At 65.9% G+C, this 46,571-nt stretch carries 28 protein-coding genes (1 of these 28 only partly in view); 8 read left to right on the top strand and 20 right to left on the bottom strand.

The window, feature by feature from the left end; genetic code table 11:
* Nucleotides 1–40 precede the first annotated feature (40 nt).
* Nucleotides 41–1,636, bottom strand: coding sequence for a hypothetical protein (locus ACSZL9_RS03930; protein WP_446664161.1), 1,596 nt, complete (start codon nt 1,634–1,636; stop codon nt 41–43).
* A 417-nt stretch (nt 1,637–2,053) separates the two neighbouring features.
* Between ACSZL9_RS03930 and ACSZL9_RS03925 the strand changes: the two genes are divergently transcribed.
* Genes ACSZL9_RS03925 through ACSZL9_RS03910 form a run of 4 tightly spaced genes read left to right on the top strand, consistent with a single transcriptional unit; the run spans nt 2,054 to nt 5,761 of the window.
* Nucleotides 2,054–2,695 (top strand): ABC transporter permease, encoded by a 642-nt coding sequence (locus tag ACSZL9_RS03925; RefSeq protein ID WP_446664160.1) that lies wholly within the window; start codon nt 2,054–2,056, stop codon nt 2,693–2,695.
* Entirely contained in the window at nt 2,695–3,951 is a 1,257-nt protein-coding gene (locus ACSZL9_RS03920; protein ID WP_446664159.1) for an ABC transporter ATP-binding protein, read from the top strand. The genes ACSZL9_RS03925 and ACSZL9_RS03920 overlap by 1 nt, the downstream gene beginning before the upstream one ends.
* Entirely contained in the window at nt 3,948–4,754 is an 807-nt protein-coding gene (locus tag ACSZL9_RS03915) for an ABC transporter permease (protein ID WP_446664158.1), read from the top strand. The genes ACSZL9_RS03920 and ACSZL9_RS03915 overlap by 4 nt, the downstream gene beginning before the upstream one ends.
* A complete protein-coding gene (locus ACSZL9_RS03910; RefSeq protein ID WP_446664157.1) occupies nt 4,754–5,761 on the top strand; it encodes a glycine betaine ABC transporter substrate-binding protein in 1,008 nt (335 codons plus the stop codon). The genes ACSZL9_RS03915 and ACSZL9_RS03910 overlap by 1 nt, the downstream gene beginning before the upstream one ends.
* Before the next feature lie 455 nt (nt 5,762–6,216).
* Here the strand turns inward: ACSZL9_RS03910 and ACSZL9_RS03905 are convergent, their stop codons facing one another.
* Together ACSZL9_RS03905 and ACSZL9_RS03900 are read right to left on the bottom strand one after the other, a co-directional pair.
* Nucleotides 6,217–6,429 (bottom strand): hypothetical protein, encoded by a 213-nt coding sequence (locus ACSZL9_RS03905; protein WP_446664156.1) that lies wholly within the window; start codon nt 6,427–6,429, stop codon nt 6,217–6,219.
* Nucleotides 6,430–6,772: 343 nt separating this feature from the next.
* Nucleotides 6,773–7,165 carry a YccF domain-containing protein gene (locus ACSZL9_RS03900; protein WP_446664155.1) on the bottom strand — a complete coding sequence of 131 codons (393 nt, stop codon included), beginning with the start codon at nt 7,163–7,165 and terminating at the stop codon, nt 6,773–6,775.
* 144 nt (nt 7,166–7,309) lie between these two features.
* Here ACSZL9_RS03900 and ACSZL9_RS03895 point away from each other — a divergent pair, with 144 nt between their 5' ends.
* Nucleotides 7,310–7,885: a GNAT family N-acetyltransferase gene (locus ACSZL9_RS03895; RefSeq protein WP_446664154.1), complete on the top strand. Its 576-nt coding sequence runs from the start codon at nt 7,310–7,312 to the stop codon at nt 7,883–7,885.
* Between the two features lie 100 nt (nt 7,886–7,985).
* Here ACSZL9_RS03895 and ACSZL9_RS03890 read toward each other — a convergent pair whose 3' ends face one another.
* The 4 genes from ACSZL9_RS03890 to ACSZL9_RS03875 are packed head-to-tail and all read right to left on the bottom strand — an operon-like array spanning nt 7,986 to nt 11,063.
* The gene (locus tag ACSZL9_RS03890; protein WP_446664153.1) at nt 7,986–8,408 is read right to left on the bottom strand and encodes a PIN domain-containing protein; all 423 of its coding nucleotides are present in this window, start codon (nt 8,406–8,408) and stop codon (nt 7,986–7,988) included.
* Nucleotides 8,408–8,632: a type II toxin-antitoxin system VapB family antitoxin gene (gene vapB, locus ACSZL9_RS03885; protein WP_446664152.1), complete on the bottom strand. Its 225-nt coding sequence runs from the start codon at nt 8,630–8,632 to the stop codon at nt 8,408–8,410. Before vapB ends, ACSZL9_RS03890 begins: the two co-directional genes overlap by 1 nt.
* Nucleotides 8,633–8,692: 60 nt before the next feature.
* Nucleotides 8,693–9,508, bottom strand: coding sequence for a T3SS (YopN, CesT) and YbjN peptide-binding chaperone 1 (locus ACSZL9_RS03880; protein ID WP_446664151.1), 816 nt, complete (start codon nt 9,506–9,508; stop codon nt 8,693–8,695).
* 16 nt (nt 9,509–9,524) lie between these two features.
* Nucleotides 9,525–11,063, bottom strand: a complete 1,539-nt coding sequence (locus ACSZL9_RS03875) for an ADP-ribosylglycohydrolase family protein (RefSeq protein WP_446664150.1) — start codon at nt 11,061–11,063, stop codon at nt 9,525–9,527.
* Nucleotides 11,064–11,145: 82 nt separating this feature from the next.
* Here ACSZL9_RS03875 and ACSZL9_RS03870 point away from each other — a divergent pair, with 82 nt between their 5' ends.
* Nucleotides 11,146–11,832 (top strand): NUDIX hydrolase, encoded by a 687-nt coding sequence (locus ACSZL9_RS03870; RefSeq protein WP_446664149.1) that lies wholly within the window; start codon nt 11,146–11,148, stop codon nt 11,830–11,832.
* 212 nt (nt 11,833–12,044) lie between these two features.
* A complete protein-coding gene (locus tag ACSZL9_RS03865) occupies nt 12,045–12,179 on the top strand; it encodes a hypothetical protein (protein ID WP_446664148.1) in 135 nt (44 codons plus the stop codon).
* Between the two features lie 136 nt (nt 12,180–12,315).
* Here the strand turns inward: ACSZL9_RS03865 and ACSZL9_RS03860 are convergent, their stop codons facing one another.
* From ACSZL9_RS03860 to ACSZL9_RS03810, 11 genes are all read right to left on the bottom strand, one after another.
* Nucleotides 12,316–14,106 carry a GmrSD restriction endonuclease domain-containing protein gene (locus ACSZL9_RS03860; RefSeq protein ID WP_446664147.1) on the bottom strand — a complete coding sequence of 597 codons (1,791 nt, stop codon included), beginning with the start codon at nt 14,104–14,106 and terminating at the stop codon, nt 12,316–12,318.
* Between the two features lie 28 nt (nt 14,107–14,134).
* Nucleotides 14,135–16,408, bottom strand: a complete 2,274-nt coding sequence (locus tag ACSZL9_RS03855) for a 3'-5' exonuclease (RefSeq protein WP_446664146.1) — start codon at nt 16,406–16,408, stop codon at nt 14,135–14,137.
* A gap of 3 nt (nt 16,409–16,411) precedes the next feature.
* On the bottom strand, nt 16,412–22,762 hold the full coding sequence (locus ACSZL9_RS03850; protein ID WP_446664145.1) for a DEAD/DEAH box helicase: 6,351 nt from the start codon (nt 22,760–22,762) through the stop codon (nt 16,412–16,414).
* Nucleotides 22,759–27,534: a DNA methyltransferase gene (locus ACSZL9_RS03845; RefSeq protein ID WP_446664144.1), complete on the bottom strand. Its 4,776-nt coding sequence runs from the start codon at nt 27,532–27,534 to the stop codon at nt 22,759–22,761. The genes ACSZL9_RS03850 and ACSZL9_RS03845 overlap by 4 nt, the downstream gene beginning before the upstream one ends.
* Before the next feature lie 2 nt (nt 27,535–27,536).
* On the bottom strand, nt 27,537–30,401 hold the full coding sequence (locus ACSZL9_RS03840; RefSeq protein WP_446664143.1) for a helicase-related protein: 2,865 nt from the start codon (nt 30,399–30,401) through the stop codon (nt 27,537–27,539).
* A gap of 9 nt (nt 30,402–30,410) precedes the next feature.
* On the bottom strand, nt 30,411–32,015 hold the full coding sequence (locus ACSZL9_RS03835; protein ID WP_446664142.1) for a hypothetical protein: 1,605 nt from the start codon (nt 32,013–32,015) through the stop codon (nt 30,411–30,413).
* Nucleotides 32,016–32,031: 16 nt separating this feature from the next.
* Nucleotides 32,032–33,738: a DrmB family protein gene (drmB, locus tag ACSZL9_RS03830; protein ID WP_446664141.1), complete on the bottom strand. Its 1,707-nt coding sequence runs from the start codon at nt 33,736–33,738 to the stop codon at nt 32,032–32,034.
* On the bottom strand, nt 33,731–36,907 hold the full coding sequence (locus ACSZL9_RS03825; RefSeq protein WP_446664140.1) for a helicase-related protein: 3,177 nt from the start codon (nt 36,905–36,907) through the stop codon (nt 33,731–33,733). The genes drmB and ACSZL9_RS03825 overlap by 8 nt, the downstream gene beginning before the upstream one ends.
* Nucleotides 36,908–36,912: 5 nt before the next feature.
* Nucleotides 36,913–38,634, bottom strand: coding sequence for a UvrD-helicase domain-containing protein (locus ACSZL9_RS03820; protein WP_446664139.1), 1,722 nt, complete (start codon nt 38,632–38,634; stop codon nt 36,913–36,915).
* Nucleotides 38,631–43,259, bottom strand: coding sequence for a sacsin N-terminal ATP-binding-like domain-containing protein (locus ACSZL9_RS03815; RefSeq protein ID WP_446664138.1), 4,629 nt, complete (start codon nt 43,257–43,259; stop codon nt 38,631–38,633). Before ACSZL9_RS03815 ends, ACSZL9_RS03820 begins: the two co-directional genes overlap by 4 nt.
* A 78-nt stretch (nt 43,260–43,337) precedes the next feature.
* Nucleotides 43,338–43,760: a very short patch repair endonuclease gene (locus ACSZL9_RS03810; RefSeq protein WP_446664137.1), complete on the bottom strand. Its 423-nt coding sequence runs from the start codon at nt 43,758–43,760 to the stop codon at nt 43,338–43,340.
* Nucleotides 43,761–43,834: 74 nt separating this feature from the next.
* Between ACSZL9_RS03810 and ACSZL9_RS03805 the strand changes: the two genes are divergently transcribed.
* Complete coding sequence (locus ACSZL9_RS03805) at nt 43,835–44,902, top strand: DNA cytosine methyltransferase (RefSeq protein WP_446664136.1); 1,068 nt, start codon at nt 43,835–43,837, stop codon at nt 44,900–44,902.
* 41 nt (nt 44,903–44,943) lie between these two features.
* On the opposite strand, the gene ACSZL9_RS03800 is transcribed toward ACSZL9_RS03805, so the two are convergent.
* Both ACSZL9_RS03800 and ACSZL9_RS03795 read right to left on the bottom strand, forming a co-directional pair.
* Nucleotides 44,944–45,891, bottom strand: coding sequence for a GTP pyrophosphokinase (locus ACSZL9_RS03800; protein ID WP_446664135.1), 948 nt, complete (start codon nt 45,889–45,891; stop codon nt 44,944–44,946).
* Between the two features lie 148 nt (nt 45,892–46,039).
* Nucleotides 46,040–46,571, bottom strand: the 3' end of a protein-coding gene (locus ACSZL9_RS03795; RefSeq protein WP_446664134.1) for an exonuclease domain-containing protein. Its footprint extends 1,223 nt past the window's final position; only the last 532 of its 1,755 coding nucleotides appear in the window; the start codon falls outside the window, past its right edge — the gene reads right to left on this strand; it ends in the stop codon at nt 46,040–46,042.

Raw genomic sequence — 46,571 nt, 5'->3', positions numbered from 1 at the left:
CGGGGTGGCCCCACCACGTATCGAAACCCCGCAGCCCGAGCTACTTCGGGATCGACAACTTCACCGTGAAGGGGTCGACCTTGAAATGCTTTGTCTTCTCCGGGTATCCGTAGGTCGCGGTGCCCTGCGGCGCATATTTCAGCTCACCCTTGGTGAAGCTGTCAGGGACCAGGATCCCGAAGCTGCCCTCAAGACCGGCGTCAGTGTCGGGGTGATAGGTCTTGCCGTCCGCGGTGACCGTGATGCTCTTGGCCCAGCTGACGGTGAACTCAGTCGTGATGTTGTGTGGCATGTCCGTGATCGGGATCTCCAGCCACGCCTTGCCCTCGGGCGCCCATCCCTTCTGTGCGTCGAAGGCCGTGAGAAATGCGACCGGGATCGACCCGCCGCTCGTGTAGGTGACCTGACTGAGCGAGTCGTCGTCCGGCGACTCCCATTTTTTGTCGGGAATGGTCGAATTCACCTGCTGCACCGGTGATTTGCGTGCCTGGTTCACATTGCTCACATCGCTGGCCACCTCGCCGCCCGAGGTGGGGACAGCAAGGCTGTGCCCGTCGACCGACGCCGAGATCTTCGGCTTGGCATCCTTGGGGAGCGTGGCGATCAGGATGTAGTCGTTGTTGTCGGACGACGAGCCGTCGGTGCTCGAGCAGGGGACCCGCTCGCACTCGATCGTCATCGTGCCGTCCGAGTCGCCCGAACCGCCCCACGCGTTGGCGTCCTCGGCGTGGTGGATCGTCAGCTGCTGCCCGCCGGCCGACAGGCTCAACTTGGTCGACGCGTCCTTCTCGCCGTCGTCGCCGTAGTCGGAGCTGTTGGGATCCGGGTATGCCGAACCCGGCCCGATGGTGACCTTGTAGGCCACGACCTGTTGCCCGTCAGCCGGGCGGAACGACGTCGACTTCTCCGGCTCGACGCCGGAGCCCGACGGCTCATCGGACGAGCTGTCGTTGCTTTCGTCGGTGTCTCCCTTGGCCGCGTCGGCGAACCAGCCCGGCACGGTCGCACTCTTGGCGCTCGCGGTGACCGACACCGTCGCCGACGGGGTGACGATCGTCGCCGGCTTCTGCAGCGGCGAGAAGTTCAGTCCGGTCTGTGTCTCACCGGCGTCCATCAGATAGGCGTAGTCGTGGAAGCTCGCTTGGGGTGCCTTGGCGGCCGCGACGTCCTTCTCGGGCGCCGGCGATGCACCGTCCGGGCGCACCAACAGTGTGGCGTCCGCCGCCTTCCCGACTTCCTGCGGTCCGTTGACCGACACCTTGCCGGCGGCTGACTCGTCGTCGGTGCCGAGGATCGTCGCCGAGTAGACATCCCAGACCTTGCCCTTGCCGTAGCCGGCGCGCTTGATCGGGCCGCAGAAGATCTTGGGCAGGTAGTCGTCGCTGCCCTTCTCGGTGCGCCGGAAGAAGCAATCGGAGTCGTCCGCGATGGTTGCCGACTTGCTGTCGATCGCCGACTGGTTGGCGGCCAGGAACTTGCTCTTCGCCTGCTTCAGCGCCTTGCCCGGATCGGCCAGCTCGACCGAGTCGATCGTGATCTTGTCGGACTTGTGCGCGTTGCTGCCTCCGCTACACCCACCGACCGACAGCGCGGTCACCGAGAGCATCGCGATAATCCCCAAACTGCGTCCGTGCATGCGAACGCCACCTCCCTCTCCCTGAGCGTTCGCCACGATCATCGGTGCCCGGACCGCAGGCGCACTTGGATGTGCACAGATTCTTTACGAAGATTTGACGCCCCCTTGACTTGTCTTGACTCATGTCGTCGACGTCTCCGTCATTCGAAAGGCTGTTGCCGTGCTCGCAATTTGATCGAGCAACAGGACGGACTCCCAGTCGCCGCAGGACAATTCGATTTGCAACTATCGAAGTGCGTTGAATTGCAGGTGATTTGATCTCCGAACGACTCGTCGGGGAGTGATCCGGTCGCGCTGAGACGCGAAATATCCTGGCATGAAACGACTTTGGTGCTTGGGTCTTGCGCGAGACTGTGCTTGGGTAGAGCTGTTTCAGCACGAGAACACCTCGTCAGAGCCTGTCCGGAAGGCAGCACCGTGTGGGACTTCCTTGTTGACCGCCGCGCGCAATTCCTGATCAACGCGTGGAATCACGCCTATCTGGTGATCCTCGCGGTCTTCTTCGCGACACTCATTGCTGTGGCGCTTGCGGTGGTCGTGACTCGGGCGCCCAAGCTGGAGCCGGTCGCCAACGCGCTGAGCGCGGTCGGACTGACGATCCCATCGCTGGCACTGATCGGCCTGTTGATGCCGCTGACCGGTCTCGGGGCGAACACCGCGCTGATCGCGGTCACCTTCTATGCCGTGTTGCCGATCCTGCGCAACGCAGTGGTCGGCTTGCAGGGGGTGGACCCGGCCCTCATCGAGTCCGCGCGCGGCATGGGCATGAGTGAGCCGATGACGCTGGTGCGGATCCGGTTGCCGCTCGCGTGGCCGGTGATCCTGTCCGGCATCCGGGTCTCGCTGCAGATGTGCATGGGGATCGCCGCCATCGCGTCATACGTGCTCGGACCGGGTCTCGGTGGCTGGATCTTCCAGGGGCTGGCACAGATCGGCGGCAAGAACGCCATCAACCTCGCGCTGTCCGCGACGATCGGCATCGTTGTGCTGGCGTTGATCCTCGACTTCTTGCTGCTCCTGCTCGGGCGGCTGACCACCTCGAAGGGAGTGCGTGTCTGATGACCGCTGTGGAGCTATCCAAGGGCAGCACGAGTGTCAGTGGGGCGGAGATCCGCCTCGACGGCGTGAGCAAGATCTACCGCGGGCAGAAGGTCCCGGCGGTCGACAACATCAGCCTGACCGTGCCGGCCGGCGAGATCGCCATGTTCGTCGGGCCGTCCGGCTGTGGCAAGACCACGACCCTGAAGATGATCAACCGGCTGATCGAGCCGTCGTCGGGCACGATCAGCATCGGCGGTGAGGACATCCGGTCCAAGAAGGTCGACGAGCTGCGCCGGACGATCGGTTACGTCATACAGGGCGGGAGTCTCTTCCCGCACATGTCGGTGTCCAAGAACATCGCGATCGTCCCCAAGCTGCTCGGTTGGGACTCCTCGCGCATCAAGGCTCGGGTCGACGAGTTGCTGGACCTGGTCGGTTTGGACCCGGCGAAATATCGCGATCGATACCCGCGGGAGTTGTCCGGCGGGCAGCAGCAGCGTGTCGGTGTGGCGCGCGGCCTGGCAGCCGACCCGCCGGTGATCCTGATGGACGAGCCCTTCGGTGCGGTCGACCCGATCACCCGCCAGCGGTTGCAGGACGAGCTGCTGTCGATCCAGCGCGAGCTGCGCAAGACGATCGTGTGCGTCACGCACGACATCGACGAGGCGATCAAGCTCGGCGACCGGGTGCTGATCCTGCAGGAGGGCGCGCACATCGCGCAGTACGACACCCCCGAGATGGTGCTGAGCAACCCCGCGAACGACTTCGCGCAGGACTTCGTCGGCGCCGGCTCGGCGCTGAAACGCCTTAGTCTGGCGCGGATTTCGGATCTCGATCTGAAGTCGCCGACGACAGCAACGGTCGGGGAGAAGACCGACGAGGTGACCAAGCGGGCGCAGGCAGCCGGCGACAGGTCGGTGATCGTCCTCGACAGCCGCAACCGTCCGCTGGGCTGGCCGTGGCTGCGGCAGCTCAAGGGCGGGACGATCGTCGACCCGGGTCAGGACCTGGTCAACCTCGACTCGCGGGCGACGCTGAACGACGCACTGGACACGATGCTCGTCAGCGGTCACGGCGGTGCGGTCGTCACCGGTGACCGTGACACCTACCTCGGCGTCGTCGACTTCAAGACGGTCACCGATTACATCGAGGCGATGCAGCGCGAAGCAGAGGCCGGCAGTGCCGCGTCCTCGTCGAACGGCGACGAGCACCCCGCAGAGCGCATCTCGATCGCTCCGACGGACGAGGAGCTCGAGTCCGGGAGCACGCGGTGAGCATCGACACCGGGGCGCCGGAAACCGAGGCAACAGAGGTCGATTCGACCGGAAGTTCCGGCGGCCGAATGAGTCGCGGTATGGCGATCGAGCTCTTCGCCATACCGGTCCTGGTGATCGTCGGCTTCCTGCTCTACGTCTGGTGGCGGCAGACCGCCACCCTGGACTCGATCGAGTCCAGCTCGCTGGCGTGGGCCGACGTGCGGCTGCAGCTGTGGCAGCACATCAAGCTCACCATCGTCGCCTCACTGATCGTGGTCGCCATTGCGGTGCCGTTGGGTGTCGCACTGACCAGGCCGGGCGTGAAGGTGCTGGCACCGTTGGTGGTCGGCGTCGCCAACGCCGGACAGGCGGCCCCGTCGATCGGTCTGATCGTCCTGATCTTCATGTGGCTGTCGAGCTGGTCCGGCTTCTGGGTCGCGATCCTCGCACTGACCCTGTACGGCGTGCTGCCGGTGCTCCGCAACACCATCACCGGCCTGCAGGGTGTCGACCCGACACTGGTGGAAGCCGGTCGTGGCGTTGGACTTTCGAACGCATCGGTGTTGCTGCGCATCGAGTTGCCGCTCGCCCTGCCGGTCATCATGGCCGGCATCCGCACCGCGCTGGTGCTCGTCGTGGGCACCGCCGCACTGGCGACGTTCGTCGACGCCGGCGGCCTCGGTGGAGTCATCACCGCGGGCATCAACCTCTACCGCTATCCGGTGATGGTCGCCGGCGCCGTGCTGATCGCGCTGCTGGCGTTGCTTGTCGAGTGGGTGGGCCGGGTGCTGGAGTTGCTGGTCCGACCGAAGGGGATCTGATGCGAATGACGTTGCGCCATACACGATCTCGGCGGCGGGCACTGGCGACCGCCGCGGGCGCGACCGCAGTCGCGCTGACCACGACCGGATGCCTGGGCCTGGGCACAGCGGGCGGTTATGTGCCGTCGGCGCAACTGGCCGGACAACTTGCGAAGACGAAATCGCTTGATGGAGAGACGATCTCGGTCGGCTCGAAGAACTTCACCGAGAACATCCTGCTCGGCAAGATGGCGATCATCCTGCTGAAGTCGGCCGGCGCGAAGGTGACCGACCTGACCAACATCCCGGGCTCGGCGTCCGCGCGAGACGCGATGCTCGACGGGCAGATCGACGCGATGTGGGAATACACCGGCACCGGCTGGATCACCTACCTGAAGCACGAGAAGCCGATCCCGGACGAGCAGAAGCAGTATGTCGCGGTGCGCGACGAGGACAAGAAGAAGAACAACCTGGACTGGCTGCCGCCGGCACCGATGAACAACACCTACAGCTTCGCGGTCACCAAGAAGGTGGCGGACAAATTCCACATCACCAAGCTGTCGCAGCTGTCCGAGGTGCCGAAGTCGCAGCGCACCTTCTGCGTGGAGTCCGAGCTGATCAACCGCCCGGACGGGTTGAAGGGCATGCTGAAGAAGTATGACGTGCCCCTCGGCAGCGGTGTGCCCCGCAAGAACCTGCGGGTCTATCAGACCGGCGCGATCTATGACGCGACCGCGCACGGCAAGTGCAACTTCGGTGAGGTCTTCACCACCGACGGCCGGATCGTCGCCCTGCACCTGAAGGTGTTGGAGGACGACCGTTCCTTCTTCCCGAAGTACAACGTGTCCTTCGTGCTGCGTGACAAGACGCTCAAGGACAACCCGCAGATCGCGAAACTCTTTGCGCCCGTGAGCAAGAAGCTCACCAACAACGTGCTGCTGCAGCTCAACGCCAAGGTCGACGTCGACGGCGAAGAACCCGCCGACGTGGCGCTCGACTGGCTGAAGAAGGAAGGCTTCGTCAAGTAACCAAAGGTGGCCGAGGAGCGAGGAACGACAACCAAGGTGGCCGAGGAGGGTGGAGGAGCGAAGCGGGGGAACCCGTCTCGAGGCCCCGTTCGGCCTTTCGAGACGGTCGCTCGTGCCTCACGACCTCCTCAAGGACCTTTGCTCGAGGCCCCGAACCAAGCTGGTCGAGTGCCGGAGGAGCGAGCGGGGTCCCTGCGAAGTATTCGGAGGAGCGAAGCGGGGGAACCCGTCTCGAGGCCCCGTTCGGCCTTTCGAGACGGTCGCTCGTGCCTCACGACCTCCTCAAGGACCTTTGCTCGAGGCCCCGAACCAAGCTGGTCGAGTGCCGGAGGAGCGAGCGGGGTCCCTGCGAAGTATTCGGAGGAGCGAAGCGGGGGAGAAACTTCGTGGGGTGCCGGAGCGGGGGAGGTGTATCGAGACCCGCGCCCGCGCCTCGAGACCACCACTCTCGCCGGTCAATCCCCGTCGCGCACAGACGGATCCGGCCCGAGCAGTCCGAAATGCCATAGCGAGTTGGACAATCCACCCAACCCGACGAACCCCAGCAGCAGGCCCCACGCCGTGTCGCCCCGTGTCAGCGTTGCAATGCCGGCGATCAGCATGACCACGCCACCGACGAGCACGATCCATCCATTGAGCCGTCGTTGTTTCTCCCCTGGCCAATGCATGCCGCCATCGTGCCATCAGGGGCGAGTATGACGCGATGAGCGACATACGGGCGCTCGCTCGACGCCCGTGCGAAGCCTCACCTGAGCTGGCCGTGTCGTCTCTGAGGTGACCGAACTTATCGAGGTCACGAATCAAGCTGGTCGAGTGCCGGAGGAGCGGGCGGGGTCCCTGCGAAGTATTCGGAGGAGCGAAGCGGGGGAGAAACTTCGTGGGGTGCCGGAGCGGGGGAGGTGTATCGAGACCCGCGCCCGCGTCTCGAGGACATGCAGCGATCCTTTCGACACGCCCGGGTGCTTCTTCTTCGCCATACGCGAAAGCCTGTCAGGTGGGAGTCGGGTTTCGCTACCGACGCGGAGCGCCCCCGACGAGGACTGCCCCGTCGGACGGCACGATCTGAGCACCCAACGGCTGCAACGAGATCGGCACCATCTTGAAGCTCGCGATGCCGAGCGGTATGCCGATGATCGTGATGCACAGTGCCACACCGCTCACGATGTGTCCGATCGCGAGCCACAGGCCGGCGAAGATGAACCAGATGATGTTGCCGATCGCCGACGCCGCGCCCGCGCGGGGATCCTTCACCACCGTCCGGCCGAACGGCCACAGCGCGTAGTTGGCGATCCGGAACGACGCGATCCCGAAGGGGATCGTGATGATCAGGATGCAGCAGATCACGCCGGCGATGACGTAGCCCACCGCCATCCAGAAGCCGCAGAGGTTCAGCAGGGTGCGCATGTCCTCATTGTGACCCGAGCTGGCCAAGGAGCGTCTCGAGGTCACAATTCAAGGTGGCCGAGGAGCGAGGAACGAGCGTCTCGAGGCCCCGACCCGTCGCGCACAAACCGTGACAACCCCGGCCCAGTGAGCGATGCTCGATTGATGGCCATCGAAGTCCGCCCTGCGACATCCTTCGCCGACGTGCGCACCATGGTCGGCCCGAAACGCCCGGATGCCAACGTGTGTTGGTGCCTGAGCTACCGCATCCCGGGCAAGGAGAACCAGTCACTCGTCGGCCCGCAACGCGGCGAACGTGTCCGCAAGCTCTGCCGACGCAAGGTCGCGCCGGGCGTCCTCGCGTATGACGGCGACGATGTCGTCGGCTGGGCAGCGGTCGCCCCGCGGGCGGAAACAACCTTCGCCGCGAACCGGAAGATCCCGCACGTGGACGATCTGGACGCCTGGTCGTTGTGGTGCGTCCGGATCCGCCCCGGGCACCGCAAGCAGGGCCTGCTGCACCCGCTGATCGCAGGGGCCGTCGACTTCGCGCGTGACAACGGAGCTCCGGCGCTCGAGGCGTATCCAGTGGACAACGACGGAGCGAAGGTCGATCTGACCATGGCGTTCGTGGGCACACGAAAGATCTTTGAGGACGCGGGATTTCACAAAGCTGCCGACACCGACTCGGTGCTCAACGGCTTCCCGCGGGTGTTGATGCGTCTCGTGCTGACCGATTAGCCGAGAGTCGTCGGGCGTGGAGTTCGCCCACAGGAACAACGCCACCGAGCAACGACCTCCAAGTGTCCGAGGAGAGCACGGGCGATGATCCCTGTCGTGCTCAGAAGCTCCCGACCAGTCGCTCGACGGGCTGGCCGGTCACCTCAGCGATGAGTTCGAAGTCTCGGTCGACGTGGAGGAGAGTCAAGGACTGCTCCTCGGCGACAGCGGCGATGAGGAGATCCGCGACACCAGGACCACGATGATGGCCACGCGTTGCGAGTCTGCCCTGCACATCGATAGCTCGTGCCTCTGTGTGAGCTGATGTGAGCGCTCGCGGCATCAGGGACAGTGGCGGAATCGTTCGAACCTGCTGCCACTCCGTCGCGCCGCGAGCGGAGTAACCGATCTCCAGCACGGTGACCGCGGCGACGTGCAAAAGACCACGTTGGAGCCTATCCAGCCAGAGCTCGACGTCCGGCGAGTCGGCGAGGCGCTGGTATGCCGACTTGTCGATCAGCCACTGCTGAAGGCGGGTCGGCACTACTCCCAGGCTCCGCGCATCACGTCGTCGTCGAGCACGTCCGTGGTCAGCGCCAGCGACATACGGAGGGCATCGACCGTGACGGCGTCATCCTTCTGTCTGCGAGCGAGCTCGTGCGCTTCCCGGCGCAAGAGTTCATTGCGCGACAGGCCCTGGCTGGCTGCCAGGGCGTCGATCGCCTTGAGATCGTCTTCGTCGATGTTGCGGACGAGCACATCAGCCATTGCTATCACCTCTCGCACTCATGATATCGCAGGATGGTCCTTGGTCGGACCTGCGCAGAGTCACCCAGACGCCGGCTGCCCACCCAGCCGGTCCGCGAGATCGACCTGCGTCGACCGGTAGTCGCTGACGAACAGTCGCAGCAGGTCGTCGAAGACCTCGGGCTGGAAGATCGTCGCCGGCATGGTCAGCTGCTGCCACACCGAGTGATCGCGGACGACCCAGCGTGACCAGAGTTCCTTGCGGTTGAGCACGTTGACGTCGACGCAGGCCTGTCGCCGTGAGTGGGCGTTGTCGACGACGCGGGTGAAGAGAATGATCGCCGGCTTGCCGGGCGTGACGCCGGCCCACAGGCGAACACCGTTGATCAGCAATGGAATGTCGTCGTCCTCGTCGAGCTCGAGGTCCTCGTCATACGCACTGCGAAGATGGGCGAGGAGCGCGCCGAGCGCCTGCTCGCGCGTCTTGGTGAAGAGCGCCGTGACGTCGTCGCCGTCGTCCGTTGCGGGCACGGTGCCGCGCACCGCGAGGCCGAGGATGCCGAGGCCGGCCGCCGCGGCGCCCTTGGCAGTCACGGTCAGCAGCTGCGGATCGGGGGCCCGGAAGCGGCCGCCTTCGAGCACAGTGCGCAGCTGGTGCAGCGCGCCCGCCGGATCGTCCGGGGTCGTGTAGACCTCGTCCCACGTGTAGTCGATCTTGATGACGCCGTCACCGTGCGGCGCGATGTCGATCACCCACGGCTCGGGGTCGTTGACCCTCGGCACGTAGAGCTGCAGCTGGTCCCACGGATCGATCATGGTGGACACGTATGCCGCGAGGCGCCGCTCGAACAGATCCCACGGCTCCATCGACACCGCCCGCTGTGTGTGCTCATTCATCGCGAAACCCCTTCCTTCAGTCATCACTCTGCCAGGGACCACCGACAGTGGCGCACGCCCGCGCTTCGGCGATCGCAGTGCGCCAGAGCAGTCCGTTGATCTCGTGGCGCCCCACTGCGTTCCGTATGTCGCGTGCCGCGTCCTCCGGCGACATGTGCCGATGCTTGACGGCGTACAGGAGGGCAACGGCCGGAGTCCGGTGCTCGGCCCGGACGCAGTGCATCAGGACCGTATGACCGTCCTCGCGAAGGCCGTGAACGGCGTCGGCGGCGTCGTGCAACGCCCAGGTGAGGTCGCCGTTGTCGGCCGCGTTGTCGCTGTCCACCAGCCATTGCTCGAGGTGCACGGCCACTCCCTGGGGATGACGGTCGCCCGTGCCGATCCGGCACAGGGACACGACTGCGTCGCAACGCAATTCGCTTGCTCGGGGTAGGTCGGCCTCGGTGCCGAGGATCACTCCGGTGTCGCCGGGAAGCGGCGCGCCGAGCGTGCGCGTCTCCTGTCGGGTGGTCTCGGCGAGCGGCCACTCCCCGGCACGGATGGGTCGTCCCACACCGGCGGACGTCGTCTGCAGAGCGAGCTGCACCAGGTCGTGTGCACGCATGCCCGGCCAGCCGTGCACCTGCCGCCGCCAGTCGTGACGGAGGCCGCTCGCGCCATACCGGGCGCCGAGGAGGGCACCCGCAATCGCGGCGACCGTGTCGGTGTCGTGCCCGATCGAGATCGCCATCTGCAGTGCGCGATCGACGTGGTCGGGGCTGGGCGTCCTCGTCTCGGTATGCCAGATCGCCGACCACGCTGCTTGGAGCGCCTTGACGGTGAAACCGTTGGCAGTGAACGACTTCGGATCCTCACGCTCGGCGTCGTCGAGCCACGCAGACCATTGCTCGCGTTCGTCGTCAGCCAGCAGATCAAGCCCCGCACGCATGTCGAGCCGCCCGTCCACTACGGCGACGCGCACCGCCTCGGCTTGCAGCACGCACGACGCGGCGACCAAGGGATCGGCGTGCGTCAGCGCGGCGACTGCGCGCGCAGCTGCAGCGGTCGCCTCCCGACCGGTAAGGCGCGTGAGGCCGACGATGCCGTTGCGCATCAGGGCGCCATTGCCCGCCGACCGGTTGTGGGTCGCGCTGTAGTCGGCGGCTGCGTGCTGGAACGGTTTCGCCCAGCTGTCGAGGTCGTTGCGGCTCATCGATGCGTCCATGGCCGCGCCACCGATCATCAGGTCCGCAGCACTGATGACAGAGGCCGTCTGATTGCCGATGTCGGATGCACCGCGAAACCGCCACTCGCAGAAGCGCTTCGCGATCGGATCGAGCCCGGCATTCGTGCTGAGATCAGCGCCGGTGGCTGCGACCTGGGCGATGCAGATGGCCATCTGCGTGTCGTCGGACCATTCGCCGGGGGAGTAGGGACCGAGTCCGCCGCCGATCATGTGCGCGGTGCCGACCTTGATCGGCGGCTTGAACTCGTAGGGGACGCCCAGCGCATCGCCGATGGCTTGACCGAGCAGCACGCCGGCGGCACGGTCGTTCTGTGTTGCGGAAAGGTTCATCGGTGACCTCCTTAAAATTATTGTCGATATGACCATAAAAACTGGACGGTGTTTTCTTGTCAAGATGACATAAGCTGCGGGTATGACGAACTCGGATCGCCTGACCGCGTGGGTCGCCGCCGACATCGTGGCGCTGACACTGCGCGACGGCGCGCTCAACGTCGCACTCGTCCGCCGCAAGGCGAAGGCTGCCCGGGGGCAGTGGGCGTTGCCCGGCGGCTTCTTGCTGAAGGGGGAGTCGGGGGAGCAGGCGGCATACCGCGAGCTCGCCGAGGAGACCGGCCTGGGCAAGCGCGGAGTGCGCCTGGAACAGCTCGCGACCTACAGCGATCCGCGCCGTGACAGCGAGCATGACCAGCGCGTGATCTCCGTTGCCTACCTGGCGCTCGCGGCCAACCTGCCGGAGGCGACCGCCGGCACCGACGCGGCCGACTCCTCCTGGGTGCCCGTGGAGGAGGCGCTGCGACGCCGACTCGCGTTCGACCACGCGCAGATCTTGCAGGATGGCGTGGAGCGGGCGCGCTCGAAGCTCGAATACTCCACGCTCGCAACGAGCTTCCTCGACCGCGAGTTCACCATGCGGGAACTTCGCGCCGTCTACGAGGCGGTCTGGGGCGTCACGCTCGACCCGGCGAACTTTCACCGCAAGGTCACCACCACGACTGGTTTCGTGCAGGGCACGGGTGAGTCGCGTCGTGGTCGCGGTCGCCCGGCGGCGCTCTTCACGGCCGGTCCGGCGGGGTCGCTCAACCCGCCGATCACGCGCTAGTGGACCGCGCGTGGCGGTCTCTCGCAACGCCGGTCCCGCCGCTGTGCGCAGCCATTTGCCCGTGAGGCCGGGTCTGAATGGCTCGGATCATCTGTCGAGAACGACGAACCGCCCCATCAGCCGAAGTACCTTTTGTGCTGCAAGATCGTCGATGACGACGTCGAGGCGCGCACGGATGGTTGCGCCTTCACGACGAAGAAGAGGGACATGACGTGATGACGCAGGTCTGCACGCTGCATGCCGCCTGGCTCATCGAGGACGTGTCGTATGGCGTTTCCGATCTCGATCCGGGGATCGTCTCGATGGCTCGGTCTGCTGCGCCCTCGCTGACGCGGACAAGCGTGTAGTTGGTCGGCGTCAGTCCTTCGGGCCAGACGAATTCACGGTCACCTTCATGGTGACGCCGACTGCGAGCTGAAAGCCATCCAACACGTCGCACGGTGACTGTTGCCGTGATGCTGTGCAGGAGTCGTCGACGATCCGTCAGAGTGCCTGGTAGAAGTCGCGGATCCTGGCCGCCATGAGCTTCCGACGTTCGACGAGGAACTCCGGGTAGTCTCCGGCCGTCACTTCGCCCAGCTCCAGCGGAACGGCGTTCTCGTCAAGGTTTCGTCGCAAGTCGTCGGCGTCGGTGATTTCACCGAGCGTGAGCCGGCCCGTGGCGATCTGTGTCGCGACCCCCGCCATGTATGTAGCGGGTGGCTCGTTGCTGATGCTGATGTTGATCGGGGTCTCGGTCAAGGCGAAGTTTGCGACCTGGTTGTAGTCCGCACGGTCGGGGAAGCCGTTCTTCTGGAGGTAGTCCTTCGGCACAATGTGGTGGATGTCGCCTGCCTGCTGGTGCATGGCCGCGACAGTGATGCTCTTCGACAGGAAGCCTCGTGCTCCGGTGGCGACCTGAGACGCCAGGAACGTCTGGAAGTAGGGGCTGGTCACGCTGGTCGTGTTGAGTCGATCCGGCAACGCCGTGGACCAGAAGGCGTCGGACAAGTCTGACTCCTCGAGTTGCTTGAGGTATGTCGAAGCGCCCTGATCACGGATGCGTCGGATGTCCTGCTCCCAGGTCGACTCGAAGCTGCCGGAATGGCGCCCGGTCAACATCGACAGGACAAACCAACGGCGCGTTATACGTTTTCGTTCTCCCTCGGACATACCGGTGTCCGAACGTAGCCTGAGATAGAGCGCGTAGGCGAAGTTCAGCGCGTTGCGGGAGTTGACCATCGTGGGGGCGATGAACCCTGCCGACTTGATCAGCATCAGGAAGTTCTCGAAGTTGTACTTGCGCACGATCTGACCGAGGGCCGTCTCGAGTCGGTTGTATGCCGCGGGGATGCGGTCCTCATCGACGCGCCGTGTGTCGGGGTCTCGACCGGACAGTTCGCTGACGATGCTGGAGGTCTTGCCGCGGTCGAATCCGACGAGCCCGGCGACCCGGATCACGTCACCGTAGGTTGGATCGTAAAGGTCTTCGGAGTCGTCCTTGAGCCACGAGATGGCTTGGAGGTAGGGCGTATCGGCGAATTCGGCGTCGTTGGTCGCGATGTCGTCGTAGGCGTGCGGAGCAACCGCCAAATGGCAGAAGTAGTCGATCTGCTTGCGCAGGTTGCGGCCCCGATCACCGTATGTCGCAATCTTGCTCATCACGAAGTCCGCGCTGCTGAGTGGAACCCCTTTGGAGTTGATCCGGATGAAGATCTCGGTCACGGTCTCTACATCGAGATCGTCGGCAAGGGCGATGATGCCGATCTGTGCATTCTTGATGCTCTCGAGAAGCGCAAGGTTGGCCTCGAAGGTCACCTGATCGACGTCAGGATTGCGTTCGAGATATTCCCGTGCGAACGCGAATGAGGATGTCGCGTTGAAATAGTCACTGATGTCGCTGATCCATTGAGGATCCTTGCGGATCACCGGAGTGAGAGTCGCGAACTCCTCGGTGATCGGGTTGAAGGAGATGCGGATTCGGACCGACCGGTAGCTCTTGTCGACCACAGGCAGGCCGGCGACAGCCGCGCGGAGTGCGGTCACCCGCTGTTGTCCGTCGATGAGGATTTGTTGGTGCGCAGCGATGGCACCTCCCTTCAGCTTTGCGCCGATCGACTGCCACGTGATCAGGTACCCGACGGGGTAGCCGCGGTACAGCGAGTCCATCAGATCCCGAACCTTGATGCTGTTCCAGACGAAAGGTCGCTGGAGCTCGGGTATCGCTATCTTGTCGGTGCGGACGTCGGACAGCAGCTCGGTCACTGCGGACTGCTTCACCGAATACTTGGCCATGAGTCTTCCCTTTCTTTGCTGTCCACAGTCAGTCGAGCAAGGACGATCTCTCTCCGTTCCAACTGACAGCCAACACGTCACGGGCGCGGGTTGCCGCGACGTAGAGCAGTGAACGCTCCCGCAGCATCGCGTCGGCGAAGTCCTCCTCGCTCGACTTGTAGTCCTTCAGCGCGCTCGGCACCGATCCCTCGTGTACGCCGAAGAGGAGCACGTGCGTGAACTCCAGGCCCTTCGCGCGGTGCATCGTCATGACGAGCGGCATTCCGGGCTTGGCGTTCTCCTGATCCACCGAGCGCACCTGGACACCGCGGTCCGCCAGGCCGCTGACCACGGTCTGGCGACGGTACTTGTCGCGCACGAGGATCGCGATCCCGTCCGGCGCCGTCGCCGGGACATCGTCCCCGTCGGCGTGCAGCCACGACTTGACGAGCTTGGCCGCTCCGTCGAGCTCGTCGCTCATCGAGGCAGCAGGGTGCAACTGCGGCACCGGACCCGAGCGCGCGGAGTGATAGCTGTGCTCCTCGTTCTCACCCTCGAGGTCGGTGAAATCGCCTCCGGACAGGATGTGCATTGCCCAGTCGAGGTTCTGCGCCGTGGTCCGGTAGTTCAGCGTCAATCGCCGAGATCGCCCACGGACCTGTATGCCGACGTGGGACAGCACGACCTTCTGCCCGTAGATGCGCTGGTGCGAGTCTTCGCAGATGAACAGGTCGTTCGGGCCGACCGCGACGAGCGCCCGCAGGAACAGGAGTTGGGAGGGGTTGAGGTCCTGCGCTTCGTCCACGAGGACGTGGTCGAAGTAGTGCCGGTCGTTCAGCTCCAACCATGCAGCCGCGAGCGCGGCCTTCTCGACGAAGTCGGTGGTGTCGCTCGCGCGACCGAGTGCACGGTATCGCTCGATCACCTTCCAGACCTCGATCCGCTTGGCACGGTCGAGTGCGACGCCCCGTCCCGCGCGGCGCACCCTGATGTATGCCGTTTGGGTCGTGATCCGGCGGGGGAGCACGACCATGGCGTACTCCGCCTGGAAGAACGCGGGAGTGGTCAGCTCCGCAGGCAGGTCGGGGTCGGCGTCGTCGATCGCCTCGCGCCAGGCGTCACCGCCCGTTGCGCCGGTCACCGAGGATCGACCGTCGCCGAGCACGCTCGCGGACGCCTCGGCGATGCTCGGACCGGCGGCCTGCAGGACGGCGCGCACCACCTGGTCGACGCCCTTAACCTGCGCGCCGGGCCCGTCGAGGTGGGTCTGCAGCGTGATCGTCTCGTCCAGCTGTCGCAGCCCACGGGCGAGGTCGTCGGCGAGGTTGCGGGTGAATGTCGTCAGCAGGATTCGCGACTCGGGATCCTCGGTGAAGAGCCGCCGGGTGCGGTGCAGCGCCACCACGGTTTTGCCGGTCCCTGCCCCGCCGGACAGCCGGAATGGCCCCTTGTAGTTCCCGTCGACGTAGCGCTGCTGCTCCGGGTGCAGGAACAGTCGCCAGGCGACGAGGTCTCCGGCGTCGATGATGCGGCGGAGCTCGTCGTTGTCTTCGATCCAGTGGAACGACGACTGCGCGGCGGGGTGTCGCAGGCTCGCGAGCAGCTGCTCGTCCTCGGTTCCGTCGCCCACGTCGACCTTCTCGTCGAGGCCGTATGACGTGCGCACCTCCGCGACGGGCGTTCCCGTCGCGAGCTCCAGGAGGGCCTCGCCCTGCCACTCCACGCGTGCCCTGGCGATGATGCCGAGCAGGTCCTCCTCGGTGGGCGCCCGGAGCGCGTCGGCGGCCAGGCCCTCGTCGATGCCGAGCCTGTCGTGCAGTGAGGTGGCGGTGACATCCGCCGGCCAGGTGGGTGCTTTCGTCGCGGGTGATGTTTCAGCGGGTGCCTGCACCTCGGCGGCGACCTCGGGTGTGGTCTCGACCTGCGATTCGACCGGCGCAGAGGCGGTGACGGCCGGAGCATTCTCCGGCTCGGGCGAGCCGGCCGCGATCGTGTCGACAGCCTGCTCGACCTCGGCCATGCCGTTGATCGGGTTCAGCGAGAGCCGGACCGTTTCTGCGATCTTGTTCGCCTTGTCGTGCGGCCACACCCCGTGCACGACGTAGGCCGGCTCGTCCTTGCCGGCGATCTTGAAGAGCACGCAGCGGTAGTTGTCGTCGACCCGACCGGTGCGGACCCTCGGGTCGACAGAGCCCTTGATGGGTTCGATGTGCAGCCCCGGAAGGGAGTCGTCCTCCTGCAGCTTCTCCAGGAAGGCATAGGCCTTCTTCTTCATCGACGGGTCGAGCCCGTCCTTGACCTTGTTGAGGATCAGCAACGGCATCGGTCACTCCTTCTTCGCGGTCAACGAGGTGCGTACGGCGTCCACGACCGCTCTGGGGTCGGTGTCGGTGGTCATGCGCAGGACCGTCCAGCCTCTTCTCTCCAGGTCGGCCGCGTCGTCGTCGGCGCCCTGGGCGCCGAGCACGACCACCTTCGAGCTGTCCCATGCGAGGTCGACGACTATCCCGTCGTCGACCTCCTCCACGAGGTGGTCGGGGCGCTCGACGTCGGCGGATGCGAGTTCTTCTGCGAGCGTGACGATTTCGGAGTCCAGAACGGACAGGTCGAGATCGGACCAGACACCGGCCAGCCGGGTCTCCGCCCCGGACGCCTCCGACACACCCGCCAGGACCGACGACGTCACGGTGATGTGCGCGTCGACATCGGACAGCGCCAGGACGTTCGACAGACGCAGCCACTCCCGCCAGGAGTCCACGTGCTGCGGATCGTTGAGCGCCTGGGTGGTGTCGTCCAGCACGAGGGCGATCTCGACCGGGTGGACGCCCTTCAATCGAGCGACGAACGCGAGGTGTGGGATGTGCCAGGTGATCAGCCTGTCGCCGGAAGGCGGCGACGTGCGCTCCGCTCCGTTGATCAGGTCGGTCGCCACGACACGCAGGTCCTCGTCGGGGCCGAGCCGGCCGATCCCGCCCCCGGGTCGTTTCGCGAGCAGGAAGGGCAGGTTGTCGGCCAGCACCGTCCTCGGTGTCGCGGTCGGGTCGGCGATGATGCCTTCGATCATCGACAGCGATCCGCCCTCGAACTCCTCGACAGCAGCCTGGGAGATGCCGGCACCCGACTTCGTCTCCATTAGCGCACCGATCACCTTCGGGTCCAGCCAGGCGGGTGGTGCCGGGTCGTGCAGGTCGGTCCACGGGATCGAGAGAACACGGATGCCGTTGTCACGCAATGTTTTCCGCTTGGAAGCATCGTCCGCGAGACCGTTGTGCGCGGGCGTGGCGTGGAACTCGTGCCCGTCGGTGTAGATCGCGTAGGGTGCGATGCCACCGTTGGCGGTGAGCTCGAAGTCCGGACGGGTGCCGTGCATGTCGACCTGCGGTTGCAGACGCCATTGCCGATTGCCCGCCGCCGCGATGCGCAGCTCGATCCCCGCCGGGGTCGTGCTCTGCTTGACGGTGGCCTTGCTGCTCAGCCGCTCGGCCAGTGCGGTGCGGAATCTCTGTTCGAAGGGCGACTCGCCCCAGCCGGCTTCGACGGCCCGTTCGGTCACTTGCCAGGCCGGAGCATCCAACTCCAGCGAACCGAAGGCCCTGTCACCGTCGACGTCCATGAGGACACGTAGGGCTCGCAACGCGTCCAACCGGGTGACCGACGACGCATCGCGGGTGAACGGCAACAGGCAGCGGTGGCATGCCGCCCGCTCCTCGAACTGACACGGGCAGTCCTCGAGGACTGTCGCGGCGCGCAGCAGGGTTGCCCAGAGCCGTTCCGGTGACGCGAGATCGGTGAGGTATCCGGTCCCGCCCGGCACGGTGTCGTGCAACAGCAGAGCCTCGCGGGTCGCACCGTCGTGCGTGCCGAGCGGGTGCGGCACCGGAACGATCCGCAAGTGGTCGGGGGAGCCACCCATCGTCTCCCGCAGGCCGAGCAGCAGTGCCGCCTGCAGACTGGGCACGCTGAACTGGTCGGCGGTGACGCTCGGCGGCAGGCTGATGGCGACGCCTTGGGTGATCAGCTCGCGGCTCAGTGCCAGCTCCTGGGTGTGCTCGGTGACCGCGTTGCGGTGCGGGCACCAGGCGCGGTGCTCCCGGGGTGAGTTGGTGCCCGAGTCCAGGTCGAGCTTCCCGCAGACCTCGCAGACTCGGAAGAGCGGTGCGGCCAGGTCGCGACCGGCTATCGTCCTCGTGCTCGGTGCGCCGGTCACTCGGCCGAGGTTGAACCATCGCACCGGCAACCGGCGGTAGTGCGCGACCCCGAGCCCGACCTGCTCGACCGACCACTGCCCGGCGAGCCGGGCCGGGTCGAAGTCGACCGCAGTGAGCACCTCGAAGCGCGTCGACCGACGCAGGTCGTCGTGATCGTCGATGGTCGCGTCGTCGCGGCGGATCTCGGAGAACACCCGCTTGAGCCGGACGGCGTCGAAGCGTTGCCCGGTGTCGGCCATCCCGTCGCTGCCACACCGTGGGCACGCGCCCGGTGCGGCCTGCTGGGGTGATGCGAGTGTCGTCAGGTAGCCGCACGTGTTGCACACCAGGTGGTGCACGACATCGGTCCGGTCCCGGCCCATCTCGATGCCGTCGACTCGCATCTCCAGTCCGTGTGCGTAGAAGTGCGTTCCCGGCGCGAGCTCGGTCAGGGCGCGCGCGGACCCCCGGTCGAGGGTCATCGAGTCGCTGTCGAACCGTTGCGTGTCGGGGTCGACCCAGGAGACCTGCACGTCCAGCTCGACCGTGTCGTCGAGCAGCGAGTAGTTCGGCAGCAGCCCGCGGACCTCCAGGCCGCTGATCCACGGCGCATCCTCCAGATCGGAGAGGACCTTCTTCAACAGCATGGCGGTGCCGACGGCCGAGCGGTATGCGCTCTTGTCGTCGTCGCTCGCTGCCGACAGCCCGGCCCGTTCCTTCAGCTCGGGTATGGCGTCGTTGACCTCCCGACGTCGGCGGCGCAGCTCCTCGACGTCACGGACGTGGTCGTGCACCGCGCGGTAGATCGTGCCGGCGAAGCTGTCCTCGGTGCTGTCACCGGCGAGCGCCCACTCCTTCAGCGCGTCCAGGCCGGGCGTGTCTTCGTCGGCGAAGGTTCCGACGAAGTCGCGGACGAGCCGTCGGGCGTGCCGCTTCCTCCGCTCCACGACGGTGCCGAGGAACGAGCCCGGATCGGCGGACTTGAGCGCTTCGCGCGACTTGGCCGGAACCTTCGTGTCACCGGAGCGGACGAGATCGTCGATCACGTAGGCGATGAACTGTCGCCGCAGTATCTCCTCGGCGTCCAGGTAGGTCGCGGGTGGTCGCACGGCACCGTTGATCATCGACGTGGGGTCACCGAGCCTCGGCAGTTGGTCGCCGCGGCCGGTCACGTAGGCGAGGGCCAATGAGCTGCCGGTGAGGCGCCCCGCACGTCCCACGCGCTGCAGATACTTCGCGACCGAGTCCGGCAGCGACGACAGCATGACCGTCGTCAGGTCGCCGATGTCGATGCCCATCTCGAGGGTCGGCGTCGCGACGAGCACGTTCGGATCGCCGGGCTTCTGTTCCTTGCTCTTGAAGCCCGCCTCGACCATGCGCCGCTCGGCGCCGTCGATGAGACCCGTGTGCTCGTGGGCGTCGACCCGCCGCATGTCGGCGGTGGCGAAGAGCCGTCGATAGAACGTGTCCGGGTCGCCGGGGACCGGGCGCAGACGTCCCTGGCACCGATCGGTCGGGCACGGGCCGTCCTCGAAGAGGGTGCCGAGCGATGGAGTCGTGGGACGGGGCGACCGGCATGTGTCGCACACCAGCAGAGTGATCGAGATGCGCAGGTCCTCGTCGGACAACGGAGTGACGACGACGTGCGAGGGCGGTATGCCGAATGCGCGTGCCTGCTTGTCGGTGTTCGTCTCCGAGAGCGTCCCTCGTGCCGCGAGCTCCTTGAGCAGCCGTGCCGCGAGGCTCGCACCGTGTGCGGCGTTCACACCCAGGCACTTCGCCGTCCACCGCGCGTACCAGCTCTGCGGGCTGGTGACCCGGACGAAATCGCTCTTGCTGTCGACCGTCCCGTCGGTCACGGCGTATGCCGGTGCGCCTCGCCCCGACGGGAACGCCGGCGCTCCTTGAGTTCGATTGCGTTTGCCCCAGATCCAGACGCGCGCGCCGTCGTCCTTGACGTACTTCGTCAGCCATTCGTGGTCGATCGCACCGTCCCGGCGCAGCCGATCGAGCGTCCCGTGCACCCACCGCAGCAGCGCCCGGTCGTCGACACCGAGGTCCGGCAGCGTCGCGTTCTGGTCGTCCGACACGGCGCGTCGCGCGCTCGCGAGCACCTTGTCGTCCGGTCCGGCGTCGACGTGGACAGCCACCGATCCGGTGGCCTCCAATGTGCGGCCGTATGTCGACTGCAACCCGACCTCCAGCTCGACATCGAAGAGCAGTCGGCGACGCATCGCGGTGCGGCTCGCAACCGGGATGCGCTCGGATCGCTCCGGCCGCCACCACGGGATGAACGCCTCGTGGTCGACCAGTGCCCGTGGCACCAGCCGATAGCGGGCGAACGGGTCGGGTTCGGCCCGGCGCAGCACCTCGTCGGTCCAGTCGACCAGGGACATCGGTCCGGTCAGCGCCGTGCGCAGGGCGGACCGCAAGGACAGCGTGTGCGAGCGGGTGTCGACGAAACCGGCCCGGTGTGCGGCATCCTGCACCGAGTCGGTGAAGATCAGCGCCCGCTTCTCGCGGGAGTCGAGGTCGGGGTCGCCGAAGAGCGTGGACAGGGTCACCGACAGCAGCGTGGCGATCGCGCTGCCGAGGAATCGGATCTGGTCGTCCTTCCCGCACGATGGGCACCGGTCGCTCCGGGACTGCTTCTCGACGTCCTCGGTCTCGCCGTCGAGCATGACGACGGGCAGCACGCGACCTTCCAGGAGGTCGGGGTCGTCATCCGCCGGTGCGGAGGTGAGCAGGGTTCGCCGCTGCATGTGCAGCCAGCGCAGGTTAGGGGCGTGCTTCACCGCCTCGCGGTCGCCGGCGGCCGCGGCCTGGGTGACGAGTGCGGCTTCGCCAGGCGCGTGCAGCAGCGCGCGGAATCGTCCGGTCTTGCGTACGTGGTCGGCCCGTATGCCGCTGTCGGACGCCGCGAGGTCGCGTCCGGTCGGGGCGAGGCTGACGCCCCACCCGGAGCGGCCGCACGACCGGCAGTAGATCGCAGGCAGTGCAGGGGTCGCGTCGTCGGCGGGCGGGCCGTCGTCGCTCCATCGGAAGCTCGGCTCGGAGGAGACGGTGCGGTCCAGGCGGGTGACCTCACGCACCCAGAGCGTCACCTCGACGGAGACCTCGTCGCGCCGCCCGAGTCGGATCCGGCTGAGCGCTGCGAGGACCGTGGCGATCGCGCGCTGGGCGTCTGCGGCCGGAACGTCCGTGCCGAACCGATCGGCTGCGAGCACGCCCAGCGGGGCGGCGTCCGAGGCCGCGTCAATCAAAGCGCGCACGTCGTCGTGCGCTCGCAAGAGCGTTGCCGCGTCAACGGATTCGGGCATCGTGTCGCGGTCGTAGAGACGCTTGACCACCTCGGTCAGCAGCGCATCCCCGTCACCGACGTGCTGGAGACCGAGCTGGGCGAGCTCGTCGACTTCCGTTGACAGCATCGAGCCGAGCCGTCGCGGTGCGAGCTGCGCGGTCGCCACTGTGGTGCGTGCCGCGTCGGTGAACTCCTCGACGTCGACCCGGCGTTCGGTGATCGCGGCGTCCCGGGTGAAGGGCTCGCCGAAGACCTGCGCGGCGAAGTCGAGCATCTCGGTCGGGTCACTGCCGTCGCCGAGCGTCGCGGACGTGGCCACGGGCGTGACCTTGCCGAGGGGGAGTGCGTGGAAGAGGTCGACGGCGGGGTGGTCGTCGGTCACGTGGCTGCGGAGTCGCAGCCCGAGCCGGCGCAGCAGCATCGCGACGTCGGTGCCCTGCGCGCCGTCGTAGGTGTGGAACTCGTCGAGCACGAGGTAGGTGAGCGACAGCACGCTCTTCTCCCACAGCGGGACGTCGTCGGGTCGCAGCAGGAGCTGGTCGAGCATCTTGTAGTTGGTCAGCAGGATGTCCGGTGGGGTGTCCCGCAGGATGGTGCGGTTGGTGATCAGCCCGTCTGCGGTGACCTTCGAACGGCCCTGTCCCTGGCCGTCTCTCGCGTCTCCGGTGTAGAGCCCGGCGGTGACGTTCGCCAGCGCCGGGTCGCTCATGATCAGCTTCGTGAGCCGGTCGGCCTGGTCGTCGGCGAGAGCGTTCATCGGATAGAGGATGAGCGCCTTCATCCCGGTCACGCCGTCGCGGCGCGCGCGCAGCACGTGGTCGATGATCGGGTTGAGGAAGGCCTCGGTCTTGCCCGAGCCGGTGCCCGTCGTCACGACTGTCGGCAGCGGCCGCAGCTTGTCGGGGCCGAGGTCTTTGGTCGTCAGCCGGCGATAGGCCTCCTCCTGGTGCCGATAAGGCTCGAAGGGCGGCTGCCAGTCGAGCGGCCGTTCTCCGGTGTCGTCGGCCTTGCGGAAGGGCAGCCGCAACCGGACGTACGGCCCCTTGAAGATCCCGTTGTCGGGGTGCTCCAGGAACTCGTTGAGCGCCTGCCGCGGCTCGGCGTCGGCCAGCGCGAACGTCGTCGTCAGGAAGTCGACCAGCCCGGTGCGGATCCGGTCGGCCTCCAGGCTGGGCAGCAGTTCGGTCATGTGCTCGCCTGCTTCGCGGCGAGGCGCCGCTCGAACTCCGCGTATGCCGTGCGGAAGTCGGCCTCTCGGTCGCGTGTGGCGAACGGCAACTCGTAGGTGTAGGCGATCCCGCTGCCCGGATGTACAGCGGTGCGCTCGTCCTCGCTGATCGCGTCGGCCTTCTTGCGCCACACCGCGAGCACCGAGTTCGGCACCAGCCGTCCGTTCGCGTCGAAGGTGTACTCGCGGCGGTCATAGCCGTACAGCACCGCGAACTGAGTGCGGTAGATCGTGCACAGGTCATCGACCGGCACACCGAGCATCAGCGCGACCAGCGCGTCGATCTCCACCTGCGCGTTGCGCCGGTCCACGGCCCGGCGTAGCGGAGCGTCGGCGGTCCAGGTCGGACCGATGGGGTGTTCGTCGAAACGCTCCAGGATCGGTGCATCCGTGGCGGATTCGTTATCCCAGCACTCCGTCCAAAGATCCGCATAGGCATCGGTGGCGCAGTTAAGACGGAGAGTTCGCCCAATCAGAGCGCGCAACAGGGGGTGATCGAGTGGCACGAGCGGGAGTCGGCTGAAATTCGCCAGGTAGATGCCGCTCTTGGGCGCAGCTCGAAGGGTGAAATCAGACAGGAGGGTTGACGAGCACGCCTGCAGAGCAACTAGGTCCAGCAGCTGTCGGTTCGGCACTCCGACAGAGAAGACACCATTGATGTGTGCTGCCCCCGGTGGGATGAGCCCCGAGATCAGCGTGCGCTCACCGGTGTTCGCTGCCATGGCTCGCCAGGCGACGCGGTAGAAGTCCGGTGCGGGGACGCGGTCCTCACCCCAGTGCGTGTACGAACTGTCATAGACATGTCGGTCACCCGCCGGCTTGTAGGCCGTGACCGGCAGTGCGTCGGCCGCCAGTGCCTCGAAGTCCGTCGCCGACCAGTCCAGGTTGTTGCGCATCGTCGAGTTCGGCTCCTTGTAGAGCGGAGTCGACACGTGCAGGTGGGGGCCCTGCAGGATGGCGTCCCGCCACTCGGCCTTGCCCCATTCGGAGACGAACCGTCCACGCTCCCGGTCCGCGCGCTCGTGCCAGCCCGCTGAGAACTCCAGCTCCAGGCTGGACACGCGTGACGCCTTGGCAAGCTGCGCCAGGGTTCGCTCGGCGGCTGAATTGACGGTGTACACCATCGGCGTCGCGGCCCACGAATCAGAGCCCAGCACGTCGCGCCACAGCCGCAGGATCGACTCCTCGATGCGTTGTAGCCGGGAGCGGTGCGGGCGCTGATCGAAGTGGCCGTCCTCGTCCTTGAGTCCGGGTTCGGGCCCTGTTCCGTCGTGTTGGAACGATCGGACCACTGTGTCCGGGTGGTACAGCGAGACCGCGTGCCAGAACTTGATCGGTCTCGGTGAGCCGTACACATTGACGCTGTACGTCACCAGGTGGTGAATGTCGAACAGTCGCAGCTCGTTGATGAACTGCCAGTGTCGTCGGAGGCGGCGGTAGGACTCCGCGCGAAGCGTCGCAGCCTTTTCGTCGGTGAAATGTGACTCCATGTGGATGAGTGCGCTGATGCCGGTCGATGAGGCGTGCGACCAGACCTGGCTCATGAACGCCCGATAGAGATCAGGCTGGCCGGACAGGACCGGATAGACGGTGGAGTCGCTGAGTACATCGCCGAGCACCGACGCTTCGGTCGATCCATCGAGGACGTGCGCGACAACGTCAGACTCGGCGAGGTCGTTTTCTCGGCGCTTTCGCTTGGCAGCCTCGGACGCCTTCGATGTGACTGCCCACCAAGGGTCGCTGTCGGCCAGCAGTGACTCCACATCGACGACCGGTCGCACCCACGGCGGGTTCCCGACCTGCAGGTCGAAACCACCACGCGCGAACACCGTGGCGAAGTCCAACTCCCAGTGGAAGAAGCCCTGCTCGTGGGAGACTCGCTGGCACACGCCGAGCCACGGGAACTTGTCCAGAACCCGTGAAATCGGTTGGGCACCATTGAGATTGAGGTCGAGCTCCTCGGCGACACCGAGCTCGGCCCAATCGGTGGCCGACCCGAAGGTGTCCATACCGGCACGTTTGGCGTCGGGTGCCGCGCCGATCAGGTCGCGGCACGCATCGATCCACTGATCGAGAGTCGGCGGCTCGACCTCGGCCTCGGTGAGCGGCCAGTACCAGAGCGCGCACCAGGCATCCATCACCCGACGCAACCGTTGATACGCGCCGTCGACGTCGGCGAGGGACTGCTCGATCTGCTCCCGGGTCACCGCGCCACGATCGGGTTGCGCGTCACGGCCCCACAGGTCGATGGATCGGCCGGACTCGGCCTCGGCGATCGTCAGCCGACGCAGCGCGAACTCCCACAGCGCCTCGATACGCTGCGCGAGGTTCTGCAGTCGCTTGACCTGAGCTGCACTGGGCTTCTTGCGGATTGACGTCCGCCAGCTCTTCAGCCGCTTCAGCAGCTCGGGGTCGGCGAGGTCGCGCACCGACTTCGGCACGTCGACGGCGGACCCCCACCCGTTGGCAGGCAACAAGAAGTGGTGGATCTTCGTCCCGATGCTGGTGGTTTCGACAGGCTCAACCACCGGTTCCGCGCTGGTCGAGTAGGCCGGAGCGCTAGCGGAGGCCGTATCGAGACCCGCGACGTCGGAGCCGGGTCTCGATACGCGCTCCTTCGTCGCGCTACTCGACCAGCGGCTGTTGAGCGGCTCCGGCTCCGGGGCGGTCTTGAGCCAACTCTTGTCCTTGACCCGGTGCGCGGCATACAGCGCCCGCCTTGCACCGACGAGCGAGTTGCCGCGTCGCAGTCGCAATCCGAACCATGGCGCCTGCAGGCCAGGCGCCATGGTGTCCAGCCACAGCGACACCTCGGCCAGCTCGACCGCCGTCGAGTTGAGGTCGACGCCGTAGACCTGGTGCAGCGCGATGTGCGCCTTGACCTTCTGCAGCTCCGCCGGTCGGCTCTCCGGGTCGATGCGCTCGCCGAGCTCTTTCTCCCGGCGTCGGAGGTACTGCTCCGCCAGCTGCCGCACGGCCTCGATCGCGAATGCCCCTGAGCCCAGGGCAGGCTCGCAGATCGTCAGCCGGAGGACCTCGTCGGCGGTCGTCCGTTCGTCGCCCTCGTCGAGCAGCTCCGCGAGCGCTTGCTCAACGGTGAACTTCGTCAGCACCTCGGGTGTGTAGTAGGACGCAGAGCGTTGGCGGTCGCGACCCGACAGCCGATAGACGAAGGACCCACGACGATGGATCACCGCCCTGGTCTCGCCCGTATCCGGGTCGGTTTCCTGCACGAAGTCCTTCGCGTCCAGGTGCCCGGACTGCGCGATCGGCACCACCCACGACCCGCCCGATCGGTCACCGCCCGGCGCGACCTCGTAGAGGTCCTCGTGCGCGAACGAACCGGTGTAGGACATCAGGCCCTCGTAGACCGCGCCGAGCTGGTTGATGCCGAGCTCGACATAGGAGATGAAGCCGCGCTGCTTCTTGGCCGTCTCCTTGCTCAACAGCAGCTTGCGCAGCACCTCCAGCATCGCCTCGTTGCCCAGGCCGACCTCGTCGATGAGTGCCGTCGCATCCGCTGCGAAGAGGTCGGCGCGCAGCGCGTTGAAGGTCAGGCCGTCCGGCAGCTGCTCGTCACCACGTGGCGTGTGCCCCTGGTCGACGAGCCGGAACAGTGTTGCGAGCGAGTCGTAGAGGTGAGTGCCGCGTCGGGCGCGGTCGGTCTGCAGCTCCGTCAGCGCGAGGTCACGCAACCGGTTCAGTCCGTAACCGGCGTCGTACTCCTCGGCGCCGACCGGCAGCACCTGCAGCTCGGGTGACGCCTCGGCATACAGCAGGAAGAGGATGCGGTAGAGGTAGCGAAGCGACTGGACCGCCAGCGGCTGCGCCTTGTTGTCGGGGAGCGGGAGGAGGTTCTGCGCGCGGCGGCGGGACACCACCTCGCCGGCGATGATCTCGATCGAGTCGCGCACACCCTCCTGCAGGTCCTTGCTGACACCGACGGTGTGCTTGATCGACTCCTCGAGCGTTGTGGCCCACCACGTGTCGCCCGACGGGTCCGGTGCCAGCGAGGCGGCGTCGAGGCAGGTGAGCGCGCGGTCGATCTCGCCGCCGCGCCTGGTGTCGTTGCGCTCGCACACCAGCTGCAGGTCGACGGCGAGCCAGCGGCCCTCGGGCCAACGCTCGCGCTCGGCGATCAGACACCAGCGACCCGCAATGACCAGGGCAAAGTCCGGTCCGCCCGCCTGGGTCATGAGTGTCGACAGCGCGGTCGACACCGAGTGGATCGAGTCCTCCTCGTCGCGGTCCCATGCGGTGAGCAGGGTCGGGGAGTGCTTGTCGATCAGGCCCTCGACAGTGGTCGCCGGCCGAGCAGCAAGGATTGCCAACGGTTTCGACGACTCGAGGTTCGCGGAGGTGATGAACTCGATCGGCCCCTCTGCGACGCAGGTGTACTGGCCGGTGCGGAAGCCGAGGATGTCGGTCACCCGGTCGTAGAGATCGCGCACCCGGTCCAGCTGCTCACCGGTCAGCGCGGGCGCGTCGCTCAGCCGCTCGTCGTCGCCGGAGTCCGCGTCGACTTCGGTGCCCTGCTCGACCAACTTGACGAAATCGGCCTCGAGCTCCCCACGGCCCGCGGTGAAGCGGCTCCGTGTCGAGACGTCCTCGTCGTCCCACTCCGCGCGGCGCTCCAGCACCCGTCCGGTGAAGGACTCCTTCTTGGCATCGGTGGTGAAGTAGTGCTCGCTGATCCAGTCCTCACCCACGACCAGTGCGTCGCTGACCGGCATCGTCACTCACCCTCCTGTCGGGCGACGGCATGGCCGGCCGGGACGACGACGAGCAGTGGTCGCAGCTGGGTCCGGTCGGGGCGTCGCTGTTGTGCCAACGACTCCTGATCGGCCACACCGATCCGTCGCAGTCGCAGATCGTTCCGTTGGATCAGCGCCTCGGCTTCCCGCTCCCAGGCGGTCGCCCGTGTCACCCACTCCTCGACATGCTGCGCAGCCTGCCGCTCCGCCGCGGTGAAGGTCTGGGCGAGGTGCTGCTCGACACGACGCATCGCCGCGGGGATCAGCCCGCTCAGCGCGTCGACGTCGGCGACCGCACCCGGGTTCGACATCGTGGCGCCGACGCCCACCGCATCGAGCATCCCGGCCGCCGAGCCGTGCGGGGTGACGAGTGCCAACGGTGAATCGGGGTCGGGGAACTCGACCTGGAGCCATGCCGACGAGACCGTCTGACCGGCGCGGTTGGTGAGGGTGCCCAACACGAGGACGCTCGTCGCGTCACCCGAGCCGCGGACGGCATAGACCTCGCCGCGGCCGAGTCGGGCGAGTGCCCGGTCGCTGACCCAGTCGAGCACGGGGTGCAACGGTCCGAGGTAGTGCGCGGCCGGCCACGACGACTCCTGCTCGTCCTGCAGGGCCGCCGCCATCAATGCCTGACCCTTTGCGACGCTCGTCGCCAGCTTCAGCCGAGTGGTGACCTCGCGCTCGCGCAGGTAGGACTGGGGGAGCACGGCCAGTCGGCTGCGCAGGTCCGCCGGGGGAGTCAGCTCGACGATCTGCTCCGCACGGTGCTCGACCCAGCCGATGCCTCCGCCGCCGGAGGTGAGCGGGGCCTCGTCGGGCCGCGGGTAGACCTCGGCGACGGCCTCGCGCAGGTAGTCGACCGGTGCGTCATACAGCCCGGAGCCGGTCGCGGCGGTGCGCCGAGCAGTCGGCGTCTGCTCGTCATCGCCCTGCCCGAGACGAGCGAGGAATGCTTCGAGGTCGTCTCCGTCGATCACCTCGTCGGGCTCGGCTATGACCTGCTCGAGCTGCTTGCGCCCGCGCAGCACGTCGAGGATTTGCTTCTCCTCGGCGGCGACGTCGTACTTGCCCATGATCGACGCCGTGTCGCCGAGTGCGCGGTGCGCTTCGTATTCCTTCTCCATCAGTGATCGCAGCACCCGCACGTCGCCGGAGAACCGGTCGTCGCGTGGTTGCAGGAGGAGTGTCGTGATCAGCGGCGGGAACTGCTGGCCGTAGCGGTCGATGCGGCCGTTGCGTTGCTCGATCCGGATCAGCGACCACGGGATGTCGAAGTGGATCAGTTCGTGGCACTGGCGGTGCAGGTTGACACCCTCGCTGGCGACATCGCCGGTGACGAGCACCCGGATCGGAGAGCCCTCCTGCTTGAAGGAATCGACGATCTCCTGTTGCTCGACGTCGCTCAGACCACCGTGCAGGACACGGACCTGCTGGTCGGTCATCCTGCGGTCACGCATGATCCGGTCGCGGAGCCAGTGCAGGGTCGCGACGCGTTCGGCGAACACCACCACGCGAGAAGGCGATCCGACGCTGATGCCGATGCGGTCGAACTCCTCGAGGAGCGCGGCGTATTTGCCGGTCCGCTGGTCCAGGGACTGCTCGGCGAGGTCGGCCAGACGGGTGAGGGACTCGTGGTCGGCGAGACTCATGTGCTCGGCGCGCTTCATGCGTGCGCGGGCGGTCTCGGCGAGTGCGGCCGGTGAGGACAGGAACGCCTTGCCGAGGGTCCAGCCGAAGAGTGCCTCGCCGCCGGTGCGGGGCGGTCCGCCGTACAGCCAGTGGTCGGCGAGCTCCTGGGCCATCGCGTCCTCGTCGGGCGAGGCATCGACCAGGATGTTCCGAGGCTCCTCGCGCTCGGCCCAGTCGGCGCCGACCACGGAGGCGACCTCGGCCGAGTTGCGGTGACGACGGACGACGAGCCGCTCGATGTCCGCGGGGTCGATCTCACCGTCCGGGTCGACCGAGGTCGGCTCCAGCAACCGCATCAGCTCCGCGAACGACTCCTTCCTGCCGTTGTGCGGTGTCGCGCTGGCCAGGATGAGCGCATCCGTTTGCGGTGCAAGGACATTCGCGAGGCGGTTGTTCTGGGTCGTCGATCCGGTGATGTTGTGCGACTCGTCTATCACGACGGCGTCCCAGCGGTGCTTGCGCAGGTGCGCCAGGTAGCGGTCGCTCTTGAGCGTGTCGATCGAGATGATGGCGCGGCGGTAGACACTGAACGGGTTGCGCGTCGCCGGGAGGCGGCGCCGGACCTGTTGGATGCCGACGGAGTCGAGGCGGACGAACGGGAGCGCGAACCGGGTCCACATCTCCTGTTGCATCTGCTCCAGGACATGACGCGGTGTCACGATGAGGATGCGCTCGCCGCGGCCCCTGCGGACCAGCTCGGACAGGATCATGCCGATCTCGAGGGTCTTGCCGAGTCCGACCGCGTCGGCCAGCAGGATCCGGGGTCGCAGGATCGACGGGTCGAGTGCCTTGTGAACGGCCTTCCGCTGGTAGTCGAGCGGGTCGAGCAGCATGTCGTCGGCGACCGCGAGGGTGGGGTCGTCGATCGGCAGTGGCGTCTTGCGGAGTGTCGCCTCCAACCACAGTCTTGCCCGCCGATAGCCGGGGGAACTGTCGGCGACGACCTTGGTCAGGCTCGGGTCGAAGACCTCGATCCGGTCGAGGTCCTGACTGAACTGCGCCGAGGTCCCGGCAACGAGCTCGGAGAGGCCCTGGACGTCGACAAGCAGACCGTCGCGCGTCTGTGACACCTGCGTGACGAGCCACTCCTCGTCGCGCACCACCACCAGGGAACCCGGTGCGATGTTGTCCGGCGTCGACGTCTCCCCACTCACCAGCGCATCCTATGAGTCGAGCAGCTCGGGTGACCGCGCAGGTTCGACTGGCGTGCGGTCGTTTTCGGCTGCTTCGAGCGCCAGCGGTGAGGTGGGGACCTCGGCGGCGGGGAGGTTCATGAAGCTGCGGAGCAACTGGATGAGCTGCTCCATGTCCGACCGGGCTGTCCCGGAGTCGGTGGGGACATCGAACTTCAGGTGCAACTCGTCGTCGGGCAGGTAGACGTCGAGGGTGATCTCCGACCACTTCTCGTTGGCCGACGACTTGACGTAACGCACGTCGCGTGTCCGCATGATGTGCCACGGCTCGCCGTTGCGGTCGATGTCCGAGGCACGGCCGACCAGGAGCCGCTCGCCGGTGACGGCGAGGTAGCGGTCGCCGGAGAATGCGCCGCGAGCATCGCCCACGGCCAGGGCGAGCAGCTCTTCGGAGCCGGTGAGTTGCCACCGGAGCGACTCTGCAACGCGCTTCCTATGGTCCTCGTCGACGATGAGCGACACCCTTGCTTCGGGGACCGTGCGAGGCGCGTAGTCGATCTCCTTCTCGAGCACCTCCAGTCGGGTCAGGAAATCTCGTGCGGATCCAGAGACCTTCTTGCGTGCGCTGTGCGCGCGACCGACGGGCATGGTTCTGCTGCCGGGGAACTCGGCGAACACGGCGAACTGCTGGTGGAGCGTGGATACCAGCTCTTTGACCTTCCCACTCGACTTCTCCCACTCGACCTGGGCGTTGTCGACGATGCGGGAGATCAGTGCGTCGTTCGCGGGTGTGGTCTCTGCGCCCTCGTAGAGGTGTCCGGCACGCAGGCCCTGGTAGATGAACCACGCCTGCTGGGTCGCCACGAGCGACAAGACATCCGCCAGGATCGCTTCGCCGTGCTCGTCGAGGAATTTGCGCCGATCTGTGTGTCCTTTCTGTGCGCGCAGAGCACGGACCTGGTCGTCGACGGCCCGCTGGGCCCGTTTGCGCTCGCGGCGCAGATCGTCCTCGAGACCGGCGATGTTCTGCCATACGCCGTCGGTCACCTCGCCGATGTCCTGGGCTTCTCCGAGTGCGTGGGCAAGGGTCTCGCGCAGTGCGGACGCTGACGACCAGCGTTCGTTGCGGGCCTCCTTCAGCACCGCCTCGGTGAGCTGCAGGTTGTCCTGCATCAGTGACTTCATCTCGGCAAGTTGAATCTGGATCGCGAGCGTCGCGAGTGCCGGACCGATCGTCGCGGCCGCGCTCGCCCCCTGCACGCCTGCTGCAGGCATCCATCGCACCGAGTGCGCGAAATGCCCACTCGAGTCCACAAGGGTGCCGAGATTGACACCCCCGGAGGTCAAGGGAGTGGCGGTCTGGAGCGCCTTGAGCGTCTCGGGTGCCAGCCGGACGATGCCCTGCAGATTGGTCTGCCCCATGAGCGCCTGCGCGCCGAGGTTCCCGGCGCCGATCAAGGTGCTGACCGTCGATGTGATGTCGTGCTTGGCCCGGTCCGGGACCACCGCGGCCTCCAGCAGTTCGAAGCCATCAGGGACCGAAGGACCCAGCAGGGCCCCGAAGCCGGGTGCGATCTCCACCAAGGAGTGCTCCGGCGCGGCATCCGCCGGTGACGCGGCGATGTCGTCTGACATGAATCCTCCTGTGGGATCAGGGCTTTAGCTGGATGAGTCCGTCAGTGCCGATGAGGCATTTGCGGTCGAGGACGAGATTGAACTGCTCACAGCTGGTCTCCGGCAGCAGCAGACAGGCATGGCAGGCGGCGAGGTTCATTCCGTCGACACCCGAAGGACCGGACTCGATGCAGACGGGATCAGAGGTGCACCAGCGCGCGCGTTCGAGAGCCGAGCGGAACACACTGTTGAAGCGATGCTTGTCGCTCAGCGCGGCAAGCCCACCGAGGCTGCCGGCGCTGTCCGCGGTCGCGGTGTAGATCAGGATGCCCGCCTGGCCGTCCTCGGCATACACCCGCTCGCGCAACGAGGCGGTGGGGTACCCCGCGGTCAACGAGAACTCGTCCAACAACACATGCGCGAGCGAGTGCAGAGCCAGCGAGCGCGCAGTCACTTCGAGGTGTGACGCCAGTGAAGTCGCGCCGAGCGCTTCCTGACTGTCGAGGATCTCGCGCACCCGTCCCTTGGCGAAGTCGGTCTCGCACCATGCGGAGAGGGCCTTCTCATCGATTCGGAGGAAGACGCCCTCTCCGAGGACCTCCATGGCTGGCAACCACGACGTGTGCGTTGCGCTCAACGGCACGAGATTCGACTTGCTGCTGTCGGCTTCCGGGTCAGCAGGGGTCACCCGTGAGAAGCCGCGCAGCGCGCGCACTTCCCGCAGGCGGGACACGCGTGACACCTGGGCGATGATCTCCGGGAGATCGCTGCCAGTGAGGTCCAACTCCTCGCACAGGAACAACTTGCTGTCCTCGTCACTCTCGTCCAGCCCATGGACCAGCGCCGTGTATTCCTCGGCGCGCAGGTCGGTGTTGGTCGGCCTGTGCCGGGCCTCGAGTGGGAGTCGCAACTCGACGATCGCGTCGGCGAGATCCTGCGGTGTGACTCCGGTCGGCGGCTTGTACATGTTCGCGACCAGCACCGGATCAGCGTCAGGTGCGAGCCGTTTCATCAGCGGCCGCGCGAACCGCATTGCCCGCTCATGCACGGACGGGATCGAGATCGCCGATCGTGTCGCCGCGAACCAGACGTTGGAGGAACCTCGTTGGAGGGTGCGGAGGGTCCCGTCGCACGGCACGTCGTCGGCGGACCCGGGGAGCCAGGGGCGTCGGCCGCCGCACGGCTTCAGTTCTCTGAGCGCAGTGAAGCCGAATGCTCCGTCGAGCGATCGGCGCGCACCGCACGTGTCGCAGACGACTTCGAGGTCCGCAAGTGCGGACGACTCGCCCTTGGTGAGCAGCCTCAGCTGATGCCCGCTGACATCGACACCCTTGTCGTGCGCCCACCGCTGGTAGGGGAAGTCCTCGATGTGCCCCCTCTCGCAGCAGGCGACGAAGCGCGACGGCGTGATGGTCCCCTCGTTGCACTTGGTGCAGAGGCGAGACTCTTCCTTGGTGAGCTTCCAGACGAGATCGACCCGCCGACACTTCGGGCAGAACGCCCAAGTCGGGAACCGAACGACAGGGACGTCACCGTTCTTCCGACCGGTTGATGGCTGCCGGAACTCCTGCACGCCGAGACTCGCCTCCAGGCGCGGTTCGTGCAGCTCCGACACGAACTTGTCGGGCCAGTGCTCGAGACCGCAGATCATCACGCTGTCCTTCTCCGCCGGGTAGAGCGACCCGACGCCGAATGTGGACACCAAGCTGGTGCGACGTGCACGGGCGACGATCTTGCTAACCACGTGAACTCCTTCTGGAACGGACCAGGAACAGGCTGGACTCGGCATCGACATCGCGCATGCTGGTCAAGGTCGGCCATGGTGGATCCTCGACCGGGAACTCGACTCGCTCGTCGTCGTTCCGGACGACAGCCTTCGAGGCTTCGACGAGCAAAGCGCCCTTGGCGCGGTCGAACCAGCCCTCGTAGTGATCGACCTCGAGATCATCCGCCCAGGTGTTGACGAGTGTCTCCAGCTCGTTCCTGACCCTGTCGGGGTGCTGGTCCTCGGGCACATCCTTGGTCGCGGCTGCGAGTGCGCTTGCGCGCTCGACGATCTGGTCCACGCATTTGCGCAGAGCTTCAGGCCAGTCCTCCGCGTGACCTGCGGCTCTGCTGTCGGCGGCAGCAGCGATCGTCATTCGAGCCATGGAGACCAGCACACCGTGCAAGCCACGATCGCGGGCGCGTGGCGCGAACGGTGTCGCGCCGGTCGCCTCGACGTGCCGGTAGAGCATCCGGTGATAACCGGCGAAGTTCTCGTAGTGCGACAGGTCGCGGCTGCGTGCGCCGTTCAGGACAGCGACGACCAGACCCGGGTCACGACGTCCTACGCGGGACGTCGCCTGGATGTACTCGGATGTCGTCTGCGGCTGGCCCATCACCGCCATCACACCGAGCCGGTCGACATCGACTCCGACCGAGATCATGTTGGTCGCGAGAACGACGTCGGCACAGTCTGTCTCGCCCCGTTTGCGCTCCATGATCTTCAGTTCGTGCGGGATCTCGGTCGATTTCTTGCGGGAGGTCATCTCGCGCGGGTCGTCGATCGTTCGCTGGTCTTCGTGACGACGGCCGGCGATGACCTTCATCTCGGCCGGGACGTCGTCGATCACCTGCATGTACGCACCACCGAGGAGGCGAAGAGCGTTGAAGTAGCCGAGCAACGTCCAGTAGAGATCTTTGGTGGCGCTGTCCTCAGGGACCATGGCCGCGCTCTGGAGCAACGACGCGTAGACGCGGACCATGAGTGTCGTCTGGCTGGTTCCCGCGCCGAGCACACCGACATACTCCCGGGAACCCTTCTTGTCGCGTGGTGCCTCGACGGAGAAGTACGAGTCTCGATAGGTTCTGCCGGGTGGCGGGAACTGGCGCGCCTCTCGATCGAACACGGCACGGACCTGATCGGTGGCCCGCCGGATCGTCGCGGTGGAAGCAACGAGTTTCGGTTTGCTCGGCCGGGTACAGGCGGCGTCGACCGCAGCTTCGTAGAGACCGACCATTGTGCCCAACGGCCCACTGATCAAATGCAATTCGTCCTGGACGATGAGATCGGGCGGTGAGTTGGTCGCGCCATCCGCAGTGGCGCCGGCGCTGCCGAAGAGGTTGCCGACCTCCCGCTTCCACGCCATCATCGCGAACTTGTCGACGGTGCCGATCACCAACGAGGGACGCTCGCGATAGACGTCCTCATCGACGATGTGCACAGGCAGACCGCCGCCGAACTGACAACCGACGTGCGGGCACACAACGTTCATCCGACCGTCAGCGACGTCATAGTTCTTGTGGGTGAGTTCTGTGCCACACCAGGGGCATTGGCGCAGCTGAACGGGATCAGACGCGTCGTCCGCGTCGTCGACCCGACCGCTCTTCTGATGTTTCAAGGCCTGGCTCGCGTCAGCCAAGCTGTTCGGGGTCGATTTGCGACCCACCCAGAGACCGATCGAGATCGGTCTCGCTGCTGGAAGGTGTTTGCGACGCAGCTCCTCGAGCGCGCAGATCAATCCGGTTGCGCGTTCGTACTGCTGGAGCGTCAACAACCGGAGGGTGTAGCGCATGATCACCGACACGCCGCCGTCACTCGAATTGCGCAACCGCCGGAGCAGGATCGCGATCGCGATCAGACCCAGGTAAGCCTCGGTCTTGCCGCCACCGGTCGGGAACCAGAGCAGGTCTGCGATCTCCCGATCGGGTGACTCGGGGTCGGCCAGCCCGCGGAGATTGACGAGGATGAACGCGATCTGGAAGGGCCGCCAGGACGCCGCCTCAACCGCGGACTGCGCCGGATCCCCGATCTGGCCGTTCCGATGGTGATCCTGGCGGCTACGTTGCTGTGCCATCGCAAGATTCATCAGGTCGAACGCTCGGCGGACATTCGGGTCGGAGAGCAGCAGCGAGATGCCGTCCGACATACGGTCGGCGGCTTGTCCGGCCTCGTCCTTGTGACGGTCGAGTGCTGCGGAGAAGTCCTCGTCGGAGAGCCCGTCATCGTCGAGCCCGTCGATCCAGTGCCGGTAGGCGGAGACGAGGGAGGTCAGGTCGGCCAGATCACCGGATTCGGACAGGTGGACCATGCGCAGATCGATGCCGTCGGGGCCGGCGGGACTGCTGAGCAGGACTTCGTGCGACGGGATGAATGACGTGTGGATCGAGGTCACGTCGTCGATCCATCCGACGCCGCACCCGTGGCCGATCGCATACGACTGCACGTCGCTGAACAGCAACCGCTGCGACGCGACCTCGAGGTCGTCCAGCCCGGCGATCACCGACTCGGGGCGAGCGACGAGTTCCCCTGCGGGCGCGGTCACCGTGATGGTCGGGTTGAACCAACACTTCGCATCGCGCTCGCTTCTCGGCGCAGTCTCGTCGTTGATGAGCGCAAGCGTGATCGGGACGGCGCCGTCTCGCGGCTCACGGACGACTCTGTGCATCTCCAGTCGGACGCCGTCGACCACCTGCTCACGTATGGCGCCAGGCGTGGTCACATCGAGTTGGATCGGTCCGGCGGTGATCGTCTCGCGGATCCAGCGTTCCTTGCCGGTCGGGGTGTCGGAGCGGATGTAGCGGGAGGCCTCGACGGTGACCTGGACGTTCGTGGCGGTCTCGGCTGCGGCGAAGGTGAGGCCCATGGTGCGTGGATTACGGACTCGGGCAAGGGAGACCTGGGGGTCGTCAGCGCCCTCGGTGGTGGGGGAGCCCGCGTCGCCGTCGCTGGACTTGTCGATGTCGTCGTTCTCCGGGCTGTCGGAGGTCGCAGCGGGTCCGGTCGAGTCGACCTGGGGGTAGAGCACGCCGACGACGAAGCGGGTCATCGGCCGCTCGCTCAGCTCGGCATCGAGCTCGTCACCCAGCAGATCTCCCTTGAGCCGGTCGACGACGAACTTCCTTGTCGCGTAGGCGTCTTGCAGGTTCATCAGGTTCACTTCCAGTCGAGGTCGACGGGTCCGGAGATTCGTGCGGCCAGCCACAGTCCGTGGTGACCGGGAGCATCCTGGCGTGGAGCACCGACAGCCGTCTCGAGACCGTCGATGCGGGCGCCGCGCAAATCGGGGATGACGGACCCGAAGACCCTGCCGGTCATGAATTTTCCGAAGTCGGCGCCGGTCGTGGCCACCGCGACGTCGTCGACGAGAGCGCGCCAGCTCGGGATCTCCTCGCCGTCCATGAGGATCGGCTCATCGTGCTCCCAGGTGACGGGCTGGCCCACGAGATCCCGCAGCGGCGCGGTGGTCGGGCCGAGACCACGCGCCATCCACGGCTCGATCAGGACTCCGAACAGACCGCCCCGTCGCTTCCACGCCTTCGTCCAGACCGAGCGACTGCCGGCCTCGGCGGGACGCCACGGCTGTGTCGATGCACCTTCGACCGTGGTCACGTTGGTGGTCGCTCGTGACAGAGCGACATACAGGAGCGCGGACGCCCCGGCGAGGTCGTCGTCCCAGACCCATTCGTTCGGATCGACCAGCACCACGTTGTCGAACTCCAAGCCCTTGGCGCGGTGCACGGTCGACACCACGATCCGGGAGGTCGGTGAGCGGCGGAAGAGGTTGCGGCCTCGTGGTGTGTCCAGCGCCGACGCCAGCGCGGGTATGTTCAGCGAACTGCCGCCGGGTGCCAGTGCACGTGCAGAGCGCCAGGCCACTTCCGGTGGCGTCTCACATCCGGAAGTGGTTGCCAACTCGACGAATTCGTCGAAGCCGACGGTGTCTTTCGGGTGATCCGCAAGGGAGACGGCGATCCACGGAGGCAATCCGGCATCTGTCACGGAGGTTGCGGTTTCTGCCAGGAGCCCGAAGTCGGCGAGTTGCTGTGCGGCCAGGCCCGCGCGTGCGTTGGTGTCGCAGAGGAAAGCGGTGCGTCCTCGCCAGACGGAAACGGTCTCGGCGGCGTCTGCATCGAGGTCACCGAGCGGGGAGAGGTCGGCGAGCGCCGACTGCAGTCGCTGAAAAAGGGGCTTCGCGTCCAGCTTCTGCAGCTCGCCACGCAGTCCGCTGATCGTCCTTGCGGTAACGGTCCTCGACCGATGGTCGCCGAGCAGCTCGACGACGGCTGGGTCGAACGAGGTCTTGATCTCTGCGAGGAAGTCCGAGCACGTCTTCGGATGCTGCTTCGTCAGTTGGAAGTCGTACAACGCCTGCATCGGATCTCCGAGCAGAGTGAATCCGGTGTCGTCGCGGACGCCATGTCTCAGCAGCGCAAGGACGAAGTCGGCGCGAACACCGACGACGTCCTGGACCTCGTCGACAATGACGTGGCGGAGGTGGTCGAACACCGGTTCGTCGGCTTGACGCATCAAGGCCGTCGCCTGCTCGATGGCCTTGTCGTAGCCGCGGAACGTCGGCTCGTCCTCGGAGAGCTCCCTGATCACCTCAGCGGCGAGGGAGTCGATGGTGCGTACCTCGACCCCGTGTCCCTCATCCACGACCTCAGCTGTGCGTTGCTCCACCACGCCGACTGCGGCCCGGCTGAACGAGATGACGAGTAGCTCCTCGGGGAAGGCTCCTTCGTCGTCCACGAGATGAGCAGCGAGGGCACCGACCACTTCCGACTTGCCGGCGCCCGGGCCGGCCAGAACGATCTGTCGGTCGCCAGGCGAGACATCGACGGCATCGCGTTGCGCGGTGTCCAACACGACCGTCACGGCGTCTCCTTCTCCCAGAGGTAGTCGAAGTGTTTGAACGCGAACTCCTCGCCATAGTTCGTGATGTTGTCCGCGACGTTGACGATCCGCACAAACTCGCTGCCACCGTTCTTCGGCCCGCGGAGCCCACGACCCACCATCTGTTGGTAAATGTTCGGGCTGAAGGTGGGGCGGGTGATGTAGACCGCGTCGACTGCCGGCACATCAAACCCTTCCGTGAAGACGCCGTAGTTCGTGAGGACTCGCACTCGACCTTCCTTGAAATCCTCGATGTACTGCCGCCGCGCGGCTGCGCCCGTTTCCGAATCCACTGCGCGTGCCTCGACGCCGTGATAGGTCAGCAAGGCAGCAAGGACGCGGGCATTCTCCACAGAGGTGGCGAACAGCAGCACCTTCGACGCAGCATCCTCCTGACACAACGACTCGACGATCCTGTTATTGCGCCCATGGTCCTGGCTCAGGCGCTGTTCCACGGAAGGCGCGAGCCGGTTGAAGCCCTTTGCTTCCTCGAGCTCGGCCTCGGTCAGGAAGATGTCACTTCCCTCCAGCTCGACCTGGTCTACCTTCGCCAGCACCTGGAGTTCCTGAAGGTAGCCGTAGACGTCATCATCCGGGAACGCGCCGATGTCCAATCGTTGGTCGTAACGATCGATGAGTACCTTCGTCTCGGTCTCGTTGAAGCCACGGAACGGTGTTGCGGTGAGCCCGAGCAGTGGGACCACCATGTCGTTGGTTCTGCTCGCCTCGCCTATGGCTCGAAGGATTCTTGCTTGCTCATCGATGGCCTTGTGAGCTTCGTCCACGACGATCATCGCTGGTTTACGCAGCCAGCCGTAGGTGTCGGTCCAATCAGCACGGCCGAGGATCATGCGGATCTTCGCAGGCGAAGCGACTACCACCTGCAGGCCGTCCCGTTCTTCCGGGGCGTTTCCTCCCCATAGTCGGCTGAGTGTTAGTGGCGTTCGCTTACGACCCAGCTCCCGCCATACAGCCAACCAGGACTGAATCGCCTGCTCGCACAACTCGTCGGTGTCTGCGACCCAGAGCACACGGATATCTCCACCCTTCTCGGTCATGTGCTCGACGATGGCCTGGACAGCGACTCGGGTTTTTCCCGAGCCGGTGGGCAGAGAGACCAGGCCCCGGTTCGAGCGGGGTGAAGCCGAGAAGAGTCGCTTGATTTGATGGGCGATCGCCTTTTGGTAGTCGTGCAGGTCGCCGAGGTCGAGCGGTCCATCTACCTCAATCTCCGGCTCGCGCTGGGAGGTAGTGAAGCCAGCGAATTCGATTGGGAATCCAAGGTCGCGGACCCATGAGCGCGCGGCGCCACGACCCGCCCACTGAGTCGGTGGGTTGAGCTCGTTCTCGGCCAGCTGCCGTCGATGTTGTTGAAGCACCTCGTAGCCATCGACCGCAACCGCAAGTCGAGCAAACTCTGATGGCTCTAGTTCTCTTCCGAGTGACCCCGAAAGTGCATCGATGGCGGCTTCGGGAACCGAAGACTTCAGGCCGTCTACTCCGATGGCAAGAACCAACTTGTCGAGGATGTCCTCGGTGTCGCGGATGCGAACCCGAAGTCGCTCCAGGCGCTGCTTCTCCATCCGGCGGAGGATCGCGTCCGCATTGAAGGCGGTCTGCGTCTCCTGGGCAATGACAGCCAGCACGTCACGGTCCTTGACGACCGTCGTGTAGAGCCGATTGCCCTCGAGTCTCGCCTCGAGGGCCCGAGAGGTCTGACCTTTCGGGGTGGACGTGAGCAGTTGGATGGAGTTGCAGGGTTGGACCTCGAGGTCATGCCATTCGGTGCCCAGACTGAGCCGCAGTGGCGCGAATCGGTCGAGGGCGAGGTAGGGCTCACCGGACTCCTCGGAGACGACCTTCTCGTCGAGCATGCGCTCGCCGATCGCCAGTCCCCACTGCTCCGCGAGCAGCGCCGCATCGTCGCTCGACGCGGACTTGACCACCGGGATGTTGGCCGCGACCAGCGAGGCGTGCACCTCGTCCGCCGCGGTGACAGCCGCGTCAGACGGTGGCACTCCGACATGCCCAGGTCCGCGATCGACCTTGATGGTCTGCGGTGGAGCGACACCGCAGTAAGCGGCCCACGCGTAGAGCTGGAAACGGCGCTCGGCGTTCCACCCCGAGGCATCGCGGAGCAAGGCGGTCCACGACTCGGCGTTCAGCTCATCCGGCTCGGCCTTCAGGTGAAGCACGTCGGCTTGTTGGCTGCTGACGACGTCGACCAGGTAGGGCAGGCAGGTGGCGTCGCGCGGATCGTCGAACTCGTCAGGACGTGTGAGGCACTGGGCAACGGGTTGGAGACCGGCCTCTGTGCGGAGGACGCCGTACTTGCCGAGCCTGAGCCAGGTCGGGTCTACCACGGAGAACGACAAACCACCGGTGTCACGCGTGAGGCGCCATACCTCGCAGCCGTCCAATGCACGCAGAGCGACTCGCGTGATCGCCGCTCTGCCTTCGTCCGACAGGTCGGGCATGAACTCGAGCGGCCACAGCACCCGATCGCGATCGATGTCGATCCGTGCGTCGGGCAGGCTTGGCTGCTGGGTCTGGTCGCGGTATTGCTGTCGCGCATCTTGAGCGTTGGCAGTCCGCCATGGTTCCGCGGCCGGATCCTTGGTGCGTTCCGGCCGCTCCACGAAGCCGAGAGCGGCGAGCAACCCGAGGTCCTGCTTGTGGAATCTGTGGTCGACGACGAAATCGCCATCGCGCCCAGCTCCCTCGGGAATCACTTCGCCGGGCAGAAAGCTTTGGCCGGGCGACTTCCACTTGCCGGAGAGCGTGCGCGCTCGGACTTTCGTGATCAGTTGATCGGGGCTGACGAACACGTCACGGAAAATCACCTCGGCCTCGCGGGCGTCGAGCCGGCGAGATGAGGACCACACTCTCTCCCAATTGATCTCTGGTTCGGTGAGCTCGCTGCGAAGTTCGCCGGCATCGTCGAAGATCTCGATGCCGAGGATCCCCAGGGCATGCTCCACAGCAGGATCGGCCGCGAGCACTTGATCGATGATGAGCTGGCCGGGTTTGACATTGCCACCTGGCAGGAAGACCTGGCCGCGGCGGGGCGCGTCGAGCGTGCCGTCCTCGAGGAGGAGCACTCGGGCAAGTCTGAGCTCGTCCCTGAGGCTCGAATCGCGCTGAACCATCGAGGCGACGATGCGGACGGCGGCTGCGGAACCCTCCACCCCGCTCTTCGCGACGTGCTCGACCCATTCCTTTACACCGACTGCCGACTTCTGATGGAAGTTGAGCAACCGCAACACTTTCGAGCGGCGTTCGGCGCTTTCCACCTGATGACTGGTCCAACGCTCGGGGTCCTTGCACACGGCCGCCCAGAGCTCCAGCTCCTCCGCAGTGATCTTGTCCGGATGCAGCTTGACCATTCGCGGATGGCGGAGTTCCCCGAGCATGTTGGGGATGCATTGACCACGCGACACGGCTTCGTAGATCGGCTGGTTGATCACGTTGTCGGCATGACCTCGAGCTTCCTTACCGCGGGCCGGGAGCGCGTCGATCGCCACACATGGCCGCGCAGCGGTAGTCAGGGACGGCAGCGCGGACGAAATGAGCGTGGGCAACACCTCGGTCAACAACTCGTCGTTGAAGGCGCCGGCGAGCAACCGCTCCCGGTCGTCGGCGAGCTTCCACGGTGCGTTCACGATGCCCGAGAGAGTCGTCATCTCGGCGGTGGGGAAGTACGCCCAGAAGAGTCCGAGCCTCTGGGTGGCTCCCTCCACAGGTGCCGCCCAAGCGATTTCTACCGACTCCCGGGCCGCTTGGTAGCCGCCCTCCCGAAGAGCGTCGGCGGAGGGTGAGTGCCGTTTTGACGTCACTGACCACTTGGATCGCCTGCCGGCGTCGTCGAGTGAGACGAGGCCGTCCTCAGCTCGGCTCATGGTGATGCGGCGCGCCGTCCCGTCCGACAGGCGATCTTCGAGGTCCAGCTGGGTCACGTGCCGGGAGAAGAGCAAGAACTCCGCAGGGAAGGTCCTGATTGCATCCGCGATGTGTTGACGTCTCGTGAGTCGCGGAAGAACCACCACGGTTGTCGCCCACTTCATCAGCCCGTCGAGAACTGTGTCGTTGCGTCGTGCCTCGGTCGGATCCAGTGCGTCCGCGAGACGAGCAACGGGGTAGTGATCTCTGCCCGGCACTTCTTTCGCGAGACGGGCTCGTGAGCCCGCGCGGTCGAACCCCAGCGAGCCCGAACGGCTGTAGATCCGGGGCGAGTCGGTCACCGCTAGAACAGACTTGAAGCCGAGGCCGAACCGCCCGATCTGGTCGTCGCGCTTGGCAGATAGGTGGGCTGCCATCAATGTCTCGACGCCGTGAACGGAGAGTGGAGCGCCTTGGTTCGCGACATACAGAGTGTGATCGGTGAGCAGGACTTCACAGCGGCCCTCGCCGGTCCGCATGGCGTCCGCGGCATTCTGCAGGAGTTCGTACAACTGTCGTTGGGAGTAGGCACCGTCATGGACCGAGCGCTCGGTGTTCGCGTCCTCCTCGAGTCGTTTCGGGTCCGCCCGATATGTCTCGATCAGTCGTTCGTTCTGGTCCTCGACTGCCGCCGCGAGCTCGCCGTCGACGCTTGCCCAAGTCGCCATCTGCTGCTACCCCTGTCTCGCCGTCCACGCCGCGACCGCTCCCGTATCGGTGAGGCGAACGGTATCCCGATTCGACTGCTATCGCTGGGTTTCCGCCATAGTCAGCCCGTCCTCCACAATGCGTATCCCCTCTTCCAGAGGGGTGCACTCCCAGATTCGTATCACGGCCCAGCCGCTATCCAACAGATGTTGATTCGTGTCGCGATCGCGATCACGGTTTCCCGCGAGCTTCTGCTGCCACCAGTCGCGGTTTGATCTCGGCTCGGTCGCATGGACCGGGCAGCCGTGCCAGAAGCAGCCGTCGACGAAAACGGCGACCCGTGCTCCTGGGAAGAGCAGGTCGGCTCGCCGCCGCGGGAGACCGGGCAGAGGAGCATCCACGCGGTATCGGTGCCCACGGGCATGAAGTGCCCGGCGTAGCGCGAGCTCAGGAGCGGTGTCCCGCCGCCGTTGACGGCGCATGCGCTCCGAGACTCCTTTGCTCGAAGGACGTGGGGCCATGCTTCCTGTCTACTCCTTCCCGCTTCGTGGCGCGTCTGAGGTCACTGGTCGGTGGCTGGGGCTACCCTGCTGCCATGAAGGTTGAGATCACCGTTGTGGATCTGTTCAGCGGTGCTGGTGGTCTGACAGCGGGCTTCCACTCGGCCGACCCGCGATTCCGGACGATTGCCGCGGTCGAGCATGATCTGTCGGCGGCCGCGACCTTCGCTGCGAATACTCCCGAGGCCGATGTCCACTGTGGGGACATCACCGCGTGGGTCGACGCGGGGTCGGTCCCGACCGCGGACGTCGTCGTCGGCGGACCGCCGTGTCAGGGCTTCTCGGCGCTCGGTAAACGAGACGTCAACGACGAACGTAACCAGCTGTGGGAGCAGTACGCCCGAGTCCTGTTGCTTGCCCGCCCGAAGTATTTCGTCGTCGAGAACGTCGCTGCGTTTCTCCGAAGCCCTCAGTTCTCCGAGTTCCGCGAGAGGATCGATCACGGCGATCTGTCGGACTGGAGCGTGAAGTTCGACGTCCTCAACTCCGCCGACTACGGTGCAGCGCAGGAGCGCAAGCGTGCGGTGATGATCGGATATCGCCGCGACATGCCGGCACCGGAATGGCCGGAGATTACACATGACAAGGCGCACCGGGTGGATGTGAAGTCGCGTCTTCTGGGGCTGTCGGAGGTCGTTCGGCGCCAGCTCCTCCCGGATCGGTTCATCGAGTTCGAGGGGCGCAAACTCCCCGGCGTCTTCACGACCGACGAGCTTCACCTCACCAGGACGTACGAGCTGATCTCGCTCAAGCGGTTTGCGTACATCCCAGAGGGTGGGAACCGGCGGGATATCCCGGATGAATTGTTGACACCGTGCTGGCGGAGCCATCAGACGGGCGCAAGCGACGTCATGGGGCGCCTGCATTGGAACAAGCCGTCTGTCACGATTCGGACCGAGTTCTTCAAGCCGGAGAAGGGACGCTTCCTGCACCCAACCGAACCACGGGCAATCACACATCAGGAAGCCGCGCGGTTGCAGGGCTTCCCGGACGATTACAAATGGGTGGGGAACAAAACCTCGATTGCTCGTCAGATCGGCAATGCTGTGCCGCTCGAGCTCGGTGCCGCCATAGGTGCGGTCATCGGCTCGGCGCTCGAGTGACGCCGCTCAGCCGGTCAGCCTTCGTCGCAGGAACCGCGACGTTAGCTGCTTTCGTCCGTTGATCCGACATCGATCGACACCGGCAGGTAGTAGAGACCGCGTTCATCTTCCTGTACGAGGACATGGAGGCGGTCGCCGACATGGACGTAGTCGTCAACATGGATCATGCCCGACGCGCCAACAGCGTCACGGACTGCTCGAGCGGGAATGAGTCCCTGCTGTCCATCACTGTCGACCGCGAGCGCGTACTTCTCACCTGTAGTCCGGACACGCACGGCGAGGCTGTCCGAGGAGTCCGCGGAATCATGGTCCGCGTCGGCCTCACCGATGTCCGCCGCGGACTCGAGCTCAACCGCGAGATCGTCAGCGAGCTTGTCGACCTCCGCCAGGAGGGATGCCATGGCGCGCCCGACCGACTCGTGGAATGGCTGGGGCTTCATTGCCGCCCCGGGCTTGTAGAGATCTTCATGGGTCAGCTCACCCCATGCATCCTGCAGGCGTGTCTTGATCTGGACCTCGACCAGCACCGGGTCTTCGTTCAGGACGGGAACGCGCAGGATGACGTGGCAAGCGCGATATCCGGACGGCTTCGGGTCGGCGACGTAATTGCGCTCCTTGTGGACACCGAGCTGACCGAGCGCCTCGAGATCGGTCAAGAGCTCGAACACCGCCTTTTGATCCCGGGTCGACTTGCAGAGCACCTTCATCCCGACGATGTCCGTCAGCGCTCTCTCGACATCGGAGACCGAGGAGATTTCGAGGTCCTCCTCGATTGCCTTCTGCCGCAACTTGTCCAGAGCCCGAGCGTGCTCCTTGATGCGCGAGTGGCTCGTGTCCAGTCGGGTGCGATCAGCACCCGTGAGAACCTGGTCGCAAATCTTGCCCAGCCAATGCCCGACGACGTCGCGTGCCGATTGCCAAGCGTCACCGCGCTCGTCATACGCGCGCTCAACCCATGCTGCGATGTCTGGTTCCCCTGAAGTACTCATGCTGCTCACCCCTGAGCGTTCTCCGCTTGACTTCACTCAGTGTCTATCACGGTCGGGACTCCTCGGTGCTGCCGTGAGGCACGAAATCTCGTAGGGGGTGTGGCGCAACACCGGGGGACCGTGACCACCCAGGTCGCGGCATCCTGCACTATGCCGGCGAATCCTCAATGTCCACACCGAAGCTCACTGCCAGAGTCTCCAGCCGGTGCTGATAACCCTGCCCGATTGCGCGGAAGCGCAGCGTGTCGTTGCGCCAGTACACCGAGGCGAGGAGCAACGATGCTTCCCGATCGGCCGCATCGAGCGTCGCATGGACCAGTGACTGACCTTCCACGGTGCGGACGTCGAGCTCGATAGCCCCGAGTTGTCCGAAGACACCTTGACCATCGATGGCGGCGGCCAGCGTGATGCGTCGATCGTTGCTCAGGTTCTCCGGGCGGACAGTGGCCGACGCCTGGCCGACGGTGTCGAGCTCGAGGTCCACGAGACCGTCGGGATGTTCGCGCTGGTTGTAGAAGCAGAAGTCGGCGTCTTCGTCGACCAACCCGTCGCTGCCCAGCACGAACGCGACAACATCGACCTCGCCGATGGCGGCCGAGTGCGACCATCGAGCGGTCACGACGAAGGGGACCGTGTCGAGGTCAGTGACACCGCCTCGAGGTAGCTCGGTGACGGCCGTG

The organism is Flexivirga sp. B27 (genome assembly GCF_052905685.1).
This window is presented reverse-complemented; position numbering and strand designations above follow the sequence as displayed.

Bases quoted from the DNA above. Each gene is read 5' to 3' on its own strand.
- ACSZL9_RS03930 (WP_446664161.1), bottom strand. From the start codon at position 1,636: ATGCACGGACGCAGTTTGGGGATTATCGCGATGCTCTCGGTGACCGCG.
- ACSZL9_RS03920 (WP_446664159.1), top strand. From the start codon at position 2,695: ATGACCGCTGTGGAGCTATCCAAGGGCAGCACGAGTGTCAGTGGGGCG.
- ACSZL9_RS03910 (WP_446664157.1), top strand. From the start codon at position 4,754: ATGCGAATGACGTTGCGCCATACACGATCTCGGCGGCGGGCACTGGCG.
- ACSZL9_RS03905 (WP_446664156.1), bottom strand. From the start codon at position 6,429: ATGCATTGGCCAGGGGAGAAACAACGACGGCTCAATGGATGGATCGTG.
- ACSZL9_RS03900 (WP_446664155.1), bottom strand. From the start codon at position 7,165: ATGCGCACCCTGCTGAACCTCTGCGGCTTCTGGATGGCGGTGGGCTAC.
- ACSZL9_RS03895 (WP_446664154.1), top strand. From the start codon at position 7,310: ATGGCCATCGAAGTCCGCCCTGCGACATCCTTCGCCGACGTGCGCACC.
- vapB (WP_446664152.1), bottom strand. From the start codon at position 8,632: ATGGCTGATGTGCTCGTCCGCAACATCGACGAAGACGATCTCAAGGCG.
- ACSZL9_RS03880 (WP_446664151.1), bottom strand. From the start codon at position 9,508: ATGAATGAGCACACACAGCGGGCGGTGTCGATGGAGCCGTGGGATCTG.
- ACSZL9_RS03875 (WP_446664150.1), bottom strand. From the start codon at position 11,063: ATGAACCTTTCCGCAACACAGAACGACCGTGCCGCCGGCGTGCTGCTC.
- ACSZL9_RS03870 (WP_446664149.1), top strand. From the start codon at position 11,146: ATGACGAACTCGGATCGCCTGACCGCGTGGGTCGCCGCCGACATCGTG.
- ACSZL9_RS03860 (WP_446664147.1), bottom strand. From the start codon at position 14,106: ATGGCCAAGTATTCGGTGAAGCAGTCCGCAGTGACCGAGCTGCTGTCC.
- ACSZL9_RS03855 (WP_446664146.1), bottom strand. From the start codon at position 16,408: ATGCCGTTGCTGATCCTCAACAAGGTCAAGGACGGGCTCGACCCGTCG.
- ACSZL9_RS03850 (WP_446664145.1), bottom strand. From the start codon at position 22,762: ATGACCGAACTGCTGCCCAGCCTGGAGGCCGACCGGATCCGCACCGGG.
- ACSZL9_RS03845 (WP_446664144.1), bottom strand. From the start codon at position 27,534: ATGCCGGTCAGCGACGCACTGGTCGTGGGTGAGGACTGGATCAGCGAG.
- ACSZL9_RS03835 (WP_446664142.1), bottom strand. From the start codon at position 32,015: ATGTCAGACGACATCGCCGCGTCACCGGCGGATGCCGCGCCGGAGCAC.
- ACSZL9_RS03825 (WP_446664140.1), bottom strand. From the start codon at position 36,907: ATGAACCTGCAAGACGCCTACGCGACAAGGAAGTTCGTCGTCGACCGG.
- ACSZL9_RS03815 (WP_446664138.1), bottom strand. From the start codon at position 43,259: ATGGCGACTTGGGCAAGCGTCGACGGCGAGCTCGCGGCGGCAGTCGAG.
- ACSZL9_RS03810 (WP_446664137.1), bottom strand. From the start codon at position 43,760: ATGGCCCCACGTCCTTCGAGCAAAGGAGTCTCGGAGCGCATGCGCCGT.
- ACSZL9_RS03805 (WP_446664136.1), top strand. From the start codon at position 43,835: ATGAAGGTTGAGATCACCGTTGTGGATCTGTTCAGCGGTGCTGGTGGT.
- ACSZL9_RS03800 (WP_446664135.1), bottom strand. From the start codon at position 45,891: ATGAGTACTTCAGGGGAACCAGACATCGCAGCATGGGTTGAGCGCGCG.